We start from the raw sequence: 56,659 nt of genomic DNA on the forward strand, positions 1-56,659 counted from the left end.
AGGATGTCTTTGAGCCCCCCGAGAATACCGTCATCCACGGCGACAGACTGTCCTTTAGCGGCGGGCGCATCCTGCGATTCGGTGGTCGCCTGTACCCCTTTTTGCAGCATCTCGAACGCGGACTCGCGATCCACCTCGTCTTCGTACTTCCCGTAAACCGGAGAGTGGTTAATCAGGCCGTTACGTTCATCGTCGGTTACCGGCCCCATGCGCGAGCAGGGGGCAATCACCATGGCGCGTTCCACCACGGACGGGCTGCCCTTCGCATCCAGGAAAGAGATCAGTGCTTCACCAGTGCCTAACGCCTGAATCGCCGCTTCAGTATCAAAGGCAGGATTGGCGCGCATGGTTTGCGCGGCGGCTTTCACCGCTTTCTGATCCTTCGGCGTAAAGGCGCGCAGGGCGTGCTGCACGCGGTTACCGAGCTGACCGAGCACGTTATCCGGGATATCCGACGGGTTTTGCGAGACAAACCAGACGCCGACGCCTTTGGAGCGGATCAGGCGAATGACCTGTTCAATTTTATCCAGCAATACCTGCGGCGCGTCGTTAAACAGCAGATGCGCCTCGTCAAAGAAGAACACCAGCTTCGGTTTTTCCAGATCGCCCGCTTCCGGTAGCTGTTCATACAGTTCGGAGAGCATCCACAGCAGGCTGGCGGCGTAGAGCTTTGGCATCTGGTAGAGTTTTTCCGAACTCAGAATGTTGATGATGCCTTTGCCGCTGCTGTCGGTGCGCATCCAGTCTTTGATATCCAGCATTGGCTCGCCAAAGAAGTGTTCGGCACCCTGTTGCTCCAGGGTCAGTAGCCCACGCTGAATGGCGCCCACCGAGGCGCTGCTGATGTTGCCATACTGGTTCTGGAAGGATTTGGCGTTATCGCCGATATACTGGGTAATGGCGCGCAGATCTTTAAAATCAAGCAGCAGCAGCCCCTGATCGTCGGCAATGCGGAAGATAATATTCAGCACGCCGGACTGCACGTCGTTGAGGTTAAGCAGACGGGCCAGCAGCAGCGGGCCGAGATCGGAGACGGTGGCGCGCACCGGATGGCCTTTCTCACCAAAGATATCCCACACCACCACCGGATTGTTATGCGGCGTCCAGTCCGTGATGCCTATATTCTTCATCCGTTCGAGCAGTTTTTCAGAGGCCGTCCCTTCCTGAGCGACACCGGTTAAATCGCCTTTCACGTCAGCCATAAAGACCGGTACGCCAATCTCCGAAAGCGACTCCGCCAGCTTTTGCAGGGTGACGGTTTTCCCCGTCCCGGTCGCGCCGGTGATCAAACCGTGGCGGTTCGCCATCGCGGGCAGTAAATACAGCTCTTTTTCCAGCGTCCGGGCAATTAACAATGGTGTACTCATGATGCGCTTCCTCTCTTAGTCCTGGGTGGAGTATAGGCAACCTGATAGCAATTTGGTTGAGTAAATTCCTGACTTTGCGGCGCATTATCCAGCGCGGACTATGCTTTTGCATACGGTTCACAAAATAGTGGGAAACTATGTCCAGATTCTTCTTTAACGATCGCAAACAGCTGGTCAACGATGCCATTGAAGGCATACTGCTTTCTGCGCCACATGCCAATCTCGTCAAGCTTGATATCGATCCGGCCATCAGGATCGTCGCACGCGGCGACTGGGACAAAAGCCGCGTGGCGGTGATCTCCGGCGGCGGCTCAGGCCACGAACCCGCACACGCCGGGTTTGTCGGCAAAGGGATGCTGACGGCGGCAGTGTGCGGCGATCTGTTTGCCTCGCCGAGCGTGGATGCGGTGCTGAATGCCATTGTGGCGGTCACGGGCGATCGCGGCTGTCTGCTGATCGTCAAAAACTACACCGGCGACCGCCTGAACTTTGGTCTGGCGGCCGAAAAGGCCAAGCGCTATGGCCTGAAGGTGGAGATGGTGATTGTGGCAGACGATATCGCGCTGCCGGATAACAAGCAGCCGCGCGGTATTGCCGGTACGGCACTGGTGCACAAGATTGCGGGCTATGCGGCGGAGCAGGGGAAATCGCTGAGCGAGGTGCGGGATATTGCGCAACAGGCCTGCGATAACCTCTGGAGCCTGGGCGTTGCGATGCAAACCTGTAATCTGCCGGGCAGCGACGATGAAGAGGGGCGCATTAAGCAAGGCCACGTCGAGCTGGGTCTGGGCATTCACGGCGAGCCCGGCGCTTCCGTCGTAGATACGCAGAACAGCAAAGCGATTATCGACACGCTGGTGACGCCGCTACGCGCGCAGGCGGGAGAGGGGCGCTTTGCGGTATTGATTAACAATCTTGGCGGCGTATCGGCGCTGGAGATGGCGCTGCTGACCAAAGAGCTGGCGCATTCGGCGCTGAAAGAGGAGATCGCGTATCTGATAGGCCCCGCGCCGCTGGTGAGCGCGCTGGATATGAAAGGCTTTTCTCTGACGCTGCTGAAGCTTAACGATTTCTTCGAAAAGGCGATTCACGCCGAGGTTGAAACGCTGGGCTGGCAGAAGCCCGTGGCGTTTGCGCCGCTGCGCACCGTGGCGCATAGCGCTATTCACGATCGCGTGGAATACACCCCGTCTGACAATCCGCAGGTGGGTGAGTATGTCTCCTCGGTAACGAGGACGCTGATCCAACTCGAAAACCGTCTGAACGCGCTGGATGCCAAAGTGGGCGATGGCGATACCGGCTCCACCTTTGCGCAAGGGGCGCGGGATATTGCGCAGCGCCTGGAGGAGAACACGCTCCCGCTTAATGACGTGTCTAAGCTGCTGCTGCTGGTTGGCGAGCGGCTGGCTACGGTGATGGGCGGGTCGAGCGGGGTGCTGATGTCGATCTTCTTTACCGCGGCCGGGCAAAAGCTGCATGACGGACACGCCCTGCCGGATGCACTGTTGAGCGGACTGGCGCAGATGAAGCAGTACGGCGGAGCGGATCTTGGCGATCGCACGCTGATCGATGCGCTGCAACCGGCGCTGGAGGCGTTACAGAAAGGCAATATTCAGGCGGCAGCGCAGGCCGCGCAGCAGGGCGCAGAAGCAACGTCGAAAATGGCGAAAGCCGGCGCGGGACGCTCGTCATATGTCAATAAAGAGAACCTGGATGGGGTGATGGATCCGGGAGCGGTAGCGATAGCGGAAGTATTTAACGTATTGGCGCAGCAGTGAAAGTAGGCCGGGTAAGGCGAAGCCGCCACCCGGCAAACTCACATCAGAAATCTGCTTTCAGCACCACGCGATAACGGGCTTTGCCGTCGCGCACGTGCTGGATGGCTTCGTTGATTTTCGACATCGGGTACAGTTCCGTAGTCGGCGCCACTTTGGTGCGTCCGGCAAACTTCATCAGTTTGCGCAACTCGAACGGCGTGCCGGTCGCAGAGCCGGATACGCTGCGATCCCCGCCGATCAGGGTAAACGCCGGAACCGGCAGCGGCTTCATGACGGCACCCACGGTGTGGAAGTTACCGCCGTAGGCCAGCGCTTCAAAGTACGGCTGCCAGTTGAGATCGACGTTGACGGTGTTGATGATCAGGTCAAACTGACCCGCCAGCGCGTTCAGGGCATCGGGATCGCGGCTGTTCACGACTTTATCCGCACCCATCGCCAGCACTTCTTTCTCTTTCGCCGGGTTCGAGCTGAACGCCGTCACTTCACAGCCCATCGCGTGCAGCAGTTTGATGGCAATATGCCCAAGGCCACCAATACCGATGACGCCCACGCGGCTGGTGGCGGTGATATGGTGCATCAGCAGGGGTTTGAAGACGGTGATCCCGCCGCACAGCAGCGGACCAGCGGATTCGATATCAATGCTGTCCGGCAGCGGGATGACCCATTGCCAGTCGGCGCGCAGCTTGTCGGCGAAACCGCCTTTGTTCAGAATGGTGGGAACGGCGCCTTCGAGGCAGTTGATCTGATTACCGCTGATACAGGCATCGCAGTGACCACAGCTGCGTGCCGTCCAGCCAATGCCCACGCGCTGGCCCACTTTCAGCCCTTTGTCCTGCGCGGCGCTACCGAGCGCGACAACGCGGCCAATGACCTCGTGCCCGGCAATCAGTGGATAGCTTGAAAAGCCCCATTCGTTGTCGATCATCGAGAGATCCGAGTGGCAGATCCCGCAGTAATCAACCTGTACTTCGACGTCTTCTGCTTTTAGTTCGCCCGCGTCGTACTCGTACAGCTCAAGTTCTGCACCCGCCTGCGGTGCGGCGTAGCTTTTTATCTTCGACATCGTGTTTCCCCCGTTGTGGTGTGAACTGAGAGTGTAGAGTATTCAGTTCAGCGCCGCTTAACAGAAGGGGGCAGCAAAGATATTTACAGACTTTTCAGCATCCTGACTTCGCAATCAACATGGCCGGTACAGCCCAGCGGCGCATCGATATGCTCAAAGCCCAGATGTTCATACAGGCCGATGGCCTCTTTGAGGAAGGCGGTCGTTTCCAGGTAGCAGCGGGTAAAGCCCTGCTTGCGCGCGTGGTCCAGCGCCATCAGCGCCAGCTTTTTTGCCAGTCCTTGTCCGCGCGCCGCTGGCAGGAAATACATTTTCTGCAGTTCGCAGATGTCCGGCTCGCTGCAGCTGAGGGGCGCCACGCCGCCGCCACCCACCACCTGGCCATTCTGCTCGATTACCCAGTAGGCATGCCCTGGCTGGCTGTAGAGCTGGAAAAGCGCGTCCAGGTTCGGGTCCGCAACCGTGTAGCCTTTGTCAGCCGTCAGGCCATATTCGGCAGAAACGGTGCGGATAACGGCGGCGATAGCCGGGTTATCCTGCTCAGTGATCCGACGCATCGTCGTCGCGACGGGGGTAATCACGCTCATAGCATTACTCATTACAAAAATTGACACATAACTGCTGTTAATAGCACCGCAGAAGGGGGAGTGCAAGCGAGGAGTTTTCAGGAAGGTTACCCCTTACGCCCTGAAGCGTAAGGGGTAAAAGCATTACAGCGCGGCGATAACCGCCTGCTGCTCAATCAGCTTGGTCTTCGCATCGGCGAAGGCAACCAGACGCTCACGCTCTTTCGCGATGACCGCTTCCGGCGCGCGGGCGACAAAGCCTTCGTTCGCCAGCTTGCCTTCGATTTTGCCAATTTCCACGTCGACTTTCGCCACTTCTTTCGCCAGACGAGCCAGCTCAGCGTCTTTGTCGATCAGACCTGCCATTGGGATCAGCAGCTCGGCGCCGTCGATGATTTTGGTCACGGAAACCGGACCTTTGTCATCCGCAGGCAGCACGGTGATGCTTTCCAGACGCGCCATGGTCTTGAGGAAGGTGTTGTTCTCGGTGACGCGACGAACAGCCGCTTCGCTGCAGCCGCGCAGCAGCAGTTCCAGCGGTTTGCCAGGGGCGATGTTCATTTCAGCACGAATGTTACGCACCGCCACGATAGCCTGTTTCAGCCACTCGGTATCCGCGGACGCCGCTTCATCAACCTTAGCCGCATCGAATTCCGGGAACGGCTGCAGCATGATGGTGTCAGCGTTGATGCCTGCAATCACCTTCACGCGCTGCCAGATGGTTTCGGTGATAAATGGAATGACCGGATGCGCCAGGCGCAGCAGACCTTCCAGAACGGTAATCAGCGTGTTGCGCGTGCCGCGCAGTTCCGCCTCAGTACCGCCGTTCATCACCGGCTTCGCCAGCTCCAGATACCAGTCGCAGAACTGGTTCCAGGTGAATTCATACAGGATGCCCGCCGCGATATCGAAGCGGTAGCTGTCCAGCGCCTCGCGGAACGCTTTCACCGTCTGGTTGAATTCCGCCAGGATCCAGCGGTCCGCCAGAGACAGGGTCATTTCGCCGCCGTTGAAGCCGCAATCCTGATCTTCGGTGTTCATCAGCACGAAGCGGCTGGCGTTCCACAGCTTGTTACAGAAGTTACGGTAACCTTCCAGACGCTTCATGTCCCAGTTGATGTCACGGCCGGTCGAGGCCAGCGCCGCCAGGGTGAAACGCAGGGCGTCGGTACCGTGAGCCTCAATCCCGTTCGGGAACTGCTTCTCGGTGCGCTTGCGGATTTTCTCCGCCAGCTGCGGCTGCATCATGTTGCCGGTGCGTTTTTCCAGCAGCTCTTCCAGAGAGATACCGTCAACCATGTCCAGCGGGTCAATCACGTTACCCTTGGATTTGGACATCTTCTGGCCTTCGTCGTCGCGGATCAGACCGGTCATGTAGACGGTATGGAACGGAACCTGCGGCTTGCCGTCTTCATCTTTGATGAAGTGCATGGTCATCATGATCATGCGGGCAATCCAGAAGAAGATAATGTCGAAGCCGGACACCATCACGCTGGTTGGGTGGAACTGACGCAGCGCGTCGGTGTTTTCTGGCCAGCCGAGGGTGGAGAAGGTCCACAGCGCGGAGGAGAACCAGGTATCCAGCACGTCTTCGTCCTGACGCAGGGCAACGTCTGCGCTCAGGTTGTTTTCCTGACGCACTTCATCTTCGCTGCGGCCAACGTAGACGTTGCCGTCGTTGTCGTACCATGCCGGGATACGGTGACCCCACCACAGCTGACGGGAGATACACCAGTCCTGAATATCGCGCATCCAGGAGAAGTACATGTTTTCGTACTGCTTCGGTACGAACTGAATGCTGCCGTTTTCAACCGCTTCCACAGCCGGTTTCGCCAGCACGTCGGCACGCACGTACCACTGGTCGGTCAGCATTGGCTCGATAACCACGCCGCCACGGTCGCCGTACGGCACGGTCAGGTCGTGAGGCTTGATCTCTTCCAGCAGGCCCAGTGCGTCAACGGCAGCCACAATCGCTTTACGCGCGGCAAAGCGTTCCAGCTTCTGGAACTCGGCCGGGATGTCGCTGGAATAAACGTCGGATTCGTTGCCTTTGGTGTCGTACACTTCTGCGCTTTCGCGGATATCGCCGTCGAAGGTCAGAATGTTGATCATCGGCAGGGCGTGACGACGACCCACTTCATAGTCGTTGAAGTCGTGCGCCGGGGTGATTTTCACGCAGCCGGTGCCTTTTTCCATGTCGGCGTGTTCGTCGCCCACAATCGGAATACGGCGGTTTACCAGCGGCAGCACCACGAATTTGCCAATCAGATCTTTATAACGCGGATCTTCCGGGTTAACGGCCACGCCGGTATCGCCCAGCAGGGTTTCCGGACGGGTGGTCGCGACCACCAGGTAATCTTTACCGTCGGCGGTTTTTGCGCCGTCGGCCAGCGGATAGCGGATATGCCACATGGAGCCCTTGGACTCGCGGTTTTCCACTTCCAGGTCAGAAATTGCGGTGCGCAGTTTCGGATCCCAGTTTACCAGGCGCTTGCCGCGGTAAATCAGGTCTTCTTTGTACAGACGGACGAAGACTTCTTTCACGGCGTTGGAGAGACCTTCATCCATGGTGAAGCGCTCGCGCTCCCAGTCCACGGAGTTGCCGAGGCGGCGCATCTGACGGGTAATCGTGCCGCCGGATTCCGCTTTCCACTGCCAGATTTTGTCAATGAACGCGTCGCGACCGTAGTCGTGGCGGGTTTTCCCTTCTTCAGCGGCAATTTTACGCTCAACCACCATCTGGGTCGCGATACCCGCGTGGTCAGTCCCCGCCTGCCACAGGGTGTTTTTCCCCTGCATGCGCTGGTAGCGGATCATGGTGTCCATGATGGTCTGCTGGAAAGCATGACCCATATGCAAACTGCCGGTGACGTTCGGCGGCGGGATCATGATGCAGAAGGACTCTTTGCTTTCGTCGCCGTTAGGCTTGAAATAGCCCTGCTGTTCCCAGTGCTCGTAAAGCGGCTGTTCGATATCGCGTGGGTTATATATCTTTTCCATTATTTCCAGGTTGCCGTATTCAGGTTAAAACCAGCCAGGCGGTACGCTTTATAGCGTTCGCGCGCCAGTTGTTTCAAAGATTCTTCGTAAGGGACAAAGTCTACCACTTCTGTGAAAGCGGTGGCAAAATCTGCAAAATCTATCCGCAGGCTAATCAGAATATCGCGCGCGCTGCTGTTGCGCTTTTGCGGCCAGGCAATTTCAACCGGTGCTCCACCGCGCGGGCCTTCGCCCGACAGGTTATGCGGGACAAAACTCTCCGGCGGACGCGCCCACAGCGCCTCATCAAGGCGAATGGCCTGCTGTTCATCTTCACAGGCAATCAGAACGCGTTTACCTGCGCGCCAACGTTCTGCGGCAATTTCACACACCAGCTGTTCGACGGCGCTGAGGCCATCCTGATGGGTGTCGTTGTCCAGAAGGTAGAACGTTGCATTCTTCATATATGGGGCTTCTTGTCGTGGATTTAAATGCAAAGCCGGGTGGCGCTACGCTTACCCGGCCTACGGTTGAGTGACGCTTTAGGCCGGGTAAGGCGAAGCCGCCACCCGGCGTTTTACATCACTCGTCGCCGTTAAAACCCGCACGATTGAGCAGGAACTGCGACAGCAGCGCCACTGGACGACCGGTTGCGCCTTTGGCTTTGCCGGAGCGCCATGCGGTGCCCGCGATATCCAGGTGCGCCCAGTTGTACTTGCGGGTGAAGCGTGCCAGGAAGCAGCCCGCGGTGATCGCCCCGCCAGGACGTCCACCGATGTTTGCCATATCCGCGAAGTTAGACTCCAGCTGCTCCTGATATTCGTCACCCAACGGCAGACGCCATGCGCGGTCACCGGCCTGTTCCGAGGCGCCGATAAGCTCGTGCGCCAGCGGATTGTGGTTCGACATCAGGCCGGTGATGTGGTGACCCAGCGCAATCACGCAGGCGCCGGTGAGGGTGGCGACGTCAATTACCGCTTCAGGCTCGAAGCGCTCAACGTAGGTCAGCACGTCACACAGCACCAGACGGCCTTCGGCGTCCGTATTCAGCACTTCAACGGTCTGGCCGGACATGGTGGTCAGCACGTCACCCGGACGATAAGCACGCCCGCCAGGCATGTTTTCGCAGCCCGCCAGTACGCCGATAACGTTAATCGGCAGCTGAAGTTCAGCGACCATGCGCATCACGCCGTAAACCGCCGCCGCGCCGCACATGTCGTATTTCATCTCGTCCATGCCTTCGGCAGGCTTGATGGAGATACCGCCGGAATCGAAGGTCAGGCCTTTACCGACCAGCACGACAGGGCGCGCGTCTTCGGCCGGGTTGCCCTTGTACTCGATGACGGACATCAGGGATTCATTCTGCGATCCGTTACCGACCGCCAGGTAAGAGTGCATCCCGAGCTCTTTCATCTGCTGTTCGCCGATGACGCGGGTAATGACGTTTTTGCTGTAGGCGTCGGCCAGCTGACGCGCCTGAGAGGCCAGGTACGCCGCGTTACAGATGTTAGGCGGCATGTTGCCGAGATCTTTGGCCGCTTTAATGCCGGCTGCGATCGCCAGACCGTGCTGGATCGCGCGTTCGCCGCTGGTCAGTTCGCGACGGGTTGGCACGTTAAAGACCATTTTACGCAGCGGACGACGCGGCTCGCTTTTATTGGTCTTCAACTGATCGAAGCTGTAGAGGCTCTCTTTTGCCGTTTCGACCGCCTGACGCACTTTCCAGTAGGTGTTACGCCCTTTGACGTGCAATTCAGTCAGGAAGCAGACGGCTTCCATTGAGCCGGTATCATTCAGCGTATTGATTGTTTTCTGAATCACCTGCTTATACTGACGTTCATCCAGCTCGCGTTCTTTGCCGCAGCCAATCAGCAGAATACGCTCTGACAGTACGTTCGGAACATGGTGCAGTAACAGCGTCTGCCCAGGTTTGCCTTCCAGTTCGCCACGGCGCAGCAGGGCGCTAATATAGCCGTCACTGATTTTATCGAGTTGCTCGGCGATCGGGGAGAGTCGGCGTGGTTCAAAGACGCCCACAACGATGCAGGCACTCCGCTGTTTCTCCGGGCTACCGCTTTTTACACTGAACTCCATGCACTACGCTCCTGAATCTTAAAGACAACGGCGGCTGCTACGGATAGAATTGAAACCTTTCGTAACTCATGTCCGCTGTTGTGGTGACTTCGTGTTAATCTTACGTTACTACGGTTTCGACACGTCAGAAAAAGTCCTGAAGCGTGAATCCGCTGGATGTTTTAATCTTAGCGATGATTTCGACGACTCAAGAGAATAAATGACGTTTAAGCCATGAAACAAGCGAAATTCCTGCAAAGAGACGGGTTTTTACGGGCGTATTTAAAGTGATAATCATAAGATATCTGGTGCGGGAGACGCTCAAAAGCCAACTGGCGATCCTCTTCATCCTGCTGCTGATTTTTTTCTGTCAGAAGCTGGTTAAGATCCTCGGTGCGGCCGTTGACGGCGAAATTCCAACAAATCTGGTGCTTTCCCTGCTTGGTTTAGGGATCCCGGAAATGGCGCAGCTCATCCTGCCGCTAAGTCTTTTCCTTGGCCTGCTCATGACGCTTGGGAAACTCTACACCGAGAGTGAAATCACGGTGATGCATGCCTGTGGTCTGAGCAAAGCGGTACTGGTGAAAGCGGCCATGATACTGGCGCTGTTCACGGGTATTGTTGCCGCGGTGAATGTGATGTGGGCGGGCCCCATGTCTTCCCGTCATCAGGACGAAGTGCTGGCCGAAGCGAAAGCCAACCCCGGCATGGCGGCGTTAGCCCAGGGGCAGTTCCAGCAGGCGACCGACGGCAACTCCGTGCTGTTTATTGAGAGCGTTGACGGCAGTAAATTCAACGACGTCTTCCTGGCGCAGTTACGTCCCAAAGGTAACGCGCGTCCTTCCGTGGTGGTGGCAGATTCCGGTCAGCTTGCTCAGCGCAAAGATGGTTCTCAGATCGTGACGCTGAATAAAGGCACCCGTTTCGAAGGCACCGCGATGCTGCGCGACTTCCGTATCACGGATTTCCAGAACTATCAGGCCATTATCGGCCATCAGGCGGTGGCGCTCGATCCAACGGATACCGAGCAAATGGACATGCGGACCCTCTGGAATACCGATACCGACAGAGCGCGCGCTGAGTTCCACTGGCGTATTACGCTCGTCTTTACCGTGTTTATGATGGCGCTGATTGTCGTTCCGCTGAGCGTGGTGAACCCTCGCCAGGGACGCGTGCTCTCTATGCTGCCGGCGATGCTGCTTTATCTGATCTATTTCCTGCTGCAAACCTCGATTCGTTCTAACGGCGCGAAGGGTAAGCTGGACCCTATGGTCTGGACATGGTTCGTCAACAGCCTGTACATCTTACTGGCGCTAGGGTTAAACCTGTGGGATACGGTGCCAGTGCGCCGCATACGTGCCCGATTCTCGCGTAAAGGAGCCATCTAATGCAGGCGTTTGGCGTTCTTGATCGCTATATCGGTAAAACCATTTTTACCACCATCATGATGACCTTGTTCATGCTGGTGTCGCTCTCCGGCATTATCAAATTTGTCGATCAGCTGAAAAAAGCCGGGCAGGGGAGCTATGACGCGATGGGCGCGGGGATGTATACCCTGCTCAGTGTGCCGAAAGATGTGCAGATCTTCTTCCCGATGGCGGCCCTGCTGGGCGCGCTGCTGGGGCTGGGAATGCTGGCGCAGCGTAGTGAGCTGGTCGTTATGCAGGCCTCAGGCTTTACCCGCATGCAGGTCGCGCTGTCGGTAATGAAAACCGCGATCCCACTGGTGCTGTTGACCATGGCGATCGGCGAGTGGGTCGCGCCGCAGGGCGAACAGATGGCGCGTAACTACCGTGCGCAGGCAATGTACGGTGGCTCACTGCTCTCGACTCAACAAGGTTTATGGGCGAAAGACGGTAAAAACTTCGTCTACATCGAGCGGGTAAAGGGGAATGACGAACTGGGTGGGGTGAGCATCTACGCTTTCGATGACCAGCGCCGTCTGGAGTCCGTTCGCCACGCCTCTTCGGCGAAATTTGACGCCGAACATAAGCAGTGGCGGTTATCCCAGGTTGATGAATCTAACCTGACCGATCCGAAACAGATTACGGGTTCTCAGACGGTAACCGGGACGTGGAAGACCAACCTGACGCCCGATAAGCTCGGGGTCGTGGCGCTGGATCCAGACGCGCTCTCCATTAGCGGTTTACACAACTATGTGAAATACCTGAAGTCGAGCGGGCAGGATGCGGGACGTTATCAGCTCAACATGTGGAGCAAAATCTTCCAGCCGATGTCCGTGGCGGTGATGATGCTGATGGCGCTGTCGTTTATCTTCGGCCCGTTACGCAGCGTGCCGATGGGCGTGCGCGTCGTGACCGGTATCAGTTTCGGCTTTGTGTTCTACGTGCTCGACCAGATCTTCGGTCCGCTGACGCTGGTTTATGGCATTCCGCCGATAATTGGTGCGCTGCTGCCAAGCGCCAGTTTCCTCCTGATCAGCCTCTGGCTGTTGTTGAAACGCTCCTGATTGACCTCTCCTCGCTTCCGGTTCACCGGGAGCGAGGCTAATCTCCTGTTTCACCCCGCACTTTTTCTCACAACCTTCAACGCCTCGCCCTGAATTTGAGTATTATTGAGCGATAAAGTCGTGAAGGGATCCTCTATGAAGCAAATTCGAATGCTTGCCCAGTATTACGTCGACCTGATGATGAAGCTTGGGCTGGTGCGTTTCTCTATGCTGCTTGCGCTGGCACTGGTCGTTCTGGCCATTGTCGTGCAAATGGCCGTCACCATGGTTCTGCATGGTCAGGTCGAGAGTATCGACGTCATCCGCTCCATCTTCTTTGGCTTGCTTATTACCCCCTGGGCGGTCTATTTCCTTTCCGTGGTGGTTGAACAGCTGGAAGAGTCCCGACAGCGATTGTCTAAGCTGGTCGATAAACTGGAAGAGATGCGCGAGCGTGACCTGAAGCTCAACGTCCAGCTTAAAGACAACATTGCGCAGCTGAACCAGGAGATTTCAGATCGTGAGAAGGCGGAGGCCGAGCGCCAGGCCACGCTGGAGCAGCTGAAAATCGAAATGAAAGAGCGCGAGGTCACCCAGATCCAGCTTGAGCAGCAATCCTCTTTCCTGCGGTCGTTCCTCGATGCTTCGCCGGATCTGGTGTTTTACCGTAATGAGGATAAAGAGTTTTCCGGCTGTAACCGGGCGATGGAGTTGCTCACCGGGAAAAGTGAGAAGCAGCTGATTAACCTGAAACCGCAGGACGTTTACTCTGAAGAGGCGGCCGCCAAGGTCATGGAGACGGACGAAAAAGTATTCCGCCATAACGTCTCTCTGACCTATGAACAGTGGCTGGATTACCCGGACGGACGCAAAGCCTGCTTTGAGATCCGTAAGGTGCCCTACTATGACCGCGTGGGGAAACGCCATGGCCTGATGGGCTTTGGCCGCGACATTACCGAGCGTAAGCGCTATCAGGATGCCCTTGAGCGTGCCAGCCGCGACAAGACCACCTTTATCTCCACCATCAGCCACGAGCTGCGTACGCCGCTTAACGGCATCGTCGGGCTGAGCCGTATTCTGCTGGATACCGACCTGACCGCAGAGCAGGAAAAATACCTCAAGACTATCCATGTTTCGGCGGTCACGCTGGGTAATATTTTCAACGATATTATTGACATGGATAAGATGGAGCGCCGTAAAGTTCAGCTTGATAATCAGCCTGTTGATTTCACCAGCTTCCTTGCCGATCTGGAAAACCTGTCCGGCCTGCAGGCGCAGCAGAAGGGGCTAAGTTTTGTCATGGAGCCAACCCTGCCGCTGCCGCATAAAGTGGTGACAGACGGCACGCGTTTGCGCCAGATCCTGTGGAACCTGATCAGCAACGCGGTGAAATTTACCCAGAAGGGGCAGGTTGCGGTGCGCATCCGCTTTGACGAAGGCGACATGCTGCACTTCGAGGTAGAGGACTCCGGGATGGGTATTCCGCAGGAGGAGCAGGACAAAATCTTCGCCATGTACTACCAGGTGAAGGACAGCAACGGCGGAAAACCAGCTACCGGAACGGGCATTGGCCTGGCGGTCTCTAAACGACTGGCGAAGAGCATGGGGGGCGATATCACCGTTGCCAGCCAGCCGGGTAAAGGGTCAACCTTCACGCTGACGGTCCATGCGCCGGCGGTGGCGGAAGAGGTGGAAGATACCTTTGAAAATGACGATATGCCGCTCCCTGCGCTGCACGTCCTGCTGGTGGAAGACATTGAGCTGAACGTGATCGTGGCGCGCTCCGTGCTGGAAAAACTGGGCAACAGCGTCGATGTCGCGATGACCGGTAAGGCCGCGCTGGAGATGTTTAAACCGGGTGAATACGATCTTGTTCTGCTGGATATTCAGTTACCGGATATGACCGGGCTGGATATCTCGCGCGAGCTGACGCGTCAGTACGCGGCCGACGAACTGCCGCCGCTGGTTGCCCTGACGGCGAACGTACTGAAAGATAAAAAAGAGTATCTCGATGCCGGTATGGACGATGTACTCAGCAAGCCGCTGGCGGTGCCTGCTCTGACCGCCATGATTAAGAAGTTCTGGGATACCCGTGATGAAGAGGAGAGCACCATGACGTCTGTTGATAGCGCAAAAGCCCAAACGATACTCGATACCGCGATGCTGGAGCAGTACATCGATCTGGTCGGCCCGAAACTGATTACTGATGGTCTGGCGGTGTTCGAAAAAATGATGCCGGGCTATCTGAGTGTGCTGGAATCAAACCTGACGGCGCGTGACCAGAAGGGCATCGTGGAAGAAGGACATAAAATTAAAGGTGCCGCCGGTTCGGTTGGCCTACGCCACCTGCAGCAGTTGGGTCAACAGATTCAGTCGCCTGATTTACCTGCATGGGAAGATAACGTGGGTGATTGGGTTGAAGAGATGAAGCAAGAGTGGCAAAACGATGTGGCGGTGCTTAAAGCCTGGGTTGACGCCAGAAAAAAATGACCCCGGATTAACCGGGGTGCGCGAATACTGCGCCAACACCAGGGAAATCGTGGCTGCGCCTGTTTTTAAACGTTATTTTCGAAAGGGCGCCGCCTGAAAAATTTAGGCCGCACGCAGATAAGATAGCAAATCTTAAATGGTTTGTTACATGAATCAGTGAAATGTGTGAAGCATAGCGTTTTAATCAAAATTATTAATGTGCTTCAGCAAGTTGCAGAAAAGGATTGTCATGATGAAAAAGATTGGTGTCGTGCTGAGCGGATGCGGTGTTTACGATGGTTCTGAAATACACGAAGCCGTCATTACGCTGCTGGCCCTGGCTAAGCAGGGAGCAGAGGTGATTTGTTTTGCGCCAGACAAAAATCAGGCGGATGTGATTAACCATCTGACCGGTGAGCCGATGGCGGAAACCCGTAATGTACTGATTGAAGCCGCGCGTATTGCGCGAGGTGATATCCATCCTCTTATCCAGGCAGACCCTACAGAGCTTGATGCGCTCATTGTGCCGGGTGGGTTTGGCGCGGCCAAAAATCTCAGTACCTTTGCTGCGCAGGGCGCGGAGTGTCAGATCGATCCTCATCTGAAAGCGCTGTCGCAGGCTATGCATGCGGCAGGAAAACCGCTGGGCTTTATCTGCATCGCACCCGCGATGTTGCCTAAGATTTTTGATTTCCCGCTGCGCCTGACCATCGGGACGGATATTGATACCGCAGAGATCGTCGAGGAAATGGGGGGCGAACACGTTCCGTGCCCGGTAGATGACATTGTGGTTGATGAAGATAACAAAATTGTCACCACGCCTGCGTATATGCTGGCGAAGAATATTGCAGAAGCTGCTATGGGGATCGAAAAGCTGGTCGCCCGCGTGCTGGTGTTGGCTGAATGAGTCGTCAATCCGGTGCCGGCGCGTGGGTAAAACGTACCCTGTTGCGCATCGTTCTGGTGCTGGCGGTGTTTTGGGGCGGTGGACTCGCCCTGTTCAGCATTATGCCAGTCCCGTTCTCTGCCGTGATGGTTGAGCGCCAGCTCGGCGCGTGGCTCAGCGGCGATTTCAGCTATGTTGCCCACTCTGACTGGGTAAGCATGGACGAGATCTCGCCGTTCATGGGTCTGGCGGTCATCGCGGCGGAGGACCAGAAATTCCCGGAGCACTGGGGGTTCGACGTGGCGGCCATTGAGAAGGCGCTGGCCCATAATGAACGCCATGAAAACCGCGTGCGCGGTGCCTCAACCTTGTCGCAGCAGACGGCCAAAAATCTGTTTCTGTGGGACGGCCGCAGCTGGGTGCGAAAGGGGCTGGAAGCGGGGTTGACCCTGGGGATGGAAACGGTCTGGAGCAAAAAGCGCATTCTGACCGTCTATCTCAACGTCGCTGAATTTGGCGACGGTATTTTTGGCGTGGAAGCTGCCGCGCAGCGTTATTTCAATAAGCCAGCCAGCCGTCTGAGCATGTCAGAAGCAGCACTATTGGCAGCTGTCTTACCTAATCCCATCCGCTTTAAAGCCAGCGCCCCATCAGGGTACGTGCGAAGCCGTCAGGCGTGGATCCTACGCCAGATGAATCAGCTGGGTGGAGAGGGTTTTATGCAGCGTAACAATCTTATGTAGGGCGGGTAAGCGCAGCGCCACCCGCCGAAGGGGCGAACGCTAGTCTTCGTCAAATCCGGCGTTAAACAGGGCAATCACCGCCGCCAGCGCTTCCTCTTCCTGAGGTCCTGTGGCTTCGACTTCAATCTGGCGCCCTTTGGCGGAATCCAGCATTAGCAGGGCGATCACGCTGTTCGCTTCCGCTTCGGTACCTTCGTCATTCCGCAGCAGAACCTCTGCATCGAAACCCTGCATCAGCTCAAACAGTTTCATCGCCGGGCGCGCATGCATGCCCAGCTTATTGGTGATCTCAACGGTCTGTTTTACGGTCATGTTTTACGTTTTTCCAGCGTGCGATGACGGGACTGAACGTTCTTCCCGCGCGAGCGGAAATAGTCGGCCAGCTGTTCGGCGATATAAACCGAACGATGTTTACCGCCGGTACAGCCAATCGCCACCGTCAGGTAGCTGCGATTGTTTGTCTCCAGCATAGGTAACCATAGCTCAAGGTAGCTTCGCGTCTGGTAGATAAAATTGTGAACTTCTGTGTGCCGGTCGAGGAAGGCCGCGACGGGTTTATCCAGACCGGTCATGGGACGCAGCTTCGGATCCCAGTGCGGGTTCGGCAGGAAGCGCACGTCGAAAACGTAATCCGCATCAATCGGAATACCGTGCTTAAAGCCGAAGGATTCGAACACCATCGTCAGTTCGCGCTCGCGCTTGCCCAACAGTCGGGTACGCAGCATTTCCGCCAGCTCGTGAACGGACATCTCAGAGGTGTCGACAATCAGGTCGGCACGAGAGCGCAGCGGCTCCAGCAGATCGCTCTCTTCATCGATCGCGCTCTCCAGTGAGAGGTTCTTACTGGAAAGCGGGTGCAAGCGACGGGTATCGCTGTAGCGACGGATCAGCGTATTGCGGTCTGCATCAAGGAACAGCAGCTGAGGCGAGAACGCATCAGGCAGGTTGCTCATGGCCTGTTCGAAGATCTCTGGCGATTCAGGCATGTTACGGACGTCGATGCTGACGGCGGCAGAGGTTTGTCTCTCCGCAAGCGTGCGGGCCAGGTCGGGCAATAACACGACCGGCAGGTTATCGACGCAGTAAAAACCCATGTCTTCCAGCGCGCGCAGAGCAACGGATTTCCCCGACCCTGAACGGCCACTGACAATCATCAGCACCATGTTCCGTTTCTCCTCAGGACAACAGATGTGAAGGCCATCTCCTGGTTATGCATCATCCTGATTGCCTTCTGCTTCAGTGATAATCTGATAGAGCTCTTCATCACTTTGGGCCGAGCGCAGTCGACGGCAAATGGTTTTATCGGCCAGACGTTTTGCGACCAGCGACAGCGTATGCAGATGGGTTTTAGTCTGATCGGCAGGCACCAGCAGCGCGAAGAGGAGATCGACGGGCTGGTTATCAATGGCATCGAAGGCGATGGGTGTTTCAAGCTGCACAAACACACCAACGGCACGCAGGGTATCCTCTTCCAGTTTGCCATGCGGGATCGCGATGCCGTTGCCGATACCGGTACTGCCCATCTTTTCACGGGTCAGAATCGCTTCGAACACCACCTGCGGCGGCAGGCCCAGCTGTTTTGCGGCCAGTTCACTGATGATCTCCAGCGCACGTTTTTTGCTCTGGCAGTGAACCGCACTGCGGGTACATTCCTGGTTAAGGACATTGCTCAGTTGAAGAGCGGAATCGTTGTTCATCATAATTTCACCTAAGCGCTAACTGTACAAATGGCCTGTTGTGTTTCACAACAGGCCGTCCTGCACCCGTTAACTGCCCGGACAATTAGTGTTGTTTCAGTTTATCTTTATGTTTATTGAGCTGTCGCGCAAGCTTATCAATCAAGCCGTCGATAGCAGCGTACATGTCTTGCCCTTCCGCACTGGCATGCAGTTCACCCCCGTTAACATGCAGGGTGGCATCCGAGATATGAGTCACTTTCTCCACTTTCAACACAATATAGACCTGATTGATCCTTTCGAAATACTGCTCGAGTTTTGCAAACTTCGTGTTCACAAAGTCGCGTAAAGCCTCAGTAATTTCGACGTTTTGTCCAGTGATGTTGAGCTGCATAGTGTCTTCCTTATCGGTTGTGTCAGACCAGCTGTTTACGCTGGTTGGACGGCGGAATGGATAAAGACTCTCGATACTTCGCAACAGTACGACGTGCCACCATAATACCCTGATCGGACAGCATGGTGGTTAACTTACTGTCGCTTAGTGGCTTCGCGGGGTTCTCCGCGGCGATCAACTTCTTCACCAGGGCTCGAATGGCCGTTGACGACGCTTCGCCGCCGCCCTCGGTATTCACATGGCTGGAGAAGAAATACTTAAGCTCAAAAATACCGCGTGGACTGTGCAGATACTTCTGCGTGGTGACACGGGAAATGGTTGATTCATGCATTTCGACGGCCTGGGCGATATCCGCCAGTACCATCGGTTTCATATACTCTTCGCCCTGCTCAAAGAACGCCTGCTGCTGTTCGACAATACAGCGGCTGACGCGTAGCAGCGTATCATTTCGGCTCTCCAGACTTTTGATCAGCCATCGCGCTTCCTGCAAATTGCTACGAATATATTGATTGTCGGAGTCGTTACGCACGCTGGTGCACATGGAGGCATACTGCTGGTTGATTTGCAGACGAGGGATGCTGTCTGAATTCAGTTCAACGACCCAGCGGCCATTGTGTTTTCTGACCAGCACATCCGGGATGACGTACTCGGGCTCGCCGGTCTGGATCGACTGTCCCGGGCGCGGATCGAGCGACTGGATCAGATTCACCGCTTCTTTCAGCACCTCTTCCTTCAGGCGCGTGACGCGCATCAGGGAACGGAAATCGTGGTTAGCCAACAGATCCAGATGATCGCTGATGATTAAGCGCGCCTCGTCGAGCCACGGCGTCTCTTTGCTGAACTGAGAAAGCTGGATCAGCAGGCAGTCGCGCAGATCTTTTGCGGCCACGCCTACCGGATCGAAACGCTGGATGCGCTTCAGAACGGCTTCAACTTCCTCAAGCTCTATCTCGTCGTCGCCCATGCTTTCCAGAATATCGTCCAGCGTGACGGTCAAATAGCCAGTGTCGTCAACGGCATCGACAATTGAGGTGGCAATCGCGCGGTCGGTATCGGAGAAGGGAGTAAGTTCCACCTGCCACATCAGGTAATCCTGCAGTGACTGGGTGGTTTCGCCCTGGTAGACCGGTAGCTCATCATCCTGGTAGTCTGCACGCGTACCGGAAGGGGTTCCGGCGGTGTAGATTTCATCCCAGCTGGCATCCAGCGGAAGCTCGTCCGGCATCTCTTTTTGTTCGAGTGCATCCGCGGTGTCGAGCGCTTCTGTATCCTGCGATTGCTGGGTATCTACCTCGTCATGAAGATCGGTTTGTTCCAGCAGGGGGTTGCTGTCCAGCGCCTGCTGGAGTTCCTGCTGAAGTTCTAACGTGGACAGTTGCAACAGGCGAATTGCCTGCTGTAGCTGCGGCGTCATCGCCAGTTGTTGGCTGAGCCTTAATTGCAAACCTTGCTTCATGTTCAGAGCATTTTTCTCCGGTTCGGCGTTACGTTACCTCTACCCTATCAGAGTCTGAAGTCTTCCCCAAGATAGACGCGCTTAACATGATCGTCTTCGAGGATCTGCTGCGGCGTACCGTGGGCGATCAGATTGCCCTGGCTCACAATATACGCGCGTTCACACACGGCCAGCGTTTCACGGACGTTGTGGTCGGTGATCAGTACGCCAAGCCCGCTGTCACGCAGGTGTTCAATGATACGTTTAATGTCGATAACCGAGATCGGGTCAACGCCCGCAAACGGTTCATCCAGAAGGATAAACTTCGGGTTTGCGGCCAGCGCACGGGCAATCTCAACACGACGGCGTTCGCCCCCGGAGAGAGCCTGACCGAGGCTGTCGCGCAGATGCTCAATGTGGAACTCTTCCATCAGCTCGTTGGCACGATCCTGACGCTGTTCGCTGGTCAGATCGTTACGAATTTGCAGGACCGCCATCAGGTTATCGTAAACGCTAAGACGACGGAAAATGGAGGCTTCCTGCGGCAGGTAGCCGATCCCGCGACGCGCGCGCGCGTGCAGCGGCAGAAGACTGATGTCTTCATCGTCAATGATAATGTTGCCGGCATCGCGCGGCACAATGCCAACGACCATGTAGAAAGTGGTGGTTTTACCCGCACCGTTAGGGCCAAGCAGCCCTACAATTTCGCCGGAGTTGACGGTCAGACTGACATCTTCTACGACACGGCGGCCCTTATAGGCCTTCGCGAGATTTTTTGCAGTTAATGTTGCCATAACGAATTAGTTACTCTTCTTCTGTGCCGGGGCCTGGCCTTTGCCTTTGTCCTGCAGCTGCGACGGAACCAGTACGGTGGTGACGCGTTTGCCTTTCTCGCTGGAGGCCTGCATTTTTTGCTCTTTTACCAGATAGGTAATCTGGTCGCCGGTAATGTTGCTGTCCAGCTGTTCCAGGTACGCATTACCGGTCAGGATGACCAGGTCCTTCGCCAGCTCATAGTGCATGTGCGTAGCGTGACCTTTCACCGGCTTGCCGTTGTCCTGCATCTGATAGAAGGTGGCCGGGTTACCGTAACCATCAATGATCTCTTTGCCCTGCTCGCCACCCGGACGGGTCACGACCACTTTGTCGGCGTTGATTTTGATGGTGCCCTGAGTCATGACGACGTTACCCGTGAAGGTGACGACGTTGCCCTGCATATCGAGAGACTGGGTATCGGACTCGATATGGATCGGTTGGTCGGTATCGCCCGTTACAGCAAGCGCGGGGAGACTGGTCGCCAGCATCGCGCTGGCGATAATTACTTTAAGGCTGAGTTTGTTTGTTTTGAATTTCATAGGAGGTTCTAACCTTTTCAATCAGCTCGGCGTTTTTGCTGCGTAAGTTCCCGCGCATTCTCAAACCGCTGGAATTAAATGTTGTGCCATACAGTGTGACCAGATCCTGCGACGTCACGTCCTGGGTTACCAGGTTGATCTGGGCATTATCCGTCGTAATTTTTCGTAGTTGCGAGTCAGCGGTCAGGGCGTTGACTTCAACGTGGCCATACAGATAAAGCATACGGTCATTTGTCAGTTTTGCCCGATCTGACTTAATTGACCACGTCGGCACTTTGTCCTTATCAAATGTGGTCATGACAGGTTGGGTAAACCACGAAATTCCGTCATCTGAAAAATATTCAACATGCTGGGCAATCAGGCGATAGTTCAGCGCGCCTTCAGGGCTGTAGACCACGGTGTCGCTGTGATCGCTTTTATAGGTTGGATCGTTATTGTTGATCACTTCCGTTTGCGTATCGTCGCGATCGGCAAGGTTCACGCCAATCAATACCAGTGCGACAAGCGAAAGCAAAATGATAATCCAACGTCTGGTTTTACTCATATCGATTGCCCTTTGGCCTCATCAAGCTTGCCCTGCGCCAGCAGGAGCAGATCGCAGACTTCACGTACGGCACCGCGGCCCCCGTTGATGTGGGTAACGTAGTCAGCGCGCGGGATCAGCAGCGGATGCGCATCGGCAACGGCGATGCTCAGCCCAACTTCAGCCATCACGGGCCAGTCAATCAGATCGTCCCCGACGTAGGCCACGTTTTCCGGTGCGATAGCCAGTTTACCCAGTAAATCCTTAAACGCCGCCATCTTATCGGATTGCCCCTGATACAGATGGGTAATGCCTAAGGTTTCACAGCGGTCTTCTACCAGTTTAGCTTTTCGCCCGGTGATGATAGCCACCTCAATACCTGAGGTGAGCGCACAGCGGATACCGTAGCCGTCGCGAACGTTAAATGCTTTCAGCTCTTCACCATTATTGCCCATGTAAATCAGGCCGTCGGAGAGTACCCCATCCACATCCAGGATGAGCAGACGAATGTTTTCCGCCTTTGCCATCATCTGGGTACTGACCGGACCATAACAGGTTGCAAGGGATGCACCCGCATTACTCATTGTCTTATCCTTCATTACACTACGCCTGCGCGCAGCAGATCATGCATATGTACCACACCCAGCAACTGGTCGCCATCGGCAACCATAACGGAGGTGATATGGCGGGACTGCATCAGGTTCAGCACATCCACGGCCAGCGTACCCGGACGCACGCGGATACCGCCTGGCGTCATCACGTCGGCAATGCCGAGCGTGCGGACATCGACACCCATGTCGAACACGCGACGCAGGTCGCCATCGGTGAAGATCCCCTGAATTTTCATCAGATCGTCGCACACGACCGTCATCCCCAGATTCTTGCGGGTGATTTCCAGCAGCGCATCACGCAGGGAGGCTTCTTTACTGACGTGAGGGATCTCATCCCCGGTGTGCATAATATCGTTTACCCGAAGCAGCAGCTTGCGCCCCAGCGCACCGCCCGGGTGGGAAAGCGCGAAATCTTCCGGCGTAAAACCACGGGCTTCGAGCAGCGCGACGGCAAGCGCATCACCCATGACCAGCGCGGCGGTGGTGCTGGACGTCGGCGCCAGGCCGAGCGGACAGGCCTCCTTGGGCACTTTCACGCACAGGTGAATGTCTGCCGCCCGCGCCATGCTGCTTTCCGGACGGCTGGTCATGCAAATAAGCGGCACCTGCAGGCGCTTCAGTACCGGAATCAACGCCAGGATCTCATTGGACTCACCGGAGTTGGACAGCGCGATGACGATATCCTGCGGCGTGACCATACCCAGGTCCCCGTGCGCGGCTTCCCCCGGGTGGACAAAGAAGGACGAGGTGCCGGTACTGGCAAACGTTGCCGCCATTTTGCGTCCAATGTGGCCGGACTTACCCATCCCCATCACCACGACTTTGCCGGCACAGTAGAATATCTTCTCACATGCCAGACTAAAATCCTGATTAATGTACTGATCTAACTGCGCCAGACCTTCACGTTCAATCTCCAGAACGTCTTTGCCTGCTTTCTGAAAGTCAAAACCCGGCTGCAATTCTATTTGCGACATAATGCGTTTCCGTTACCCAGAGAGAAGAGGCGAGAGCCAGTACAGCATCGCCATCCATACGATAAATCCACCCGTCAGCAGCGCGCCTGCGCCTTTGCCGATCTGTCGTTGCCGCCGCCAACAGAGCAGGGCAAATATCACGCTGACCAATAACATCACGCCGTAGTCGCGTGAGAACGCCAGGGGATTAAAGGGCCCTGGCGTAATCAGGGCCGGCAGCCCCATCACAATGGCGATATTAAATATGTTGGAACCGATGATATTACCAATGGCAATGTCATCCTCACCTTTGCGTGCCCCCGCAATGGCCGTGGCCAGCTCCGGCAGGCTGGTACCGATGGCAATCACCGTCAGGCCAATGGTCAGTTCACTGATGGCGAAATAGTTCGCCAGCACCGTCGCGTTATCCACGACCATACGCGTTGCCATCGGCATGATGATCAGCGCAACGCCAAGCCACAGCAGGGCAACAGGCAGCGTGCCTTCTCGCGGAAGTTCGGCGACCTGCTCACGCGTGAGGCTATCCTGGCCCTGCTTTTCAGCCAGACGGGCGATTTTAACACTATACAGCAGCCAAATAACGGCCAGCGCCAGCAAGAAAATGCCGTCGCTGTAGCTCAGTACACCATCGTAAAATACGCACCCTGCCAGCAGACTTACGATTAACATTAGCGGCAATTCACGGCGCAGAACATCAGAATGCACGCGAAATGGATGGAGCAGTGCCGCCAGGCCTAAAATCAAGAGTATATTGACGATGTTAGAGCCAATCGCAGTGCCTACTGCTAGGTCTAACTGACCATGCAGCGATGCCGAGACAGAGACGATGATTTCAGGAAGTGACGTTCCAACACTGACCACGGTCATCCCGATGACGACAGGCGGTACGCCCGTCAGGCGACACAGGATAGATGCAGCAAACACTAAACGGTCAGCACTGTAGACCACCAAAAGTAAACCAATTATTAACAGTGCTGTTGCTAAAAGCATCAAAAGTCCTTTCTTCAGGTATACTCGTCGGTCCATCGCGCGGAAATGGCTGGACTGCATACAGTCTGAGGCGTAACGAATTCCTAATTTTGACTTTATGCGCCGGAAAAGTAAAACAAATGCCAGCTTTCGCTAACCTCAACGGCTATTATTCTGTAAAAATGCGGAGTTGAGGGCTGATTCAGGCAGCATGCCTTAATGTGAGCAAGGTAATAAAGGAACCATAAATGAGCCAAACGATGGCGAATTTAGTTGATGTTCGCGGTGTGAGTTTTTCTCGCGCCAACAGATTGATATTTGATGATATTTCGTTGACCGTACCGCGTGGCAAGATCACTGCCATAATGGGGCCGTCCGGGATCGGTAAAACGACCCTGTTGCGCCTCATTGGTGGGCAGATCCCACCGGATAGCGGTGAAATTCTCTTTGATGGCGAAAACATCCCGGAGATGTCACGCTCGCGCCTGTATACTGTCCGCAAACGCATGAGCATGCTCTTTCAGTCTGGAGCCTTGTTCACCGACATGAATGTCTTTGATAACGTGGCCTATCCGCTGCGCGAGCATACCAGCCTGCCGCCTGAACTGCTGAAAAGCACGGTGATGATGAAGCTTGAAGCCGTCGGTTTGCGGGGCGCCGCGAAACTGATGCCTTCAGAGCTATCCGGGGGGATGGCGCGCCGCGCCGCGCTGGCGCGAGCCATTGCACTCGAACCTGATTTAATCATGTTTGACGAACCGTTCGTTGGACAGGATCCCATCACGATGGGCGTGCTGGTGAAGCTCATCTCTGAACTGAACAGTGCGCTTGGCGTTACCTGCATTGTGGTATCTCACGATGTACCGGAAGTATTGAGCATTGCCGATTACGCCTATATCGTGGCGGACAAAAAGATCGTCGCGCACGGTAGCGCCCAGGCGCTGCAGGAGAATTGCGATCCGCGCGTGCGGCAGTTCCTCGACGGTATTGCCGATGGCCCTGTGCCGTTCCGCTACCCGGCGGGCGACTATCGTGACGATTTACTGGGAATAGGGAGTTAAGCCACTCATGCTGTTAAATGCGTTGGCCGCTCTCGGACACCGTGGCATAAAAACCATCAGGACGTTCGGGCGTGCCGGATTGATGTTATTCAACGCGCTGGTCGGCAAGCCGGAATTCCGTAAGCACGCACCGCTGCTGGTGCGGCAGCTTTATAATGTCGGCGTGCTGTCGATGCTCATCATCATTGTCTCCGGTCTTTTTATCGGTATGGTGCTTGGGCTACAGGGCTATCTTGTTCTGACAACCTACAGTGCGGAAACCAGCCTCGGGATGCTGGTGGCACTCTCGCTGCTGCGAGAACTGGGGCCGGTTGTGGCGGCGCTGTTGTTCGCCGGGCGTGCGGGGTCGGCATTAACGGCAGAAATTGGCCTGATGCGTGCGACCGAGCAGCTCTCCAGCATGGAGATGATGGCGGTCGATCCGCTACGTCGCGTGATCTCGCCGCGTTTCTGGGCTGGGGTGATCTCTTTACCGTTACTGACTATTCTGTTTGTCGCCGTGGGTATCTGGGGCGGTTCGCTGGTTGGCGTGCACTGGAAAGGCATTGATGCCGGTTTCTTCTGGTCCGCGATGCAGGACGCCATTGACCTGCGAATGGATCTGGTTAACTGCCTGATTAAAAGCGTGGTATTTGCCATTACGGTCACGTGGATTGCATTGTTCAATGGTTACGATGCCATCCCGACGTCGGCGGGCATTAGCCGTGCAACTACACGTACCGTCGTACATTCGTCGCTGGCCGTACTGGGTCTGGATTTTGTGCTCACCGCACTGATGTTTGGGAATTGAGTTCATGCAAACGAGAAAAAATGAAATTTGGGTCGGTGTATTCCTGCTTCTGGCGCTGCTGGCCGCGCTGTTCATCTGCCTGAGAGCGGCGGATATTACGTCTGTGCGCACCGAGCCGACGTATCGCATCTATGCCACCTTCGATAACATCGGCGGGCTGAAGGCGCGTTCACCGGTCCGTATTGGCGGCGTGGTGATCGGACGCGTAACGGACATTACGCTCGATGAGAAAACCTATCTGCCACGCGTCGCGATGGATATCGAAGAGCGTTATAACCATATCCCGGACACCAGTTCCCTTTCTATCCGTACTTCCGGCCTGCTGGGTGAACAATATCTGGCGCTTAACGTCGGTTTTGAAGACCCCGAGCTGGGAACGACTATCCTTAAAGACGGTAGCGTCATTCAGGATACGAAATCCGCGATGGTTCTGGAGGATATGATTGGTCAGTTCCTTTACAACAGCAAAGGGGATGAGAAAAAATCCGATGCAGCCCCTGCGCAGAGCGAAGAGCATACCGACGCCGCACCGACACCTGGTGCTGCGAATTAATTTCAGGAGAAGTCATTCATGTTTAAACGACTGTTAATGGTTGCCATGCTGGTCATCGCCCCTCTTACCGCCGCCCACGCTGCGGATCAGAGTAACCCGTACAAACTGATGGACGAAGCGGCGAAGAAGACCTTCGACCGTCTTACAAACGAACAGCCTAAAATTCGTGCTAATCCTGATTATCTGCGTGAAGTCGTTGACCAGGAACTGCTGCCGTATGTGCAGATAAAATATGCGGGTGCGCTGGTACTGGGCCGTTATTACAAAGACGCGACCCCTGCGCAGCGTGAGGCCTACTTTGCCGCGTTCCGTGAATACCTGAAACAGGCTTATGGCCAGGCGCTGGCAATGTACCACGGTCAGACCTATCAGATTGCGCCTGAGCAGCCGCTGGGTGATGCGACCATCGTGCCTATCCGCGTAACGATCAACGATCCTAACGGTCGTCCGCCGGTTCGTCTGGATTTCCAGTGGCGTAAAAACAGCCAGACCGGCCACTGGCAGGCGTATGACATGATCGCCGAAGGCGTAAGCATGATCACCACCAAACAGAACGAGTGGAGTGACCTGCTGCGCACCAAGGGGATTGATGGCCTGACCGCGCAGCTGCAGTCCATTGCTCGTCAGAAAATCACGCTGGACGAGAAGAAGTAATGTCACAGCAACTCAGCTGGTCGCGTGAAGGCGAGACATTAAAGCTGTCCGGTGAGCTGGATCAGGATCTGCTGAACCCCTTATGGGATAAACGCCATGAGGCTATGCAGGGCGTGACGCTTATCGACTTAACCGACATCACACGGGTCGATACGGCAGGCGTTGCGCTGCTTGCCCATCTGGTTGCGGTAGGGAAAAAGCAGGGGGCGAGCGTCACGCTTCGCGGCGCGAGCGATAATGTCGTTACCCTGGCGCAGCTCTACAATCTGCCTCAGGACGTATTGCCTCGTTAATATTTTCAGTGCGTTACTTCCGAAAGCCCTGACAGTTTCATCGTCGGGGCTTTTTGCTTGTTTAAGACGACGCCACTTTGCTCTAAGATGTTGGGCTTGTTTTCACTATCAGATGATTAAGAACCCATGGAAAATCATGAAATCCAGACAGTGCTGATGAATGCACTCTCCCTTCAGGAAGCCCACGTCACTGGCGATGGCAGTCACTTCCAGGTTATTGCTGTGGGTGAGATGTTCGACGGTATGAGCCGTGTAAAGAAACAGCAGGCTGTGTACGCGCCGCTGATGGAATATATTGCGGATAACCGCATCCACGCCCTGTCGATTAAAGCGTTCACCCCGCAAGAGTGGGCACGCGATCGCAAACTAAACGGTTTTTGAGCTGAGGGCGACAGGCCCGCAGCACGGTTGAATTTATAAGAGAGCACACAATGGATAAATTTCGTGTACAGGGGCCAACGCGTCTCCAGGGCGAAGTCACAATTTCTGGCGCGAAAAACGCCGCGCTGCCAATCCTCTTTGCTGCGCTGCTCGCGGAAGAGCCGGTAGAAATTCAGAACGTACCGAAGCTGAAAGATATCGATACCACCATGAAGCTGCTCACCCAATTGGGCACGAAAGTCGAGCGTAACGGTTCCGTCTGGATCGACGCCAGCAAGGTGAACAACTTTTCTGCCCCTTACGATCTGGTGAAAACCATGCGTGCATCCATCTGGGCGCTTGGCCCGCTGGTGGCGCGTTTTGGTCAGGGTCAGGTCTCTCTGCCGGGCGGCTGCGCTATCGGTGCGCGTCCGGTTGACCTGCACATCTTTGGTCTGGAAAAACTGGGCGCAGAGATCAAGCTGGAAGAAGGTTACGTCAAAGCGTCCGTCAATGGTCGTCTGAAAGGTGCGCACATTGTCATGGACAAAGTGAGCGTGGGCGCAACGGTGACCATTATGTCTGCGGCGACGCTGGCAGAAGGCACCACTATCATCGAAAACGCCGCGCGCGAACCGGAAATTGTGGATACCGCCAACTTCCTCGTGGCGCTGGGTGCGAAGATCACCGGTCAGGGTACCGACCGTATCACCATCGAAGGCGTTGAGCGTCTGGGCGGTGGTGTTTATCGCGTTCTGCCGGACCGTATCGAAACCGGTACCTTCCTGGTCGCTGCCGCGATCTCTGGCGGTAAGATTGTTTGTCGCAACGCGCAGCCCGATACCCTGGATGCGGTGCTGGCGAAACTGCGCGATGCGGGTGCGGATATCGAAATCGGTGAAGACTGGATCAGCCTTGATATGCACGGCCAGCGTCCAAAAGCGGTCAATGTGCGGACGGCACCGCATCCGGCGTTCCCAACGGACATGCAGGCGCAGTTCACCCTGTTGAACCTGGTCGCCGAAGGTACTGGCTTCATCACAGAAACCATTTTCGAAAACCGCTTTATGCACGTACCGGAGCTGATCCGTATGGGTGCGCATGCTGAGATCGAAAGTAATACCGTGATTTGCCATGGCGTTGAGAAACTGTCAGGTGCTCAGGTGATGGCAACCGATCTGCGTGCGTCTGCAAGCCTGGTGCTGGCGGGTTGTATCGCGGAAGGCACAACGATCGTGGATCGTATTTATCACATCGATCGTGGTTATGAGCGTATCGAAGATAAACTGCGCGCGCTGGGTGCCAATATCGAGCGTGTGAAGGGCGAGTAATCGTTCCGGCAGCCCCCTGCCAGCAATGACCGGGGGGTTGCTGTTCCTGTCAAAAACGCATTACTTCTGCGGTTCTCTTTTTGCCTTTCTCTGGCGAATCATGCGCGTTCTGTCGATAAATTCATGGGTGATGGGATCGTGGTAGCGCGAAGGCCAAATCACCCACGGATGCGTATCCAGCGCCGTCGCGATGATTAATTCTCCCTTGGGCCAGGGGCGGGTGAGGGCGTTTGCCAGAGTTGAAGAACTCAGTCCATGGCGGCGGGACTCTGCTGCCAGTGAAGTGCCTCTTTTGCGCAGTGCGGCAATAATATCAGCCGTGTGCCAGTCGATAAATTTCGTATCCATAACACCGTCCTTAAGTTCGGATTCACCTACGCCGTTTCTTCTGAAACGACGGGGTTAATATACCCATTTCAAGCTTTTGTTCTAAAAAGTTCGCGTTACTTGAAGGGATATTCAGAATAAGACATGGCTTTATTCATGCGATCTCTAAACCGATGAATTTACAGGAATACGTAATTTACAGGATTTTTCTGGAATCCCCCCGCCATGGTCGCGGGGAGAAACAAGGAGGGTTAACGGTCGCGCTGAACGGCGATGTGGGCAAGACCAATCAATGCCTCGCGCCACGGGCTGTCGGGAATGACCTGGAGAGCTTCGATGGCTTTGTCGGCTTCTTCTTCCGCACGCTGCCGCGTCCATTCCAGCGATCCGCAGATAGCCATGGTTTCCAGCACAGGTTCCAGAAGATGGCGGCCATTTCCCTGCTCAATCGCTTCACGGATCATTTTCGCCTGATCGGCTGTTCCGTTACGCATGGCATGGAGCAGCGGCAGGGTCGGTTTGCCTTCATTAAGGTCATCGCCCACGTTTTTGCCGAGCGTCTCACCGTCCGCACTATAGTCCAGCAAATCATCAATCAGCTGGAATGCCGTACCCAGATAGCGACCATAGTCCTGCAGGCCTTTTTCCTGTGCTTCGGTACAGTCAGCCAGAATGCCGGAACACTGGGCCGCCGCTTCAAACAGGCGCGCGGTTTTGCTGTAGATCACGCGCATGTAGTTTTCTTCGGTGATGTCCGGGTCGTTGACGTTCATCAGCTGCAGCACTTCGCCTTCAGCAATGACGTTTACGGCTTCGGACATCACTTCCAGCACTTTCAGGGAGCCCAGACTGGTCATCATCTGGAAGGCGCGGGTGTAGATAAAGTCCCCCACCAGTACGCTGGCTGCGTTCCCGAACGCGGCGTTAGCCGTGGCTTTGCCACGACGCATATCCGATTCATCCACCACATCGTCGTGCAGAAGCGTCGCCGTGTGGATAAATTCGATGAGCGCTGCGATAGTGATGTGGGCATTTCCCTGATAACCAACGGCTCTGGCAGCCAGAATGGCGATCATCGGACGAATGCGTTTACCACCGCCGCTGACAATGTAATAGCCCAACTGATTGATCAGCTGGACGTCAGAGTTGAGTTGCTCCAGGATTGCTGCATTCACACCCGCCATATCTTGCGCGGTTAACTCGTTGATTTTTTCTAAATTCATCGCAAAAGCCGGGCTTTTTATCCTGTTGATCCCATCTTCAATGGGGTAACGAAGGGTTTCGGTTTATCAATAGTAGTGCTGATTGTACTGAAAAAACGGCTCAGATAAACGTTACCGTACGTGTTGTGTTTTTTTTCTTCATGTATTGACGGTAGCACTTGTCAAAGGCTCGCGTTTTGCGTAATATTCGCGCCCTATTGTGAATATTTATAGCGCACTCTGAATCATACGAGGATGTGCGCGGAAGCGGAGTTTATATGTACGCGGTTTTCCAAAGTGGTGGTAAACAACACCGAGTAAGCGAAGGTCAGACCGTTCGCCTGGAAAAGCTGGACATCGCAACTGGCGAATCTGTTGAGTTCGCAGAAGTTCTGATGATCGCAAACGGTGAAGAAGTCAAAATCGGCGTTCCTTTCGTTGATGGCGGCGTTATCAAAGCTGAAGTTGTTGCACACGGTCGTGGCGAGAAAGTTAAAATCGTTAAGTTTCGTCGTCGTAAGCACTACCGTAAGCAGCAGGGCCACCGTCAGTGGTTCACTGATGTGAAAATTACTGGCATCAGCGCCTAAGACCTGAGGAGAGATTTAAATGGCACATAAAAAGGCTGGCGGCTCCACACGTAACGGTCGCGATTCAGAAGCTAAACGCCTGGGCGTTAAGCGTTTCGGTGGCGAATCCGTTCTGGCGGGTAGCATCATCGTTCGTCAACGTGGTACCAAATTCCACGCTGGCAACAACGTAGGTTGCGGTCGTGACCACACTCTGTTTGCTAAAGCAGACGGTAAAGTGAAATTTGAAGTTAAAGGCCCGAACAACCGTAAATACATCAGCATCGTTGCTGAGTAAGGTTTTCTCGGTCCGGTAACGGATTAAAGCCCCGCACCCTGTTGCGGGGCTTTTTACATTGGAAACCCGGTAATTTTTTCTGTAGGGAAAACGGGCATGAAGCAGCAGGCCGGCATAGGAATTCTTTTGGCGCTCACCACCGCAATGTGCTGGGGTGCGCTGCCAATTGCAATGAAGCAGGTGCTGGAAGTGATGGAGCCGCCTACGGTGGTCTTTTATCGCTTTCTGATGGCAAGCATCGGCCTCGGGGCGATTCTGGCCGTCAAAGGTAAGCTTCCACCCTTGCGGCTCTTCCGTAAACCGCGCTGGCTGGTGCTGCTGGCTATCGCGACGGGCGGTCTGTTCGGTAACTTCATCCTGTTCAGCTCTTCCCTGCAATATCTCAGCCCCACGGCGTCGCAGGTGATTGGTCAGCTTTCACCGGTGGGCATGATGGTCGCCAGCGTCTTTATCCTCAAGGAGAAGATGCGCGGTACGCAGATTATCGGGGCGAGCATGCTGCTGTGCGGTCTGGTGATGTTCTTCAACACCAGTCTGATAGAGATTTTTACCCGCCTGACGGATTACACATGGGGTGTCATTTTCGGTGTGGGGGCAGCAACGGTCTGGGTGAGCTATGGCGTCGCACAAAAGGTGTTATTGCGTCGACTTGCCTCACAGCAGATCCTCTTTTTGCTGTACACTTTGTGTACAATAGCATTGCTGCCATTAGCGAAGCCGGGTGTGATTACTCAGCTTAGCGACTGGCAACTGGCGTGCCTCATTTTTTGTGGGCTGAACACGCTGGTCGGTTATGGCGCGCTTGCCGAAGCGATGGCGCGCTGGCAGGCAGCACAGGTGAGCGCGTTAATTACGCTTACTCCGCTGTTTACGCTGTTATTTTCAGATTTGTTATCAATGGCCTGGCCCGATGTCTTCGTCAGACCGATGCTCAACCTGTTGGGCTATCTCGGTGCGTTTGTCGTGGTTGCGGGCGCGATGTATTCCGCCATTGGTCATCGTCTTTGGGGACGTTGGCGCAAAAATGAAGCGGTTGTAGTAGTCCCCCGCTCAGGCGAATGAGTTACGGAGAGTAAAATGAAGTTTGTTGATGAAGCGACGATCCTGGTCGTGGCTGGTGATGGCGGCAACGGTTGCGTGAGCTTCCGCCGTGAAAAGTATATCCCTCGTGGCGGCCCTGATGGCGGCGACGGTGGGGATGGTGGTGACGTGTGGCTGGAGGCGGATGAGAACCTCAACACGCTGATCGACTACCGTTTCGAAAAATCCTTCCGCGCTGAACGTGGCCAGAACGGCCAGAGCCGTGACTGTACCGGGAAACGCGGTAAAGACGTCACCATTAAGGTTCCGGTCGGTACGCGTGTGATTGACCAGGGAACCGGTGAAACCATGGGTGACATGACCAAACACGGTCAGCGCCTGATGGTAGCGAAAGGCGGCTGGCACGGTCTGGGTAACAGCCGTTTCAAATCTTCCGTTAACCGTACGCCGCGTCAGAAAACGATGGGTACCCCGGGCGATAAGCGCGACCTGCAGCTGGAGCTGATGCTTCTGGCTGACGTGGGCATGCTGGGTATGCCAAACGCCGGTAAATCAACGTTCATTCGTGCCGTCTCTGCGGCGAAACCGAAAGTGGCGGACTATCCGTTTACCACGCTGGTGCCAAGCCTGGGCGTTGTCCGCATGGATAACGAGAAGAGCTTTGTGGTTGCCGATATTCCGGGTCTGATTGAAGGCGCTGCGGAAGGCGCGGGACTGGGTATTCGCTTCCTGAAACACCTTGAGCGTTGCCGCGTACTGCTGCACCTCATTGATATCGATCCTATCGATGGTTCCGATCCGGTTGAAAACGCCCGCATCATCATCGGTGAGCTGGAAAAATACAGCGAAAAACTGGCGAATAAACCACGCTGGCTGGTCTTCAACAAGATCGACCTGATGGACAAAGCCGAAGCGGAAGCAAAAGCGAAAGCCATTGCCGAAGCGATGGGTTGGGAAGATAAATACTACCTGATCTCTGCGGCAAGCCAGGTTGGCGTGAAAGATCTGTGCTGGGATGTGATGACCTTCATCATCGAGAACCCAATCGTTCAGGCGGAAGAAGCCAAACAGCCTGAAAAAGTCGAATTCATGTGGGATGACTACCACCGCCAGCAGCTCGAAGAGCTGGAAGCGGAAGAAGACGATGAAGACTGGGACGATGACTGGGATGAAGATGACGAAGAAGGCGTCGAGTTCATCTACAAGCACTAATATCTGTCCAAAGCCCCCTTATGGGGGCTTTTTTTATTCCAGCGTCGCAGGCAGCCAGCAGCTGGCGATTAAACCGCCTTCTGCGCCATTCTCAAGCGTTAGCCTGCCGTGGTGAAGCTGGACGATGCGCTGCACGATGCTCAGCCCCAGACCGCTGCCGCCGTAGCGCTGGTCAAGACGGCGGAATGGCTCGGTAATGGACTGCCGGTGCGCTTCATCAATCCCTGGGCCCTGATCGATAACGCTGATCTGCGTCCCCCCGTCGACCTCGGTTAACGTCACTGTAATCGTTGTCCCTGCCGGGCTGTAGCGTCCTGCATTTTCCAGCAGGTTGCGCAGCATCAGGCGCAGGAGCACGGCGTCTCCCTGAACCGTGAGCGCGCTTTTAGCGGGCCAAATTACCGTATGCTCTTTGGCTTCATGACCCAGGCCGAGAGGTTCAATGATATTTTCCGTCCAGCTTACGGTTTCGTAGTGGCCGCTCGCCATTGCCTGTCCGGCCCGGGCCAGCATCAGCAGCTGTTCGACGGTATGCATGAGCTGATCGATACGGCTAATCAGCGTTGCCGCCTGTGGCGCACCAGACTGCGACATCAGCTCCAGATGGAGCCGGATACCGGCAAGAGGCGTTCGAAGCTCGTGCGCGGCGTCTGCAGTGAAGAGACGCTCCTGTTGAATGGTATTGTCCAGCCGGGCGAGGAGCTGGTTCAGGGAAGTCGTCACCGCGCCGATCTCTTCCATGTCGGAATACATAGGAAGCGGGGTTAAGTTATCCGCCGAACGGTTAGCCAGGCTGACACGCAGTTTATTCAGGGGCCGGGTGATCCAGGTGACCGCCCAGAAGGAGAAGAGCAGGGTAAAACCGACCATCACCAGAGAAGGGACCAGCAGCGAGGCAATCGCCTCGCGGATCTCTTTCTCGACATGGTTATTACGCGCTTTTGCTGACAGCGTTTCACTGACCAGGAAACTAATCTGCTCACGGCTTTCATGCCACAGCCAGATGACGCTTATCAGCTGGAAAAATAACAGAATGACCGCCAGCAGCACCATCAAACGCCGACGCATGCTGTTCATTTCTGGCTCTCCAGGCGATAGCCAACGCCACGGACGGTTTTGATTCTGTCCTTGCCAAGCTTACGACGCAGGTTGTGAATGTGGACTTCAAGGGTATTTGACCCCGGATCGTCCTGCCAGGAGTAGATATCCTGCTGGAGCGTTTCTCTGTGCACAGTTTGCCCGCTGCGCATGATCAGACGCGTAAGCAAGGCGAACTCTTTTGGTGTTACCTCGACCGCCTGATCCTGGCGCAGTACCTGCTGGGTTTGCAGATTCAGCGTAATATCGCCGTCGGTCAGTAAGTTATCACTATGTCCCTGATAGCGGCGAATCAACGCTCGCACCCGAGCCTGCAGCTCCGCAAGCGCAAAAGGCTTCACCAGGTAATCATCTGCGCCTGCATCGAGGCCGGTGATACGGTCTTCAATGGCATCACGTGCCGTCAGGATCAATACCGGGTTGGCGATGCCGCGACGTCGCCACTGGCTGAGCAGCGTAGCGCCGTCTTTATCAGGCAAGCCCAAATCGAGGATCACCAGACTGTATTCGCCGCTCTGAATCAGGGCGTCTGCCTCCGCTGCGGTGCCGGCACAGTCGAGGGCATACCCTTCATTGGCCAGCCCCAGCGCCAGCCCTTCCTGCAATAACAGATCGTCTTCAACTATAAGTAGTTTCATCGCTAGTTATTCTGGTAGATGTCCTTATAAAGCCTGCTTTCGAAGCGAACAAGCGGAATACGACGATTGCGCTGGTCGGTCGGTTCGACGGCATAGCCGGAAAGATACTGCACGAATGCCATGCGTTGTCCGCTGGCGGTAGTGATGAAGCCTGCAAGGTTGTAAACCCCCTGCAGTGAGCCTGTTTTAGCGGATACTTTGCCATCCACACCGGCAGCGTGAAGCCCGGCGCGGTACTGCAGTGAACCGTCATGCCCGGCCAGCGGCAGCATTGAAATAAAGTTTAGCTCAGTGTCATGCTGTGCAATGTACTGAAGCACCTGCATCATCGTGGCCGGAGAGATCAAATTATGGCGCGATAGTCCGGAGCCATCGACAGCGATGGTATTACCCAGTTCGATCCCCGCCTGCTGGCGCAGGATCTGCCGAACCGCGTCTGAACCCGCGCGCCAGGTTCCCGGCACGCCGAAACGGGCGTGACCAATCATGCGAAACACCGTATCGGCAATCATGTTGTCCGACTTTTTCAGCATAATTCGCAATAAATCGTGCAGCGGTGGAGACTGTTTGCTGGCGATGACCGTACCGGGCTGGTTGACCTGCGTCTGACGAAGCAGCGTGCCCGAGTAGGTTATTCCCGCTTGTTTCAGTTCATCTTTCAGGATGGCGCCCGCATAGCTTGCGCCATCCTGTATCGCAAAGGCCAGCGGCAGCGGATCGGCGCGCTGGGTCAGGCAGCCGGTCAGCGTGAAGCGGTTAAGATCGCCTGGCACGACGTCCAGCTCACAATATTGCGCATCCGGGGAGCCTTTCGCCAGCGTGCGGACCTGGCTAAACATCGTGACCGGGTAGTAGGACGCTATGCGGATAAACGCTAAATCATCCGGCTTTGGCGCGCTGTAAAGCGAAACCGAAAAGCAGTTACGGTCGACAATCGCGGCGGCGGGCGGGGCGCTAAAGCACTGGGTCATGTCGTTCCACGGCCAGCCTGGGGCTTTATCGTGGCTGGCAAAGATGGACGTGTCGATCAGCACATTGCCATCAATTTTCTGCACGCCAGATTTTTTCAGCACCGCAACCATATTGCGGATATCCTGGCGCTTAAAGGTCGGATCGCCGCCAAAACGGGCGATAAGATCGCCTTTCAGTTCGCCACCCTCAACGTTACCTTTGGTTTCAAGAGTGGTCGTAAAACGGAAGTCAGGCCCGAGCTGGAGCAGGGCGGCGAGGGCAGTGATCACCTTTTGGGTACTGGCAGGCAGCGCCATCTGTTGACTGTGAAAGTCAATCTCGGGAGCCTGTGCGCCAACCTTCTGCACCATCAGGGCAAGGTTCGCGCCTGCGGGGAGCTGATTAATGTACTCATCAACATTCGCGGCCTGGGCGGTGAACGTTATACTGGTAGTCAATCCGATGATAAATCTGGAAAATCGCATAATCTCGCGCTAACAACCCGAAAACAAACCGTCATACTACGGTGCATGGCACTGCAAAGTAAACGATGACCCATAGTGAACTTCGCGGTAAAATGCATATCAAATTGAAAAATTGCTGCTGACCTGGGGCATTGCTCCCGGGTCGGTTTTCTTTTTGCTTCTTGCCCGCTTAGGGGGGCAGGAGCAGGGAACACTGCTCCCAACAGGAATGTTTAAGAGGTATAACAAATGCAAGCTATTCCGATGACCTTACGTGGTGCCGAAAAACTGCGCGAAGAGCTGGATTTCCTGAAATCCGTGCGTCGTCCTGAAATCATCGCCGCTATCGCGGATGCGCGCGAGCATGGCGACCTGAAAGAGAATGCTGAATACCACGCCGCGCGTGAGCAGCAGGGCTTCTGTGAAGGGCGTATTAAAGATATCGAAGCAAAACTGTCCAATGCACAGGTTATCGACATCACCAAAATGCCTAACAACGGGCGTGTGATCTTTGGTTCTACCGTGACCGTGCTGAACCTGGACAACGACGAAGAGCAGACCTATCGCATCGTGGGTGATGATGAAGCTGATTTCAAACAGAACCTGATTTCGGTGAACTCGCCGATTGCTCGCGGCCTGATTGGCAAAGAGCAGGACGATGTTGTCACCATCCGCACCCCTGGCGGTGAAGTAGAATACGAAATTATTAAGGTTGAATACCTGTAATTCGCTTCTCTACTAAGATGTTGATACATTGTAAAGAAAAGAAAAAGGCCGCGTAGCGGCCTTTTATCAACTCAAGGAGCATGGCATTTTGCTCGCCTGCTGACAGAAATCCCTCGTTTCACACAGAAAATGTGTTTAATTCAGGATATCCTTAACGTGGCAGCGAGATTTTACGCTCTTTAGACGGGCGGTAGAGCACCAGCGTTTTACCGATGACCTGTACATTACAGGCGCCGGTTTCGCGCACGATGGCTTCCACGATCAGGTTTTTAGTGTCTCTGTCTTCAGAGGCGATTTTCACCTTGATCAGCTCGTGGTGTTCCAGCGCTTGTTCAATCTCGGCAAGCACCCCTTCGGTCAAACCATTGTTGCCAAGCATCACTACAGGCTTGAGCGGATGTGCCAGACCTTTAAGGTGCTGTTTTTGTTTAGTACTCAGATTCATCGTATATTTTTGCTTACGTTGGGATTGAAAACGGTTCATTCTACCGCCATCTCCCTTATATCGCCAAATAGCTGCGTAGAAATTTACGTCACAGGCAAGCAACGATGAACCAGGACGGAAATGTTAAATGACAGGTAAAAAGCGTTCTGCCAGCTCCAGCCGCTGGCTCCAGGAACACTTTAGCGATAAATATGTTCAACAGGCACAGAAAAAGGGGTTGCGTTCCCGTGCCTGGTTTAAACTTGATGAAATACAGCAAAGTGACAAACTTTTTAAGCCGGGGATGACGGTTGTTGACCTCGGTGCGGCACCTGGCGGATGGTCCCAGTATGCGGTCACGCAGATCGGCGGAACGGGCCGAATCATCGCGTGCGATCTTTTACCAATGGATCCCATCGTCGGTGTCGACTTCCTTCAGGGCGACTTTCGTGATGAATTAGTGCTGAAAGCGTTACTTGATCGTGTAGGTGACAGTAAGGTCCAGGTTGTCATGTCAGATATGGCACCAAATATGTGCGGAACACCGGCGGTGGATATCCCCCGCGCCATGTATCTGGTGGAGCTAGCGTTAGAAATGTGTCGTGATGTACTAGCGCCTGGTGGTAGTTTTGTTGTGAAGGTGTTTCAGGGCGAAGGTTTCGAGGAGTATCTTAAGGAAATTCGCTCCCTGTTTGCGAAGGTCAAAGTTCGTAAGCCGGACTCTTCCCGGGCCCGTTCCCGTGAAGTGTATATTGTAGCGACCGGGCGAAAATGATAACCGGGAGATTTCAGACGAAAGTTTGAATGAAACTGGATATAGAGTATCCTGACGCTGTTTTTAACACAGTTGTAATATGAGGTTAATCCCTTGAGTGACATGGCGAAAAACCTAATACTCTGGCTGGTCATTGCCGTTGTGCTGATGTCAGTATTCCAGAGCTTTGGGCCCAGCGAGTCGAATGGCCGCAAGGTGGATTATTCTACCTTCCTGCAGGAGGTCAATCAGGACCAGGTTCGCGAAGCGCGTATCAACGGACGTGAGATCAACGTTACCAAGAAAGATAGTAACCGTTACACGACTTACATCCCGGTGAACGATCCTAAGCTGCTTGATAACCTTCTGACCAAAAACGTCAAGGTAGTTGGCGAGCCGCCAGAAGAACCAAGCCTGCTGGCTTCTATCTTCATTTCCTGGTTCCCGATGCTGCTTCTTATCGGCGTCTGGATCTTCTTTATGCGCCAGATGCAGGGCGGCGGTGGCAAAGGTGCCATGTCGTTCGGTAAGAGCAAGGCGCGTATGTTAACGGAAGATCAGATCAAGACCACTTTTGCAGACGTTGCCGGGTGTGACGAAGCGAAAGAAGAGGTCGGCGAACTGGTTGAATACCTGCGTGAACCGAGCCGTTTCCAGAAGCTGGGCGGTAAGATCCCGAAAGGCGTGCTGATGGTTGGCCCTCCGGGTACCGGTAAAACCCTGCTGGCGAAAGCCATCGCGGGCGAAGCGAAGGTGCCGTTCTTTACTATTTCAGGTTCTGACTTCGTTGAAATGTTCGTGGGTGTCGGTGCATCTCGTGTGCGTGACATGTTCGAGCAGGCCAAGAAGGCAGCACCGTGCATTATCTTCATCGATGAAATCGACGCCGTAGGCCGCCAGCGTGGCGCAGGTCTGGGCGGTGGTCACGATGAACGTGAACAGACGTTAAACCAGATGCTGGTTGAGATGGACGGCTTCGAAGGTAACGAAGGTATCATCGTTATCGCGGCGACTAACCGTCCGGACGTACTTGACCCTGCGCTGCTGCGTCCAGGCCGTTTCGACCGTCAGGTTGTTGTGGGTCTGCCGGACGTTCGCGGTCGTGAACAGATTCTGAAAGTTCACATGCGTCGCGTACCGCTGGCACCAGATATCGACGCGGCAATCATTGCGCGCGGTACCCCGGGCTTCTCCGGTGCGGACCTGGCTAACCTGGTCAACGAAGCAGCTCTGTTTGCCGCTCGCGGTAACAAGCGCGTGGTGTCCATGGTGGAGTTCGAGAAAGCGAAAGACAAAATCATGATGGGTGCGGAACGTCGCTCCATGGTGATGACGGAAGCGCAGAAAGAGTCCACGGCATACCACGAAGCGGGTCACGCGATTATCGGTCGCCTCGTGCCGGAACACGATCCGGTGCATAAAGTGACGATTATTCCGCGCGGTCGTGCGCTGGGTGTGACCTTCTTCCTGCCTGAAGGCGACGCGATCAGCGCCAGCCGTCAGAAACTGGAAAGTCAGATTTCTACCCTCTACGGTGGTCGCCTGGCAGAAGAGATTATCTACGGTGTGGAACATGTTTCTACCGGTGCGTCCAACGACATCAAAGTCGCGACAAACCTGGCGCGTAACATGGTGACGCAGTGGGGCTTCTCCGACAAACTCGGTCCGCTGCTGTATGCAGAGGAAGAGGGTGAAGTCTTCCTGGGCCGTTCTGTGGCGAAAGCGAAACATATGTCCGATGAGACGGCACGTATCATCGACCAGGAAGTAAAATCTCTGGTAGAGCGTAACTATGCACGTGCTCGCCAGATCCTGAACGACAATATGGACATCCTGCATTCGATGAAAGATGCGCTCATGAAGTATGAGACCATCGATGCACCGCAGATTGACGACCTGATGGCGCGCCGTGAAGTACGTCCGCCAGCAGGCTGGGAAGACCCAGGCGCTTCCAATAATTCTGACAACAATGGCACCCCGCGTGCGCCGCGTCCGGTTGATGAACCGCGTACGCCAAACCCGGGCAACACCATGTCAGAACAGTTGGGCGATAAGTAAGTTACTGCTGTTGACGCGTTTGTCTGTACCTCAAACCCTGGAGCTTGCTCCGGGGTTTTTCATTTCTGTTTAACCATATAGATATCAGGGATTTCGCCATGAAATTATTCGCTCAGGACTCGCATCTCGATCTTTCACATCCCCATGTGATGGGGATCCTGAATGTTACCCCTGACTCCTTCTCTGACGGCGGCACGCATAACACGCTTATCGAGGCGGTTAAGCACGCGAATTTAATGATTAATGCGGGTGCCACCATCATTGACGTTGGCGGCGAATCGACGCGTCCTGGTGCGGCGGACGTGTCTGTGGAAGAAGAGCTGGCGCGCGTCGTGCCGGTCGTTGAAGCCATCGCGCAGCGGTTTGAAGTGTGGATCTCCGTTGATACCTCCAAACCCGAAGTGATTCGTGAAGTGGCGAGAGTGGGCGCTCACATTATTAATGATATTCGCTCACTCACCGAGCCTGGCGCACTTGAAGCCGCGGCAGAGACGGGGTTACCGGTATGCCTGATGCACATGCAGGGTCAACCGAAAACCATGCAGGAAGCACCGAAGTATGACGATGTCTTTGCCGACGTGAATCGCTTCTTTATTGAGCATATTGCACGCTGTGAACGTGCAGGTATCCCAAAAGAGAAATTGCTGCTCGACCCGGGGTTCGGTTTCGGTAAAAATCTCTCACACAATTATGCGTTGCTTGCGCGCCTGTCGGAATTCCATCATTTTGGCCTGCCGTTACTGGTGGGGATGTCGAGAAAGTCGATGATTGGGCAGTTGCTGAACGTGGGGCCGAGCGAACGCCTGAGCGGCAGCCTGGCCTGCGCGGTGATTGCGGCGATGCAGGGTGCGCACATTATTCGTGTCCATGACGTCAAAGAAACAGTAGAAGCCATGCGTGTGGTGGAAGCCACACTGGCAGCGAAGGAAAACAAACTCTATGAGTAATCGTAAATATTTTGGTACCGACGGTATCCGTGGGCGTGTAGGCGATGCTCCCATCACCCCTGATTTTGTCCTGAAGCTCGGCTGGGCTGCTGGCAAGGTACTGGCGCGTCATGGTTCACGTAAAATTATCATCGGTAAAGACACCCGTATTTCGGGCTATATGCTGGAGTCCGCGCTTGAAGCGGGTCTGGCAGCTGCCGGACTGTCCGCCTCCTTTACGGGTCCAATGCCAACGCCTGCAGTCGCGTATCTGACGCGCACCTTCCGTGCGGAAGCGGGGATTGTCATCTCGGCTTCTCACAACCCGTTCTACGACAACGGCATTAAATTCTTCTCCATTGACGGCACCAAGCTGCCGGATGACGTGGAAGAGGCGATTGAAGCCGAAATGGAAAAAGAGATCACCTGTGTTGATTCCGCAGAGCTGGGTAAAGCGAACCGTATCGTCGATGCGGCGGGGCGTTACATCGAATTCTGTAAAGGTACCTTCCCGAATGAGCTGAGCCTGGCTCATCTGAAAATTGTGGTGGACTGTGCAAACGGTGCGACCTACCACATCGCCCCGAATGTTTTCCGAGAACTGGGTGCGAAAGTGATCGCCATTGGCTGCGAGCCGGATGGTCTGAACATTAACGAGCAGGTGGGTGCAACTGACGTTCGTGCTCTGCAGGCGCGTGTTCTGGCGGAGAAAGCCGATCTGGGTATTGCGCTGGACGGCGACGGTGACCGCGTGATCATGGTCGACCACGAAGGTAACAAGGTCGACGGCGATCAGATCCTCTACATCATTGCACGTGAAGGTCTGCGTCAGGGCCAGCTGCGCGGCGGTGCGGTAGGTACGCTGATGAGTAACATGGGCCTGGAACTGGCGCTGAAACAGCTCGGTATTCCGTTCGTTCGCGCGAAAGTGGGTGACCGCTACGTGCTGGAAAAACTGCAGGAGAAGGGCTGGCGCATCGGTGCAGAAAACTCGGGTCACGTCATCCTGCTCGACAAAACCACCACCGGTGACGGTATCGTGGCCGCGCTGCAGGTGGTTGCCGCGATGGCGCGCAACCATATGAGCCTGCACGATCTGTGCAGCGGGATGAAAATGTTCCCACAGATCCTGGTGAACGTGCGCTTTACTGCTGGCAAAGGCGATCCGCTGGAAAATGAGAACGTCAAAGCGGTGATGGCTGATGTTGAAGCGGCTCTGGGCAGCCGTGGACGCGTGCTGCTGCGTAAGTCCGGTACCGAACCGCTGATCCGCGTGATGGTGGAAGGTGAAGACGAAGCGCAGGTCACCGAATTTGCGCACCGTATTGCGGATGCCGTAAAAGCTGCATAATCTTGCACGCTAAATGTTTAAAAAGGCGGCGTTTGCCGCCTTTGTTTTAAGCAATTCATGGCTTTTTGCTGTTTTTTTCCGCAGTTGATACAATGCGTCGAAAATGCCCTTGCGAAGGTGATTCGCTTTGGTTAGTATTCACACCCGCTTCAGTGGGAAACAAAAATCCTGCTAATTGGTCGAAGCATTGGTATGCGGCAAATCCGCAAGGAACAGGTTGATTATGTACGAAGCTCTTTTAGTTGTTTTCCTTATTGTAGCCATCGCTCTCGTAGCGCTGATTATGCTGCAGCAAGGTAAAGGCGCTGATATGGGAGCCTCCTTCGGAGCAGGCGCTTCCGGTACGCTGTTCGGTTCAAGTGGTTCTGCGAACTTCATGACCCGCACAACGGCGATTCTGGCTACGCTGTTCTTCATCATCAGTCTGGTGCTTGGCAATATCAACAGCAATAAGACCAGCAAAGGAAGCGAGTGGGAAAACCTGAGCGCGCCAGCGAAAACTGAGCAGACTCAGCCAGCTGCACCGGCTAAGCCAACCAGCGATATCCCGCACTAAGTATTCTGTACCGAGGTGGTGGAATTGGTAGACACGCTACCTTGAGGTGGTAGTGCCCTAACGGGCTTGTGGGTTCGAGTCCCATCCTCGGTACCAATATTCCAGAAGAAAGACGTCGAAAGACGTCTTTTTTTTCGTCTGTATATTGTGGTAGCGGGCAAAATGGCGGGTGGCGCTGCGCTTACCCGCCCTACAAATACCAAATAAAAAAGGCGCCCTGTCGGCGCCTTTTGCATGTCTTGCTGTCGATTACTTCTTATCGCTGTGTTCCAGGTTTTCAACCTGCGGTAGGCCGTTACCGGAGCTGGCGGAGAGCAGGCCATTCTCAACATAGTTGAACAGCTTCTCACGTGTATCGGTGATGTCCAGGTTACGCATGGTCAGCTGACCAATACGATCGTCTGGTGAGAACACAGATTCACCTTTCTCCATAGTCAGACGCTCTGCTTTATAGGTCAGGTTGTCAGACACGGTGTTCAGGATGGAGTAGTCGTTACCGCGACGCAGTTCCAGGGTCACTTCACCGGTGATTGCACTCGCCACCCAACGCTGCAGCGCATCACGCAGCATCAGCGCCTGTGGATCGAACCAGCGGCCCTGATACAGCAGTTTGCCCAACTGACGGCCATGAGAGTGATACTGCTCAATGGTGTCTTCGTTGTGAATGCCGGTCAGCAGACGCTCGTAAGCGATGTGCAGCAGCGCCATTCCCGGGGCTTCATAAATGCCACGGCTTTTCGCTTCGATGATACGGTTTTCAATCTGATCGCTCATGCCCAGACCGTGACGACCGCCAATACGGTTAGCTTCCAGCATCAGCTCAACATCATCAGAGAAGGTTTTACCGTTCAGCGCAACCGGATGGCCGCGTTCGAAACGCACGGTCACTTCTTCTGCCTGGATTTTGACGTTCTCGTCCCAGAACTTCACGCCCATGATCGGGTTAACGATCTTCACGCTGGAGTTCAGGAATTCCAGGTCTTTCGCTTCGTGCGTCGCACCCAGCATGTTGGAGTCGGTGGAATAGGCTTTCTCGACTGACATCTTATAGTCGAAACCGCAGGCGATCATAAACTCGGACATCTCATGACGACCACCCAGCTCGTCGATGAAGTCGGTGTCCAGCCATGGTTTGTAAATCTGCAGCTCGGCGTTGGTCAGCAGGCCATAACGATAGAAACGTTCGATATCGTTACCTTTATAGGTGCTACCGTCACCCCAGATGTTGACGCCGTCTTCTTTCATCGCCGCAACCAGCATGGTGCCGGTGACCGCACGGCCCAGCGGGGTGGTGTTGAAATAGGTCAGACCGCCGGTGGTGTTATGGAATGCACCACACTGAATAGCCGCGATACCTTCCGCGACAAGTTGCTTACGGCAGTCAATCAGGCGCGCGTTCTCTGCACCATACTCTTTAGCGCGACGAGGAATGGCATCATAGTCGTCCTCATCCGGCTGACCCAGGTTCGCAGTATAGGCATACGGAACCGCTCCCTTCTGGCGCATCCACAGCAGTGCAGCGCTGGTATCCAGGCCACCTGAGAAAGCGATGCCAATACGTTGTCCTACCGGAAGATGCTTGAGAATCGTCGTCATAGAATAAAACCCTGCTTGATTGACTGATTAGAGACCGCTTTCGCTCTCTTGTGCATTTTTATGCAAAATAAGTGAGTATTCATTTAATCATCTTTTGGCGAAGACCGGAAGAGAGTCATGCGTTTTTTGTAAAAATTTTGGTCTGATCGATCTGGCGGAAGTCGCCTTGACAGGTGGGGTCAACTATCAATATACTAAACGCCGATTTTACGTCCCGTCTTCGGTACCAAATCCCAGCATTATTTGCAAATTCTGTCCAAAACGCGTAGAATTTGCCACGTTTCAGGCGCGGGGTGGAGCAGCCTGGTAGCTCGTCGGGCTCATAACCCGAAGGTCGTCGGTTCAAATCCGGCCCCCGCAACCACTTTCCCATAAAGTTCTTTTTCAAATATACTGTGAAGACTTAGAGCCTTCGTAGCTGGATTTGAAAAAATTCTTTCGGAAAGTGCTCCAGGCCACAGTTGTGGCTATAGGGTTCAGTTATCTAAAGCCCCGATTTATCGGGGTTTTTTGTTATCTGACTACAGAATAACTGGGCTTTACGCCCTTTTTTTATGTCTTGGGGGTGGGCTTGTCCACATTAGAGCAAAAATTAACAGAGATGATTACTGCACCGGTCGAAGCACTGGGCTACGAACTGGTCGGCATCGAATTCGTTCGCGGCCGTACATCGACGCTGCGCATCTATATTGATAGTGAAGATGGCATCAATGTTGATGATTGTGCTGATGTCAGCCACCAGGTGAGTGCGGTTCTTGATGTTGAAGACCCGATTACCGTTGCGTACAACCTGGAAGTTTCCTCACCTGGCCTCGATCGCCCGATGTTCACGGCCGAGCACTATGTGCGCTTTACCGGTGAAGAAGTGGCTCTCGTTCTGCGTATGGCCGTACAGAACCGCCGTAAATGGCAGGGAATTATCAAAGCTGTTGATGGTGAAATGATCACGGTGACAGTCGAAGGCAAAGATGAAGTGTTCGCGCTGAGTAATATCCAGAAGGCGAACCTGGTTCCCCACTTTTAACAGTCTGGATTGAGGTGAAAAGCCCGCGATGAACAAAGAAATTTTGGCTGTTGTTGAAGCCGTCTCCAACGAGAAATCACTGCCGCGTGAAAAGATTTTTGAAGCGCTGGAAAGTGCACTGGCTACGGCAACCAAGAAAAAATACGAACAAGAGATCGATGTTCGCGTAGAAATCGATCGTAAAAGCGGTGACTTCGATACATTCCGTCGTTGGGTAATCGTTGAAGAAGTAACCCAGCCGACCAAAGAGATCACCCTGGAAGCCGCCCGTTTTGAAGACGAAAGTCTGAACGTGGGTGACTACGTTGAAGATCAGATTGAATCTGTGACCTTCGACCGTATCACCACCCAGACCGCTAAACAGGTTATCGTGCAGAAAGTGCGCGAAGCCGAGCGCGCGCTGGTTGTCGATCAGTTCCGCGATCAGGAAGGAGAAATCATCACCGGCGTGGTGAAGAAAGTGAACCGCGACAATATCTCCCTGGAGATCAAATCCGAAGGGTTGCCGGGTAACGCTGAAGCCGTGATCCTGCGTGAAGATATGCTGCCGCGTGAAAACTTCCGTCCAGGCGACCGTATTCGCGGTGTTCTGTACGCCGTTCGCCCTGAAGCGCGTGGCGCACAGCTGTTCGTGACCCGTTCGAAACCAGAAATGCTGGTAGAACTGTTCCGTATCGAAGTACCGGAAATCGGTGAAGAAGTTATCGAGATTAAAGCGGCGGCTCGCGATCCGGGCTCCCGTGCGAAAATTGCGGTGAAAACCAACGACAAGCGTATCGACCCGGTCGGTGCTTGCGTCGGTATGCGCGGTGCGCGTGTCCAAGCAGTGTCTACTGAGCTGGGCGGCGAACGTATTGATATCGTTCTGTGGGATGACAACCCGGCGCAGTTCGTGATCAACGCAATGGCTCCAGCTGATGTGGCGTCTATCGTTGTTGACGAAGACAAACACACCATGGATATCGCTGTTGAAGCGGGCAACCTGGCGCAGGCAATCGGCCGTAACGGCCAGAACGTACGCCTGGCGTCACAGCTGAGCGGCTGGGAACTCAACGTGATGACCGTTGATGACCTGCAGGCTAAGCATCAGGCTGAAGCCCATGCGGCGATCGATACCTTCACGAAATACCTGGATATTGACGAAGACTTCGCCACTGTTCTGGTTGAAGAAGGTTTCTCTACGCTGGAAGAACTGGCCTATGTGCCAATGAAAGAGCTGCTGGAAATTGACGGTCTGGATGAACCAACCGTTGAAGCCCTGCGTGAACGCGCTAAAAACGCACTGACCACCCTGGCACTGGCTCAGGAAGAAAGCCTTGGCGATAAGAAGCCGGCTGATGACCTGCTGAATCTGGAAGGTCTTGATCGTGCGATTGCGTTCAAGCTGGCTGCCCGTGGTGTTTGTACGCTGGAAGATCTCGCTGAGCAAGGCGTTGATGACCTGGCTGATATCGAAGGTTTAACCGACGAGAAAGCCGGCGAGCTCATCATGGCCGCACGTAATATTTGCTGGTTCGGCGACGAAGCGTAATAAACTGTAGCAGGAAGGAACAGCATGACTGATGTAACTGTAAAATCGCTGGCTGCTGAGATTCAGACCTCCGTGGACCGCCTGGTACAGCAATTTGCTGATGCAGGGATCCCGAAGTCCGCTGATGACTCGGTGACCGCGCAAGAAAAACAAACCTTGTTAACGCACCTGAACCGTGAACACGGCTCTACGCCTGACAAGTTAACGCTGCAGCGCAAAACGCGTAGCACGTTAAACATCCCTGGTACCGGTGGCAAAAGCAAATCGGTACAAATTGAAGTCCGCAAGACGCGCACCTTTGTAAAACGTGATCCGCAAGAGGCAGAACGCCTTGCCGCGGAAGAGCAGGCACAGCGTGAAGCGGAAGAACAAGCTCAGCGTGAGGCGGAAGCAGCCGCCAAACGTGAAGCAGAATTAAAAGCTGAACGTGAGGCCGCAGAAAAAGCGAAACGCGACGCAAGTGATAAAGTGAAGCGTGACGCTGCGGAAAAAGACAAAGTGAGCAATCAACAGACAGACGAAATGACCAAAACCGCCCAGGCTGAAAAAGCCCGCCGTGAAAATGAAGCTGCCGAGCTGAAGCGTAAAGCGGAAGAAGAAGCCCGCCGTAAGCTGGAAGAAGAAGCTCGCCGCGTCGCCGAAGAAGCGCGCCGTATGGCAGAAGAAAACGAGAAGAATGGTGTGAATACCGTTGAGCCGACTGAAGACACCAGCGACTATCACGTGACCACTTCTCAGCATGCGCGTCAGGCTGAAGATGATAACGACCGTGAAGTGGAAGGCGGTCGTGGCCGTGGCCGTAATGCAAAAGCTGCGCGTCCGGCGAAAAAAGGCAACAAGCACGCTGAATCCAAAGCTGATCGTGAAGAAGCACGCGCGGCTGTTCGCGGCGGTAAAGGCGGCAAGCGTAAAGGTTCCGCTCTGCAGCAGGGCTTCCAGAAGCCTGCTCAGGCCGTTAACCGTGACGTCGTGATCGGCGAAACCATTACCGTTGGCGAACTGGCTAACAAGATGGCGGTTAAAGGCTCTCAGGTCATCAAAGCGATGATGAAACTGGGCGCCATGGCGACCATCAACCAGGTGATCGATCAGGAAACCGCACAGCTGGTTGCTGAAGAGATGGGCCACAAAGTAATCCTGCGTCGTGAAAACGAGCTGGAAGAAGCAGTAATGAGCGACCGTGATACTGGCGCTGCGGCTGAACCGCGTGCACCGGTTGTGACCATCATGGGTCACGTTGACCACGGTAAAACCTCTCTGCTTGACTACATTCGTTCTACTAAGGTTGCCTCGGGTGAAGCGGGTGGCATTACCCAGCACATCGGTGCATACCACGTAGAAACTGACAACGGTATGATCACCTTCCTGGATACCCCAGGCCACGCCGCGTTTACCTCAATGCGTGCTCGTGGTGCTCAGGCGACGGATATCGTTGTTCTGGTTGTTGCCGCAGACGACGGCGTGATGCCGCAGACCATCGAAGCTATCCAGCACGCGAAGGCTGCAGGTGTGCCGGTTGTGGTTGCAGTGAACAAGATCGATAAGCCAGAAGCGGATCCCGATCGTGTTAAAAACGAACTTTCCCAGTACGGTATCCTGCCGGAAGAGTGGGGCGGTGAAAGCCAGTTCGTACACGTGTCTGCGAAAGCGGGTACCGGTATCGACGAACTGCTGGACGCGATCCTGCTGCAGGCCGAAGTTCTGGAGCTGAAAGCCATCCGTAACGGTATGGCGAGCGGTGCGGTAATCGAATCCTTCCTGGATAAAGGACGTGGCCCGGTTGCTACCGTTCTGGTTCGTGAAGGTACACTGCATAAAGGCGATATCGTTCTGTGCGGTTTCGAATACGGCCGCGTTCGTGCGATGCGTAACGAACTGGGTCAGGAAGTGCTGGAAGCGGGTCCGTCCATTCCAGTGGAAATCCTGGGTCTGTCCGGTGTTCCGGCTGCCGGTGACGAAGTGACCGTTGTGCGTGACGAGAAGAAAGCGCGTGAAGTGGCACTGTATCGTCAGGGCAAATTCCGTGAAGTTAAACTGGCTCGTCAGCAGAAATCTAAACTCGAGAACATGTTTGCCAACATGACCGAGGGCGAAGTTCACGAAGTGAACATCGTGCTGAAAGCCGACGTTCAGGGCTCTGTGGAAGCGATCTCCGACTCCTTGCTGAAACTGTCCACCGACGAAGTGAAAGTGAAGATCATCGGTTCTGGCGTAGGTGGTATCACCGAAACCGACGCAACCCTGGCTGCTGCTTCCAACGCTATCCTGGTTGGCTTCAACGTTCGTGCGGATGCGTCTGCGCGTAAAGTGATTGAATCCGAAAGCCTGGATCTGCGTTACTACTCCGTCATCTATAACCTGATCGACGAAGTGAAAGCAGCGATGAGCGGCATGCTGTCTCCTGAGCTGAAACAGCAGATCATCGGTCTGGCTGAAGTACGTGACGTGTTCAAATCACCGAAATTCGGTGCGATCGCGGGCTGTATGGTTACCGAAGGTAACATCAAGCGTCACAACCCAATCCGCGTACTGCGTGACAACGTGGTTATCTACGAAGGCGAGCTGGAATCCCTGCGCCGCTTCAAAGATGACGTTAACGAAGTCCGTAACGGCATGGAATGTGGTATCGGTGTGAAGAACTATAACGACGTTCGCGTTGGCGATATGATCGAAGTGTTCGAGATCATCGAAATTCAGCGTACCATCGCTTAATTACCGATTGTAAGCCGGGATCGCCTCGCGCCACCCGGCAATAATTTCAAAAAGGGGCTTTAGCCCCTTTTTTGTCTGGAGAATTTATTATGGCGAAAGAATTTGGTCGCCCTCAGCGCGTAGCGCAGGAAATGCAGAAAGAGATCGCACTCATTCTGCAACGTGAAATTAAAGACCCGCGTGTCGGCATGATGACCACCGTTTCCGGTGTCGAAATGTCCCGTGATTTGGCCTATGCAAAAGTGTTCGTCACCTTCCTGAACGATCAGGACGAAGCGGCAGTGAAAAACGGCATTAAAGCGCTGCAGGAAGCCTCTGGTTTTATCCGCTCCCTGCTTGGCAAAGCGATGCGCCTGCGTATCGTGCCTGAACTGACCTTCTTCTACGACAACTCGCTGGTCGAAGGTATGCGTATGTCCAACCTGGTGACCAGCGTGGTTAAACATGACGACGAGCGTCGTGTTAACCCGGCGGACGACAGCAAGGAGGACTAATGAGTCGTCCTCGTCGTCGTGGTCGCGACGTGCATGGTGTGCTGCTGCTGGATAAACCCCAGGGCGCTTCCAGCAACGACGTGCTGCAAAAAGTTAAGCGTATTTATAACGCCAACCGTGCGGGCCACACCGGCGCGCTCGATCCGCTGGCAACCGGCATGCTGCCGGTCTGCCTGGGAGAGGCGACAAAGTTTTCCCAGTACCTGCTCGACTCCGATAAGCGCTACCGCGTTATCGCTAAACTGGGCCAGCGCACGGATACCTCCGACGCGGATGGCCAGGTGGTAGAAGAGCGTCCGGTGACCTTCAGCGCGGAACAGCTTGATGCTGCGCTGGAGAGCTTCCGTGGGGACACGATGCAGGTGCCGTCGATGTATTCGGCGCTGAAGTATCAGGGAAAAAAACTCTACGAATATGCGCGCCAGGGCATTGACGTCCCGCGTGAAGCCCGTCCGATAACCGTGTATGAGCTGCTGTTTATTCGCCACGAAGGTGATGAGCTTGAGCTGGAAGTGCACTGTTCGAAAGGGACCTATATTCGCACCATCATCGACGATCTCGGTGAAAAGCTGGGCTGCGGCGCACATGTGATTTACCTGCGTCGTCTGGCGGTGAGCAAGTACCCGGTAGAGCGGATGGTGACCCTGGAGCAACTGCGCGAGCTGGTAGAACAGGCGGAAGCGCAGGGGATCGCGCCGGCAGATTTGCTGGATCCTTTGCTGATGCCGATGGACAGTCCGGCAGCGGACTTCCCGGTTGTTAATCTTCCTTTAACATCCTCCGTTTACTTTAAGAACGGCAACCCGGTTCGTACGGCGGAAGCGCCGCTGGAAGGACTGGTACGCGTGACCGAAGGCGACGAAGGGAAATTCATCGGTATGGGCGAAATGGATGGTGAAGGGCGCGTTGCGCCGCGTCGTCTGGTCGTCGAGTATCCGATCGAAGCATGACGGTGATGACGGCTCACCTTGCGATAAGCAGGGGAGACGAGTAGAATATCGCCGCTTAACGCCTGGTAAATTGTTTAACAATCTGCGGGGCGTACATGGGGTCGCTGAATTAGAGATCGGCACCCTTACATTCTTTATACTTTGGAGTTTGAAAATGTCTCTAAGCGTTGAAGCTAAAGCTAAAATCGTTTCTGAGTTTGGTCGTGGTACTAACGACAGCGGTTCTACCGAAGTTCAGGTTGCACTGCTGACTGCACAGATTAACCACCTGCAGGGTCACTTTGCAGAGCACAAGAAAGATCACCACAGCCGTCGTGGTCTGCTGCGTATGGTTTCTCAGCGTCGTAAACTGCTCGACTACCTGAAACGTAAAGATGTTGCACGCTACACCGCGCTGATCGAGCGTCTGGGTCTGCGTCGCTAAGTCTTGCGAGTTTCAGAAAAGGGGGCCTGATGGCCCCTTTTTTCAACCAGACGGCAGCAATTCACTGGAAACTATTGTATTGTTGCTATAAATGATCTTCATTGCAGAGGTTCGCGCGGCTAATGAGAGGCTTCACCCATGGGGGTGTTGGTTGTCATTAGTCGCGAGGATGCGAAGAAGGTCGGGTTAAATCGACAGCACACCGGTGGTGTGCTGTCAAACATTTAAGAAAGGACAGAACTTTGCTGAATCCGATCGTTCGTAAATTCCAGTATGGTCAACATACCGTCACGCTGGAAACCGGCATGATGGCTCGTCAGGCTACTGCTGCCGTTATGGTAAGCATGGATGACACTGCGGTATTCGTTACCGTTGTTGGCCAGAAAAAAGCTAAACCAGGTCAGGACTTCTTCCCGCTGACCGTTAACTACCAGGAGCGTACCTACGCTGCCGGTAAAATCCCGGGTGGTTTCTTCCGTCGTGAAGGCCGTCCAAGCGAAGGCGAAACCCTGATCGCGCGTCTGATTGACCGCCCGGTTCGTCCGCTGTTCCCGGAAGGCTTCGTTAACGAAGTACAGGTTATCGCGACCGTTGTTTCCGTTAACCCGCAGGTTAACCCGGACATCGTAGCGATGATCGGTGCGTCCGCTGCCCTGTCACTGTCTGGTATTCCATTCAATGGTCCAATCGGTGCCGCGCGCGTTGGCTACATCAACGACCAGTACGTGCTGAACCCAACCCAGGAAGAGCTGAAAGAAAGTAAGCTGGACCTGGTGGTTGCGGGTACTGAAGCGGCTGTACTGATGGTTGAATCCGAAGCTGAACTGCTGAGCGAAGACCAGATGCTGGGCGCTGTGGTATTTGGCCACGACCAGCAGCAGATCGTTATCCAGAACATCAACGACCTGGTGAAAGAAGCCGGTAAACCACGTTGGGACTGGCAGCCAGAAGCGGCAAACGACGCGCTGAACGCACGCGTTGCTGCACTGGCAGAATCTCGTCTGAGCGATGCATACCGCATCACTGACAAACAGGAGCGTTACGCTCAGGTTGACGTGATCAAGTCTGAAACTATCGCGACCCTGGTTGCGGAAGATGAAACGCTGGACGCTAATGAACTGAGCGACATCCTGCACGCTATCGAGAAAAACGTTGTTCGTAGCCGCGTACTGGCAGGCGAGCCGCGTATCGATGGCCGCGAAAAAGACATGATCCGTGGTCTGGATGTGCGTACTGGCGTTCTGCCACGTACTCACGGTTCCGCGCTGTTCACCCGTGGCGAAACGCAGGCGCTGGTTACCGCGACCCTGGGTACTGCACGTGATGCGCAGATCATCGACGAACTGATGGGCGAGCGCACTGACAGCTTCCTGTTCCACTACAACTTCCCTCCGTACTCCGTAGGCGAAACCGGTATGGTTGGCTCGCCGAAGCGTCGTGAAATTGGTCACGGTCGTCTGGCGAAGCGCGGCGTACTGGCCGTCATGCCAGAAGCAGACAAATTCCCGTACACCGTACGTGTAGTGTCTGAAATCACCGAATCCAACGGTTCCTCTTCCATGGCTTCCGTGTGTGGTGCCTCTCTGGCGCTGATGGATGCAGGCGTGCCAATCAAAGCCGCCGTTGCGGGTATCGCAATGGGCCTGGTGAAAGAAGGCGACAACTTCGTTGTTCTGTCTGACATTCTGGGTGACGAAGACCACCTGGGCGATATGGACTTCAAAGTAGCGGGTTCCCGCGAAGGTATCTCTGCACTGCAGATGGATATCAAAATTGAAGGTATCACCAAAGAGATCATGCAGGTTGCTCTGAACCAGGCTAAAGGTGCGCGTCTGCACATCCTGGGCGTGATGGAACAGGCGATTAACGCGCCGCGTGGCGACATTTCTCAGTTCGCTCCACGTATCCACACCATCAAGATCAATCCAGACAAGATCAAAGATGTTATCGGTAAGGGCGGTTCCGTAATCCGTGCGCTGACCGAAGAGACTGGCACCACCATCGAAATCGAAGATGACGGTACTGTGAAGATCGCAGCAACCGACGGCGAGAAAGCGAAATTCGCGATCCGTCGCATCGAAGAAATTACTGCAGAAATCGAAGTGGGCCGTGTCTATGCAGGTAAAGTGACCCGTATCGTTGACTTTGGCGCGTTCGTTGCCATCGGTGGCGGTAAAGAAGGTCTGGTTCACATCTCTCAGATCGCTGACAAGCGCGTTGAGAAAGTGACTGATTACCTGCAGATGGGTCAGGAAGTACCGGTGAAAGTTCTGGAAGTTGATCGCCAGGGCCGTATCCGTCTGAGCATTAAAGAAGCAACCGAGCAGTCTCAGCCAGCTGCTGCGCCAGAAGCACAGGCAGCAGAACAGCAAGGCGAGTAAGTTGCCATTTGCCCTCCGCTTTGCGGAGGGCCTATTATCAGGCAGGACGCCTTGTTAAGCCGCCGGGGGACAGGACGTTCATCCAATAGTTGTCTTCGGGAGTGGGAAATGAAGCCTTTTTTGCGCTGGTGTTTCGTTGCGACAGCTTTAACGCTGGCAGGATGCAGCAACTCTGCCTGGCGTAAGAGCGAAGTCCTCGCAGTGCCATTGCAACCGACTTTGCAGCAGGAAGTGATCCTGGCACGCATGGAACAAATACTTGCCAGTCGGGCTTTAACCGATGAAGAACGCGCACAGCTTTTATATGAGCGCGGAGTGTTGTATGATAGTCTCGGTCTGAGGGCATTGGCGCGAAATGATTTTTCACAAGCGCTGGCTATCCGACCTGATATGCCTGAAGTATTCAATTACTTAGGCATTTATTTAACGCAGGCAGGCAATTTTGATGCTGCCTATGAAGCGTTTGATTCTGTACTTGAGCTTGATCCAACTTACAACTACGCGCACTTGAATCGCGGTATCGCATTGTATTACGGCGGTCGTGACAAGTTAGCGCAAGATGATCTGCTGGCGTTTTATCAAGACGATCCTAATGATCCTTTCCGTTGCCTGTGGCTTTACATCGTTGAGCGGAAGCTCGATGAGAAGCAGGCAAAAGAGGCACTGAAACAGCGCTTCGATAAATCGGACAAGGAACAGTGGGGATGGAACATTGTCGAGTTCTACCTGGGCAACATTAGCGAAGCAACGCTGATGGAACGCCTCAAGGCGGACGCAACGGATAACACCTCGCTCGCTGAGCATCTCAGTGAAACCAACTTCTATTTAGGTAAGTACTACCTAAGTCTGGGGGATATGGACAGCGCTACGGCACTGTTCAAATTAGCGGTTGCTAACAACGTACACAACTTCGTTGAGCACCGTTATGCATTGTTGGAATTATCGCTCTTGGGCCAGGAGCATGACGACCTGGCAGAATCGGACCAGCAATAGCTGACGACATAAACATCAGCCCGTAATCTTTTGATTGCCATCACCTTAACTGGTGAGGGCGTTGTTGTTCGTCAATACACCTACTTTGAGCCGGTTCACACTTTTCAATGAAAATTGCTAATCATTTTCACGATGAGCTAAGTAGACTGGCCGCCATTGACATTGAGGCACTCGTACTACATGGCTGAATTCGAAACCACTTTTGCAGATCTGGGCCTGAAGGCTCCTATCCTTGAAGCCCTTAACGATCTGGGTTACGAAAAACCATCTCCGATCCAGGCTGAGTGTATCCCACACCTGCTTTCTGGTCGTGACGTGCTGGGCATGGCCCAGACTGGTAGCGGTAAAACTGCAGCATTCTCGCTGCCGCTGCTGAACAACATTGATCCGGACCTGCGTGCACCGCAGATCCTCGTTCTGGCCCCAACCCGTGAACTGGCTGTTCAGGTTGCAGAAGCCATGACGGAATTCTCTAAACATATGCGCGGCGTAAACGTGGTTGCCCTTTACGGCGGCCAGCGTTATGACGTGCAGTTACGCGCCCTGCGCCAGGGCCCACAGATTGTTGTCGGTACGCCGGGCCGTCTGCTGGATCACCTGAAGCGCG

At 54.7% G+C, this 56,659-nt stretch carries 57 protein-coding genes and 2 tRNA genes (1 of these 59 cut by a window edge); 35 read left to right on the forward strand and 24 right to left on the reverse strand.

The features are described from left to right. The coding region (locus tag DOU50_RS21580; RefSeq protein WP_148770229.1) for a helicase HerA-like C-terminal domain-containing protein at positions 1-1,367 on the reverse strand (1,367 nt) is incomplete at its 3' end. Positions 1,368-1,504: 137 nt separating this feature from the next. Between DOU50_RS21580 and DOU50_RS21585 the strand changes: the two genes are divergently transcribed. Further along, a complete protein-coding gene (locus DOU50_RS21585; protein WP_148770231.1) occupies positions 1,505-3,145 on the forward strand; it encodes a dihydroxyacetone kinase subunit DhaK in 1,641 nt (546 codons plus the stop codon). A 43-nt stretch (positions 3,146-3,188) separates the two neighbouring features. Here the strand turns inward: DOU50_RS21585 and ahr are convergent, their stop codons facing one another. The 5 genes from ahr to pepA form a co-directional block, all read right to left on the reverse strand. Beyond that, positions 3,189-4,208: an NADPH-dependent aldehyde reductase Ahr gene (gene ahr / locus DOU50_RS21590; protein WP_148770233.1), complete on the reverse strand. Its 1,020-nt coding sequence runs from the start codon at positions 4,206-4,208 to the stop codon at positions 3,189-3,191. Between the two features lie 83 nt (positions 4,209-4,291). Continuing rightward, positions 4,292-4,795, reverse strand: coding sequence for a GNAT family N-acetyltransferase (locus DOU50_RS21595; protein WP_024906342.1), 504 nt, complete (start codon positions 4,793-4,795; stop codon positions 4,292-4,294). Positions 4,796-4,918: 123 nt separating this feature from the next. Then, the gene (locus DOU50_RS21600) at positions 4,919-7,774 is read right to left on the reverse strand and encodes a valine--tRNA ligase (protein ID WP_148770235.1); all 2,856 of its coding nucleotides are present in this window, start codon (positions 7,772-7,774) and stop codon (positions 4,919-4,921) included. Further along, positions 7,774-8,217, reverse strand: coding sequence for a DNA polymerase III subunit chi (gene holC, locus DOU50_RS21605; RefSeq protein ID WP_008502815.1), 444 nt, complete (start codon positions 8,215-8,217; stop codon positions 7,774-7,776). The genes DOU50_RS21600 and holC overlap by 1 nt, the downstream gene beginning before the upstream one ends. 118 nt (positions 8,218-8,335) lie before the next feature. Then, on the reverse strand, positions 8,336-9,847 hold the full coding sequence (gene pepA, locus DOU50_RS21610; protein WP_024906344.1) for a leucyl aminopeptidase: 1,512 nt from the start codon (positions 9,845-9,847) through the stop codon (positions 8,336-8,338). 266 nt (positions 9,848-10,113) lie between these two features. Between pepA and lptF the strand changes: the two genes are divergently transcribed. The 5 genes from lptF (at position 10,114) to mtgA (ending at position 16,373) form a co-directional block, all read left to right on the forward strand. Then, positions 10,114-11,214: an LPS export ABC transporter permease LptF gene (gene lptF / locus DOU50_RS21615; protein ID WP_024906345.1), complete on the forward strand. Its 1,101-nt coding sequence runs from the start codon at positions 10,114-10,116 to the stop codon at positions 11,212-11,214. Further along, entirely contained in the window at positions 11,214-12,296 is a 1,083-nt protein-coding gene (gene lptG / locus DOU50_RS21620; protein WP_024906346.1) for an LPS export ABC transporter permease LptG, read from the forward strand. Before lptF ends, lptG begins: the two co-directional genes overlap by 1 nt. A 135-nt stretch (positions 12,297-12,431) precedes the next feature. Continuing rightward, complete coding sequence (gene arcB, locus DOU50_RS21625) at positions 12,432-14,765, forward strand: aerobic respiration two-component sensor histidine kinase ArcB (protein WP_024906347.1); 2,334 nt, start codon at positions 12,432-12,434, stop codon at positions 14,763-14,765. A 232-nt stretch (positions 14,766-14,997) separates the two neighbouring features. Further along, positions 14,998-15,651: an isoprenoid biosynthesis glyoxalase ElbB gene (gene elbB, locus DOU50_RS21630; protein ID WP_032645081.1), complete on the forward strand. Its 654-nt coding sequence runs from the start codon at positions 14,998-15,000 to the stop codon at positions 15,649-15,651. Then, complete coding sequence (gene mtgA, locus DOU50_RS21635) at positions 15,648-16,373, forward strand: monofunctional biosynthetic peptidoglycan transglycosylase (RefSeq protein ID WP_148770237.1); 726 nt, start codon at positions 15,648-15,650, stop codon at positions 16,371-16,373. The genes elbB and mtgA overlap by 4 nt, the downstream gene beginning before the upstream one ends. A gap of 39 nt (positions 16,374-16,412) precedes the next feature. On the opposite strand, the gene npr is transcribed toward mtgA, so the two are convergent. From npr to DOU50_RS21690, 11 genes are all read right to left on the reverse strand, one after another. Continuing rightward, on the reverse strand, positions 16,413-16,685 hold the full coding sequence (gene npr, locus DOU50_RS21640) for a PTS phosphocarrier protein NPr (RefSeq protein ID WP_003861872.1): 273 nt from the start codon (positions 16,683-16,685) through the stop codon (positions 16,413-16,415). Beyond that, a complete protein-coding gene (gene rapZ / locus DOU50_RS21645) occupies positions 16,682-17,536 on the reverse strand; it encodes an RNase adapter RapZ (RefSeq protein ID WP_014885397.1) in 855 nt (284 codons plus the stop codon). The genes npr and rapZ overlap by 4 nt, the downstream gene beginning before the upstream one ends. Positions 17,537-17,581: 45 nt before the next feature. Beyond that, a complete protein-coding gene (ptsN, locus tag DOU50_RS21650; protein WP_008501443.1) occupies positions 17,582-18,073 on the reverse strand; it encodes a PTS IIA-like nitrogen regulatory protein PtsN in 492 nt (163 codons plus the stop codon). Positions 18,074-18,155: 82 nt separating this feature from the next. Next, entirely contained in the window at positions 18,156-18,443 is a 288-nt protein-coding gene (gene hpf, locus DOU50_RS21655) for a ribosome hibernation promoting factor (protein ID WP_013098943.1), read from the reverse strand. Between the two features lie 22 nt (positions 18,444-18,465). Next, on the reverse strand, positions 18,466-19,899 hold the full coding sequence (gene rpoN, locus DOU50_RS21660; protein ID WP_024906351.1) for an RNA polymerase factor sigma-54: 1,434 nt from the start codon (positions 19,897-19,899) through the stop codon (positions 18,466-18,468). A gap of 47 nt (positions 19,900-19,946) precedes the next feature. Then, positions 19,947-20,672 (reverse strand): LPS export ABC transporter ATP-binding protein, encoded by a 726-nt coding sequence (gene lptB, locus DOU50_RS21665; RefSeq protein ID WP_023309359.1) that lies wholly within the window; start codon positions 20,670-20,672, stop codon positions 19,947-19,949. 6 nt (positions 20,673-20,678) lie between these two features. After that, entirely contained in the window at positions 20,679-21,233 is a 555-nt protein-coding gene (lptA, locus tag DOU50_RS21670; RefSeq protein ID WP_024906352.1) for a lipopolysaccharide ABC transporter substrate-binding protein LptA, read from the reverse strand. Continuing rightward, positions 21,202-21,777 (reverse strand): LPS export ABC transporter periplasmic protein LptC, encoded by a 576-nt coding sequence (lptC, locus tag DOU50_RS21675; RefSeq protein ID WP_024906353.1) that lies wholly within the window; start codon positions 21,775-21,777, stop codon positions 21,202-21,204. The genes lptA and lptC overlap by 32 nt, the downstream gene beginning before the upstream one ends. Beyond that, entirely contained in the window at positions 21,774-22,340 is a 567-nt protein-coding gene (kdsC, locus tag DOU50_RS21680; RefSeq protein ID WP_023309356.1) for a 3-deoxy-manno-octulosonate-8-phosphatase KdsC, read from the reverse strand. Before kdsC ends, lptC begins: the two co-directional genes overlap by 4 nt. A gap of 14 nt (positions 22,341-22,354) precedes the next feature. Then, positions 22,355-23,341, reverse strand: coding sequence for an arabinose-5-phosphate isomerase KdsD (gene kdsD, locus DOU50_RS21685; RefSeq protein WP_008501450.1), 987 nt, complete (start codon positions 23,339-23,341; stop codon positions 22,355-22,357). 12 nt (positions 23,342-23,353) lie between these two features. Continuing rightward, the gene (locus DOU50_RS21690) at positions 23,354-24,331 is read right to left on the reverse strand and encodes a calcium/sodium antiporter (RefSeq protein WP_023309354.1); all 978 of its coding nucleotides are present in this window, start codon (positions 24,329-24,331) and stop codon (positions 23,354-23,356) included. Between the two features lie 227 nt (positions 24,332-24,558). On the opposite strand from DOU50_RS21690, the gene mlaF reads away from it, so the two are divergent. The 7 genes from mlaF to murA all read left to right on the forward strand — a co-directional run bounded on the left by mlaF (position 24,559) and on the right by murA (position 29,352). After that, positions 24,559-25,371, forward strand: a complete 813-nt coding sequence (gene mlaF / locus DOU50_RS21695; RefSeq protein ID WP_024906354.1) for a phospholipid ABC transporter ATP-binding protein MlaF — start codon at positions 24,559-24,561, stop codon at positions 25,369-25,371. A 7-nt stretch (positions 25,372-25,378) separates the two neighbouring features. Beyond that, entirely contained in the window at positions 25,379-26,161 is a 783-nt protein-coding gene (gene mlaE, locus DOU50_RS21700; protein WP_010436044.1) for a lipid asymmetry maintenance ABC transporter permease subunit MlaE, read from the forward strand. Between the two features lie 4 nt (positions 26,162-26,165). Next, positions 26,166-26,714 carry an outer membrane lipid asymmetry maintenance protein MlaD gene (gene mlaD / locus DOU50_RS21705; protein ID WP_024906355.1) on the forward strand — a complete coding sequence of 183 codons (549 nt, stop codon included), beginning with the start codon at positions 26,166-26,168 and terminating at the stop codon, positions 26,712-26,714. A gap of 18 nt (positions 26,715-26,732) precedes the next feature. Then, entirely contained in the window at positions 26,733-27,368 is a 636-nt protein-coding gene (gene mlaC / locus DOU50_RS21710; protein WP_148770239.1) for a phospholipid-binding protein MlaC, read from the forward strand. Beyond that, positions 27,368-27,661: a lipid asymmetry maintenance protein MlaB gene (mlaB, locus tag DOU50_RS21715; RefSeq protein ID WP_024906357.1), complete on the forward strand. Its 294-nt coding sequence runs from the start codon at positions 27,368-27,370 to the stop codon at positions 27,659-27,661. Before mlaC ends, mlaB begins: the two co-directional genes overlap by 1 nt. A 126-nt stretch (positions 27,662-27,787) precedes the next feature. Next, positions 27,788-28,042 (forward strand): BolA family iron metabolism protein IbaG, encoded by a 255-nt coding sequence (ibaG, locus tag DOU50_RS21720; protein ID WP_008501458.1) that lies wholly within the window; start codon positions 27,788-27,790, stop codon positions 28,040-28,042. Positions 28,043-28,092: 50 nt separating this feature from the next. Next, entirely contained in the window at positions 28,093-29,352 is a 1,260-nt protein-coding gene (gene murA, locus DOU50_RS21725; protein ID WP_024906358.1) for a UDP-N-acetylglucosamine 1-carboxyvinyltransferase, read from the forward strand. A 60-nt stretch (positions 29,353-29,412) separates the two neighbouring features. On the opposite strand, the gene sfsB is transcribed toward murA, so the two are convergent. Together sfsB and ispB are read right to left on the reverse strand one after the other, a co-directional pair. After that, positions 29,413-29,700, reverse strand: a complete 288-nt coding sequence (sfsB, locus tag DOU50_RS21730; protein WP_024906359.1) for a DNA-binding transcriptional regulator SfsB — start codon at positions 29,698-29,700, stop codon at positions 29,413-29,415. 230 nt (positions 29,701-29,930) lie between these two features. Next, entirely contained in the window at positions 29,931-30,902 is a 972-nt protein-coding gene (ispB, locus tag DOU50_RS21735; RefSeq protein ID WP_024906360.1) for an octaprenyl diphosphate synthase, read from the reverse strand. 257 nt (positions 30,903-31,159) lie between these two features. On the opposite strand from ispB, the gene rplU reads away from it, so the two are divergent. From rplU to cgtA, 4 genes are all read left to right on the forward strand, one after another. Further along, on the forward strand, positions 31,160-31,471 hold the full coding sequence (gene rplU, locus DOU50_RS21740; protein ID WP_003025032.1) for a 50S ribosomal protein L21: 312 nt from the start codon (positions 31,160-31,162) through the stop codon (positions 31,469-31,471). Between the two features lie 19 nt (positions 31,472-31,490). Continuing rightward, positions 31,491-31,748, forward strand: coding sequence for a 50S ribosomal protein L27 (gene rpmA, locus DOU50_RS21745; protein WP_004385076.1), 258 nt, complete (start codon positions 31,491-31,493; stop codon positions 31,746-31,748). 96 nt (positions 31,749-31,844) lie between these two features. After that, positions 31,845-32,810 carry a DMT family transporter gene (locus DOU50_RS21750; RefSeq protein ID WP_014833443.1) on the forward strand — a complete coding sequence of 322 codons (966 nt, stop codon included), beginning with the start codon at positions 31,845-31,847 and terminating at the stop codon, positions 32,808-32,810. Between the two features lie 15 nt (positions 32,811-32,825). Beyond that, positions 32,826-34,001, forward strand: coding sequence for an Obg family GTPase CgtA (gene cgtA / locus DOU50_RS21755; RefSeq protein ID WP_023333597.1), 1,176 nt, complete (start codon positions 32,826-32,828; stop codon positions 33,999-34,001). Positions 34,002-34,034: 33 nt separating this feature from the next. On the opposite strand, the gene pmrB is transcribed toward cgtA, so the two are convergent. The 3 genes from pmrB to dacB are packed head-to-tail and all read right to left on the reverse strand — an operon-like array spanning position 34,035 to position 37,173. After that, a complete protein-coding gene (pmrB, locus tag DOU50_RS21760; RefSeq protein ID WP_024906361.1) occupies positions 34,035-35,078 on the reverse strand; it encodes a two-component system sensor histidine kinase PmrB in 1,044 nt (347 codons plus the stop codon). Next, the gene (pmrA, locus tag DOU50_RS21765; RefSeq protein ID WP_024906362.1) at positions 35,075-35,737 is read right to left on the reverse strand and encodes a two-component system response regulator PmrA; all 663 of its coding nucleotides are present in this window, start codon (positions 35,735-35,737) and stop codon (positions 35,075-35,077) included. Before pmrA ends, pmrB begins: the two co-directional genes overlap by 4 nt. Before the next feature lie 2 nt (positions 35,738-35,739). Next, positions 35,740-37,173 (reverse strand): serine-type D-Ala-D-Ala carboxypeptidase, encoded by a 1,434-nt coding sequence (gene dacB / locus DOU50_RS21770; RefSeq protein ID WP_061716417.1) that lies wholly within the window; start codon positions 37,171-37,173, stop codon positions 35,740-35,742. A gap of 228 nt (positions 37,174-37,401) precedes the next feature. On the opposite strand from dacB, the gene greA reads away from it, so the two are divergent. Then, positions 37,402-37,878, forward strand: coding sequence for a transcription elongation factor GreA (gene greA, locus DOU50_RS21775; RefSeq protein WP_014171793.1), 477 nt, complete (start codon positions 37,402-37,404; stop codon positions 37,876-37,878). 151 nt (positions 37,879-38,029) lie between these two features. Here greA and yhbY read toward each other — a convergent pair whose 3' ends face one another. Then, positions 38,030-38,323, reverse strand: coding sequence for a ribosome assembly RNA-binding protein YhbY (gene yhbY / locus DOU50_RS21780; protein ID WP_003861814.1), 294 nt, complete (start codon positions 38,321-38,323; stop codon positions 38,030-38,032). A gap of 127 nt (positions 38,324-38,450) precedes the next feature. Between yhbY and rlmE the strand changes: the two genes are divergently transcribed. The 6 genes from rlmE (at position 38,451) to DOU50_RS21810 (ending at position 44,043) form a co-directional block, all read left to right on the forward strand. Then, positions 38,451-39,077 (forward strand): 23S rRNA (uridine(2552)-2'-O)-methyltransferase RlmE, encoded by a 627-nt coding sequence (gene rlmE / locus DOU50_RS21785; RefSeq protein ID WP_003861812.1) that lies wholly within the window; start codon positions 38,451-38,453, stop codon positions 39,075-39,077. A gap of 102 nt (positions 39,078-39,179) precedes the next feature. Next, complete coding sequence (gene ftsH, locus DOU50_RS21790) at positions 39,180-41,114, forward strand: ATP-dependent zinc metalloprotease FtsH (RefSeq protein WP_010436002.1); 1,935 nt, start codon at positions 39,180-39,182, stop codon at positions 41,112-41,114. Between the two features lie 98 nt (positions 41,115-41,212). Continuing rightward, complete coding sequence (gene folP, locus DOU50_RS21795; RefSeq protein ID WP_148770240.1) at positions 41,213-42,061, forward strand: dihydropteroate synthase; 849 nt, start codon at positions 41,213-41,215, stop codon at positions 42,059-42,061. Further along, on the forward strand, positions 42,054-43,391 hold the full coding sequence (gene glmM / locus DOU50_RS21800; RefSeq protein WP_024906365.1) for a phosphoglucosamine mutase: 1,338 nt from the start codon (positions 42,054-42,056) through the stop codon (positions 43,389-43,391). Before folP ends, glmM begins: the two co-directional genes overlap by 8 nt. Positions 43,392-43,614: 223 nt before the next feature. Continuing rightward, positions 43,615-43,947, forward strand: a complete 333-nt coding sequence (gene secG / locus DOU50_RS21805; RefSeq protein WP_023309338.1) for a preprotein translocase subunit SecG — start codon at positions 43,615-43,617, stop codon at positions 43,945-43,947. A 9-nt stretch (positions 43,948-43,956) separates the two neighbouring features. Further along, positions 43,957-44,043 (forward strand) — tRNA-Leu (locus DOU50_RS21810). Between the two features lie 153 nt (positions 44,044-44,196). Here the strand turns inward: DOU50_RS21810 and argG are convergent. Next, positions 44,197-45,543, reverse strand: a complete 1,347-nt coding sequence (argG, locus tag DOU50_RS21815; RefSeq protein WP_024906366.1) for an argininosuccinate synthase — start codon at positions 45,541-45,543, stop codon at positions 44,197-44,199. 287 nt (positions 45,544-45,830) lie between these two features. Between argG and DOU50_RS21820 the strand changes: the two genes are divergently transcribed. From DOU50_RS21820 to DOU50_RS21870, 11 genes are all read left to right on the forward strand, one after another. After that, positions 45,831-45,907 (forward strand) — tRNA-Met (locus DOU50_RS21820). A gap of 207 nt (positions 45,908-46,114) precedes the next feature. Beyond that, positions 46,115-46,567 (forward strand): ribosome maturation factor RimP, encoded by a 453-nt coding sequence (gene rimP / locus DOU50_RS21825; RefSeq protein ID WP_014833432.1) that lies wholly within the window; start codon positions 46,115-46,117, stop codon positions 46,565-46,567. A 28-nt stretch (positions 46,568-46,595) separates the two neighbouring features. Beyond that, positions 46,596-48,098 carry a transcription termination factor NusA gene (gene nusA, locus DOU50_RS21830; RefSeq protein ID WP_003861798.1) on the forward strand — a complete coding sequence of 501 codons (1,503 nt, stop codon included), beginning with the start codon at positions 46,596-46,598 and terminating at the stop codon, positions 48,096-48,098. Between the two features lie 24 nt (positions 48,099-48,122). After that, the gene (gene infB / locus DOU50_RS21835) at positions 48,123-50,810 is read left to right on the forward strand and encodes a translation initiation factor IF-2 (protein ID WP_048992084.1); all 2,688 of its coding nucleotides are present in this window, start codon (positions 48,123-48,125) and stop codon (positions 50,808-50,810) included. An 89-nt stretch (positions 50,811-50,899) separates the two neighbouring features. Then, positions 50,900-51,304: a 30S ribosome-binding factor RbfA gene (gene rbfA / locus DOU50_RS21840; protein ID WP_003024988.1), complete on the forward strand. Its 405-nt coding sequence runs from the start codon at positions 50,900-50,902 to the stop codon at positions 51,302-51,304. Beyond that, positions 51,304-52,254 carry a tRNA pseudouridine(55) synthase TruB gene (gene truB, locus DOU50_RS21845; protein ID WP_148770242.1) on the forward strand — a complete coding sequence of 317 codons (951 nt, stop codon included), beginning with the start codon at positions 51,304-51,306 and terminating at the stop codon, positions 52,252-52,254. The genes rbfA and truB overlap by 1 nt, the downstream gene beginning before the upstream one ends. Positions 52,255-52,408: 154 nt before the next feature. Further along, a complete protein-coding gene (gene rpsO, locus DOU50_RS21850; RefSeq protein WP_003861789.1) occupies positions 52,409-52,678 on the forward strand; it encodes a 30S ribosomal protein S15 in 270 nt (89 codons plus the stop codon). Between the two features lie 242 nt (positions 52,679-52,920). Further along, positions 52,921-55,059, forward strand: coding sequence for a polyribonucleotide nucleotidyltransferase (gene pnp, locus DOU50_RS21855; RefSeq protein WP_024906369.1), 2,139 nt, complete (start codon positions 52,921-52,923; stop codon positions 55,057-55,059). 108 nt (positions 55,060-55,167) lie between these two features. Continuing rightward, entirely contained in the window at positions 55,168-56,052 is an 885-nt protein-coding gene (gene nlpI, locus DOU50_RS21860) for a lipoprotein NlpI (protein ID WP_148770244.1), read from the forward strand. 107 nt (positions 56,053-56,159) lie between these two features. Further along, a complete protein-coding gene (gene yrbN, locus DOU50_RS24030; RefSeq protein WP_100122156.1) occupies positions 56,160-56,240 on the forward strand; it encodes a protein YrbN in 81 nt (26 codons plus the stop codon). Beyond that, positions 56,233-56,659, forward strand: partial view of a DEAD/DEAH family ATP-dependent RNA helicase gene (locus DOU50_RS21870; RefSeq protein WP_024906370.1) — the start only. 1,469 nt of this gene lie beyond the right edge of the window; only the first 427 of its 1,896 coding nucleotides appear in the window; it begins with the start codon at positions 56,233-56,235; its stop codon lies off the right edge, out of view. The genes yrbN and DOU50_RS21870 overlap by 8 nt, the downstream gene beginning before the upstream one ends.

Source organism: Enterobacter sp. C6 (assembly GCF_008122455.1).
GTDB lineage: Bacteria > Pseudomonadota > Gammaproteobacteria > Enterobacterales > Enterobacteriaceae > Enterobacter > Enterobacter pseudoroggenkampii.

Excerpts from the sequence above, each read along its gene's own strand:
- DOU50_RS21585 (WP_148770231.1), top strand. The coding sequence starts at position 1,505 with ATGTCCAGATTCTTCTTTAACGATCGCAAACAGCTGGTCAACGATGCC.
- ahr (WP_148770233.1), bottom strand. The coding sequence starts at position 4,208 with ATGTCGAAGATAAAAAGCTACGCCGCACCGCAGGCGGGTGCAGAACTT.
- DOU50_RS21595 (WP_024906342.1), bottom strand. The coding sequence starts at position 4,795 with ATGAGCGTGATTACCCCCGTCGCGACGACGATGCGTCGGATCACTGAG.
- DOU50_RS21600 (WP_148770235.1), bottom strand. The coding sequence starts at position 7,774 with ATGGAAAAGATATATAACCCACGCGATATCGAACAGCCGCTTTACGAG.
- holC (WP_008502815.1), bottom strand. The coding sequence starts at position 8,217 with ATGAAGAATGCAACGTTCTACCTTCTGGACAACGACACCCATCAGGAT.
- pepA (WP_024906344.1), bottom strand. The coding sequence starts at position 9,847 with ATGGAGTTCAGTGTAAAAAGCGGTAGCCCGGAGAAACAGCGGAGTGCC.
- lptG (WP_024906346.1), top strand. The coding sequence starts at position 11,214 with ATGCAGGCGTTTGGCGTTCTTGATCGCTATATCGGTAAAACCATTTTT.
- arcB (WP_024906347.1), top strand. The coding sequence starts at position 12,432 with ATGAAGCAAATTCGAATGCTTGCCCAGTATTACGTCGACCTGATGATG.
- elbB (WP_032645081.1), top strand. The coding sequence starts at position 14,998 with ATGAAAAAGATTGGTGTCGTGCTGAGCGGATGCGGTGTTTACGATGGT.
- mtgA (WP_148770237.1), top strand. The coding sequence starts at position 15,648 with ATGAGTCGTCAATCCGGTGCCGGCGCGTGGGTAAAACGTACCCTGTTG.
- npr (WP_003861872.1), bottom strand. The coding sequence starts at position 16,685 with ATGACCGTAAAACAGACCGTTGAGATCACCAATAAGCTGGGCATGCAT.
- rapZ (WP_014885397.1), bottom strand. The coding sequence starts at position 17,536 with ATGGTGCTGATGATTGTCAGTGGCCGTTCAGGGTCGGGGAAATCCGTT.
- ptsN (WP_008501443.1), bottom strand. The coding sequence starts at position 18,073 with ATGATGAACAACGATTCCGCTCTTCAACTGAGCAATGTCCTTAACCAG.
- hpf (WP_013098943.1), bottom strand. The coding sequence starts at position 18,443 with ATGCAGCTCAACATCACTGGACAAAACGTCGAAATTACTGAGGCTTTA.
- rpoN (WP_024906351.1), bottom strand. The coding sequence starts at position 19,899 with ATGAAGCAAGGTTTGCAATTAAGGCTCAGCCAACAACTGGCGATGACG.
- lptB (WP_023309359.1), bottom strand. The coding sequence starts at position 20,672 with ATGGCAACATTAACTGCAAAAAATCTCGCGAAGGCCTATAAGGGCCGC.
- lptA (WP_024906352.1), bottom strand. The coding sequence starts at position 21,233 with ATGAAATTCAAAACAAACAAACTCAGCCTTAAAGTAATTATCGCCAGC.
- lptC (WP_024906353.1), bottom strand. The coding sequence starts at position 21,777 with ATGAGTAAAACCAGACGTTGGATTATCATTTTGCTTTCGCTTGTCGCA.
- kdsC (WP_023309356.1), bottom strand. The coding sequence starts at position 22,340 with ATGAGTAATGCGGGTGCATCCCTTGCAACCTGTTATGGTCCGGTCAGT.
- kdsD (WP_008501450.1), bottom strand. The coding sequence starts at position 23,341 with ATGTCGCAAATAGAATTGCAGCCGGGTTTTGACTTTCAGAAAGCAGGC.
- DOU50_RS21690 (WP_023309354.1), bottom strand. The coding sequence starts at position 24,331 with ATGCTTTTAGCAACAGCACTGTTAATAATTGGTTTACTTTTGGTGGTC.
- mlaF (WP_024906354.1), top strand. The coding sequence starts at position 24,559 with ATGAGCCAAACGATGGCGAATTTAGTTGATGTTCGCGGTGTGAGTTTT.
- mlaE (WP_010436044.1), top strand. The coding sequence starts at position 25,379 with ATGCTGTTAAATGCGTTGGCCGCTCTCGGACACCGTGGCATAAAAACC.
- mlaD (WP_024906355.1), top strand. The coding sequence starts at position 26,166 with ATGCAAACGAGAAAAAATGAAATTTGGGTCGGTGTATTCCTGCTTCTG.
- mlaC (WP_148770239.1), top strand. The coding sequence starts at position 26,733 with ATGTTTAAACGACTGTTAATGGTTGCCATGCTGGTCATCGCCCCTCTT.
- mlaB (WP_024906357.1), top strand. The coding sequence starts at position 27,368 with ATGTCACAGCAACTCAGCTGGTCGCGTGAAGGCGAGACATTAAAGCTG.
- ibaG (WP_008501458.1), top strand. The coding sequence starts at position 27,788 with ATGGAAAATCATGAAATCCAGACAGTGCTGATGAATGCACTCTCCCTT.
- murA (WP_024906358.1), top strand. The coding sequence starts at position 28,093 with ATGGATAAATTTCGTGTACAGGGGCCAACGCGTCTCCAGGGCGAAGTC.
- sfsB (WP_024906359.1), bottom strand. The coding sequence starts at position 29,700 with ATGGATACGAAATTTATCGACTGGCACACGGCTGATATTATTGCCGCA.
- ispB (WP_024906360.1), bottom strand. The coding sequence starts at position 30,902 with ATGAATTTAGAAAAAATCAACGAGTTAACCGCGCAAGATATGGCGGGT.
- rplU (WP_003025032.1), top strand. The coding sequence starts at position 31,160 with ATGTACGCGGTTTTCCAAAGTGGTGGTAAACAACACCGAGTAAGCGAA.
- rpmA (WP_004385076.1), top strand. The coding sequence starts at position 31,491 with ATGGCACATAAAAAGGCTGGCGGCTCCACACGTAACGGTCGCGATTCA.
- DOU50_RS21750 (WP_014833443.1), top strand. The coding sequence starts at position 31,845 with ATGAAGCAGCAGGCCGGCATAGGAATTCTTTTGGCGCTCACCACCGCA.
- cgtA (WP_023333597.1), top strand. The coding sequence starts at position 32,826 with ATGAAGTTTGTTGATGAAGCGACGATCCTGGTCGTGGCTGGTGATGGC.
- pmrB (WP_024906361.1), bottom strand. The coding sequence starts at position 35,078 with ATGAACAGCATGCGTCGGCGTTTGATGGTGCTGCTGGCGGTCATTCTG.
- pmrA (WP_024906362.1), bottom strand. The coding sequence starts at position 35,737 with ATGAAACTACTTATAGTTGAAGACGATCTGTTATTGCAGGAAGGGCTG.
- dacB (WP_061716417.1), bottom strand. The coding sequence starts at position 37,173 with ATGCGATTTTCCAGATTTATCATCGGATTGACTACCAGTATAACGTTC.
- greA (WP_014171793.1), top strand. The coding sequence starts at position 37,402 with ATGCAAGCTATTCCGATGACCTTACGTGGTGCCGAAAAACTGCGCGAA.
- yhbY (WP_003861814.1), bottom strand. The coding sequence starts at position 38,323 with ATGAATCTGAGTACTAAACAAAAACAGCACCTTAAAGGTCTGGCACAT.
- rlmE (WP_003861812.1), top strand. The coding sequence starts at position 38,451 with ATGACAGGTAAAAAGCGTTCTGCCAGCTCCAGCCGCTGGCTCCAGGAA.
- ftsH (WP_010436002.1), top strand. The coding sequence starts at position 39,180 with ATGGCGAAAAACCTAATACTCTGGCTGGTCATTGCCGTTGTGCTGATG.
- folP (WP_148770240.1), top strand. The coding sequence starts at position 41,213 with ATGAAATTATTCGCTCAGGACTCGCATCTCGATCTTTCACATCCCCAT.
- glmM (WP_024906365.1), top strand. The coding sequence starts at position 42,054 with ATGAGTAATCGTAAATATTTTGGTACCGACGGTATCCGTGGGCGTGTA.
- secG (WP_023309338.1), top strand. The coding sequence starts at position 43,615 with ATGTACGAAGCTCTTTTAGTTGTTTTCCTTATTGTAGCCATCGCTCTC.
- argG (WP_024906366.1), bottom strand. The coding sequence starts at position 45,543 with ATGACGACGATTCTCAAGCATCTTCCGGTAGGACAACGTATTGGCATC.
- nusA (WP_003861798.1), top strand. The coding sequence starts at position 46,596 with ATGAACAAAGAAATTTTGGCTGTTGTTGAAGCCGTCTCCAACGAGAAA.
- infB (WP_048992084.1), top strand. The coding sequence starts at position 48,123 with ATGACTGATGTAACTGTAAAATCGCTGGCTGCTGAGATTCAGACCTCC.
- rbfA (WP_003024988.1), top strand. The coding sequence starts at position 50,900 with ATGGCGAAAGAATTTGGTCGCCCTCAGCGCGTAGCGCAGGAAATGCAG.
- truB (WP_148770242.1), top strand. The coding sequence starts at position 51,304 with ATGAGTCGTCCTCGTCGTCGTGGTCGCGACGTGCATGGTGTGCTGCTG.
- rpsO (WP_003861789.1), top strand. The coding sequence starts at position 52,409 with ATGTCTCTAAGCGTTGAAGCTAAAGCTAAAATCGTTTCTGAGTTTGGT.
- nlpI (WP_148770244.1), top strand. The coding sequence starts at position 55,168 with ATGAAGCCTTTTTTGCGCTGGTGTTTCGTTGCGACAGCTTTAACGCTG.
- yrbN (WP_100122156.1), top strand. The coding sequence starts at position 56,160 with ATGAAAATTGCTAATCATTTTCACGATGAGCTAAGTAGACTGGCCGCC.